Origin of the sequence: uncultured Williamsia sp. (assembly GCF_947494875.1) — a bacterium.
In the GTDB taxonomy this organism is placed as follows: Bacteria; Actinomycetota; Actinomycetes; order Mycobacteriales; family Mycobacteriaceae; genus Williamsia_A.
Genome location: NZ_CANLWM010000007.1, coordinates 1 through 56,209, shown reverse-complemented (window position 1 = coordinate 56,209; position 56,209 = coordinate 1). Strand labels below are relative to the sequence as shown.

At 70.5% G+C, this 56,209-nt stretch carries 52 protein-coding genes, 1 pseudogene and 2 riboswitches (1 of these 55 cut by a window edge); of the genes and pseudogenes, 27 read left to right on the top strand and 26 right to left on the bottom strand.

Going from position 1 to position 56,209, the window contains the following annotated elements; translation table 11 throughout:
• Positions 1–439: the 5' portion of a tRNA (cytidine(34)-2'-O)-methyltransferase gene (locus Q1A98_RS16390; RefSeq protein ID WP_299575470.1), read on the bottom strand. 26 nt of this gene lie to the left of the window's left edge; 439 of the gene's 465 nt are visible here — the first part of the coding sequence; the start codon lies at positions 437–439; its stop codon lies beyond the left edge, outside the window.
• Between the two features lie 77 nt (positions 440–516).
• Here Q1A98_RS16390 and Q1A98_RS16385 point away from each other — a divergent pair, with 77 nt between their 5' ends.
• The 4 genes from Q1A98_RS16385 (at position 517) to Q1A98_RS16370 (ending at position 4,227) form a co-directional block, all read left to right on the top strand.
• Entirely contained in the window at positions 517–1,401 is an 885-nt protein-coding gene (locus Q1A98_RS16385) for a rhomboid-like protein (RefSeq protein WP_299575468.1), read from the top strand.
• 38 nt (positions 1,402–1,439) lie between these two features.
• On the top strand, positions 1,440–2,312 hold the full coding sequence (locus tag Q1A98_RS16380) for a bifunctional methylenetetrahydrofolate dehydrogenase/methenyltetrahydrofolate cyclohydrolase (protein ID WP_299575466.1): 873 nt from the start codon (positions 1,440–1,442) through the stop codon (positions 2,310–2,312).
• A 23-nt stretch (positions 2,313–2,335) separates the two neighbouring features.
• Positions 2,336–2,665 carry a DUF3017 domain-containing protein gene (locus Q1A98_RS16375; protein ID WP_299575970.1) on the top strand — a complete coding sequence of 110 codons (330 nt, stop codon included), beginning with the start codon at positions 2,336–2,338 and terminating at the stop codon, positions 2,663–2,665.
• A 98-nt stretch (positions 2,666–2,763) separates the two neighbouring features.
• Positions 2,764–4,227: a hypothetical protein gene (locus Q1A98_RS16370; protein WP_299575465.1), complete on the top strand. Its 1,464-nt coding sequence runs from the start codon at positions 2,764–2,766 to the stop codon at positions 4,225–4,227.
• A gap of 42 nt (positions 4,228–4,269) precedes the next feature.
• On the opposite strand, the gene Q1A98_RS16365 is transcribed toward Q1A98_RS16370, so the two are convergent.
• Together Q1A98_RS16365 and Q1A98_RS16360 are read right to left on the bottom strand one after the other, a co-directional pair.
• Positions 4,270–5,406, bottom strand: coding sequence for a homoserine O-acetyltransferase (locus tag Q1A98_RS16365; RefSeq protein WP_299575463.1), 1,137 nt, complete (start codon positions 5,404–5,406; stop codon positions 4,270–4,272).
• A gap of 1 nt (position 5,407) precedes the next feature.
• On the bottom strand, positions 5,408–6,745 hold the full coding sequence (locus tag Q1A98_RS16360) for a bifunctional o-acetylhomoserine/o-acetylserine sulfhydrylase (RefSeq protein ID WP_299575461.1): 1,338 nt from the start codon (positions 6,743–6,745) through the stop codon (positions 5,408–5,410).
• 58 nt (positions 6,746–6,803) lie between these two features.
• Positions 6,804–6,926: riboswitch (SAM riboswitch) on the bottom strand.
• A gap of 199 nt (positions 6,927–7,125) precedes the next feature.
• Here Q1A98_RS16360 and Q1A98_RS16355 point away from each other — a divergent pair.
• The 5 genes from Q1A98_RS16355 to yhjD all read left to right on the top strand — a co-directional run bounded on the left by Q1A98_RS16355 (position 7,126) and on the right by yhjD (position 12,636).
• Complete coding sequence (locus tag Q1A98_RS16355) at positions 7,126–8,349, top strand: NADP-dependent isocitrate dehydrogenase (RefSeq protein WP_299575459.1); 1,224 nt, start codon at positions 7,126–7,128, stop codon at positions 8,347–8,349.
• A 162-nt stretch (positions 8,350–8,511) separates the two neighbouring features.
• A complete protein-coding gene (locus Q1A98_RS16350; RefSeq protein ID WP_299575969.1) occupies positions 8,512–9,690 on the top strand; it encodes an MFS transporter in 1,179 nt (392 codons plus the stop codon).
• Between the two features lie 11 nt (positions 9,691–9,701).
• Positions 9,702–10,529: an exodeoxyribonuclease III gene (locus Q1A98_RS16345; protein WP_299575457.1), complete on the top strand. Its 828-nt coding sequence runs from the start codon at positions 9,702–9,704 to the stop codon at positions 10,527–10,529.
• A 23-nt stretch (positions 10,530–10,552) separates the two neighbouring features.
• Positions 10,553–11,566 carry a tryptophan--tRNA ligase gene (gene trpS, locus Q1A98_RS16340; RefSeq protein WP_299575455.1) on the top strand — a complete coding sequence of 338 codons (1,014 nt, stop codon included), beginning with the start codon at positions 10,553–10,555 and terminating at the stop codon, positions 11,564–11,566.
• Between the two features lie 23 nt (positions 11,567–11,589).
• Complete coding sequence (gene yhjD / locus Q1A98_RS16335; protein WP_299575453.1) at positions 11,590–12,636, top strand: inner membrane protein YhjD; 1,047 nt, start codon at positions 11,590–11,592, stop codon at positions 12,634–12,636.
• A 16-nt stretch (positions 12,637–12,652) separates the two neighbouring features.
• Here yhjD and Q1A98_RS16330 read toward each other — a convergent pair whose 3' ends face one another.
• Together Q1A98_RS16330 and Q1A98_RS16325 are read right to left on the bottom strand one after the other, a co-directional pair.
• Positions 12,653–13,951, bottom strand: coding sequence for a D-alanyl-D-alanine carboxypeptidase family protein (locus Q1A98_RS16330; protein WP_299575451.1), 1,299 nt, complete (start codon positions 13,949–13,951; stop codon positions 12,653–12,655).
• 23 nt (positions 13,952–13,974) lie between these two features.
• The gene (locus Q1A98_RS16325) at positions 13,975–14,769 is read right to left on the bottom strand and encodes an alpha/beta hydrolase (RefSeq protein ID WP_299575449.1); all 795 of its coding nucleotides are present in this window, start codon (positions 14,767–14,769) and stop codon (positions 13,975–13,977) included.
• Positions 14,770–14,850: 81 nt separating this feature from the next.
• On the opposite strand from Q1A98_RS16325, the gene Q1A98_RS16320 reads away from it, so the two are divergent.
• Positions 14,851–15,540, top strand: a complete 690-nt coding sequence (locus Q1A98_RS16320) for a DedA family protein (protein ID WP_299575447.1) — start codon at positions 14,851–14,853, stop codon at positions 15,538–15,540.
• Here the strand turns inward: Q1A98_RS16320 and Q1A98_RS16315 are convergent.
• Together Q1A98_RS16315 and Q1A98_RS16310 are read right to left on the bottom strand one after the other, a co-directional pair.
• A complete protein-coding gene (locus Q1A98_RS16315; protein WP_299575446.1) occupies positions 15,493–16,611 on the bottom strand; it encodes an alcohol dehydrogenase catalytic domain-containing protein in 1,119 nt (372 codons plus the stop codon). The genes Q1A98_RS16320 and Q1A98_RS16315 overlap by 48 nt on opposite strands.
• Entirely contained in the window at positions 16,608–17,117 is a 510-nt protein-coding gene (locus Q1A98_RS16310) for a thioesterase family protein (RefSeq protein WP_299575444.1), read from the bottom strand. Before Q1A98_RS16310 ends, Q1A98_RS16315 begins: the two co-directional genes overlap by 4 nt.
• Positions 17,118–17,194: 77 nt before the next feature.
• On the opposite strand from Q1A98_RS16310, the gene Q1A98_RS16305 reads away from it, so the two are divergent.
• Positions 17,195–18,124 carry a CoA ester lyase gene (locus tag Q1A98_RS16305; RefSeq protein WP_299575442.1) on the top strand — a complete coding sequence of 310 codons (930 nt, stop codon included), beginning with the start codon at positions 17,195–17,197 and terminating at the stop codon, positions 18,122–18,124.
• A 10-nt stretch (positions 18,125–18,134) separates the two neighbouring features.
• Positions 18,135–19,130 carry a YihY/virulence factor BrkB family protein gene (locus tag Q1A98_RS16300; protein WP_299575440.1) on the top strand — a complete coding sequence of 332 codons (996 nt, stop codon included), beginning with the start codon at positions 18,135–18,137 and terminating at the stop codon, positions 19,128–19,130.
• A 9-nt stretch (positions 19,131–19,139) separates the two neighbouring features.
• Here Q1A98_RS16300 and glpK read toward each other — a convergent pair whose 3' ends face one another.
• Complete coding sequence (glpK, locus tag Q1A98_RS16295; RefSeq protein WP_299575968.1) at positions 19,140–20,603, bottom strand: glycerol kinase GlpK; 1,464 nt, start codon at positions 20,601–20,603, stop codon at positions 19,140–19,142.
• A gap of 273 nt (positions 20,604–20,876) precedes the next feature.
• Between glpK and Q1A98_RS16290 the strand changes: the two genes are divergently transcribed.
• Positions 20,877–22,400, top strand: a complete 1,524-nt coding sequence (locus tag Q1A98_RS16290; protein ID WP_299575438.1) for an HNH endonuclease signature motif containing protein — start codon at positions 20,877–20,879, stop codon at positions 22,398–22,400.
• Here Q1A98_RS16290 and Q1A98_RS16285 read toward each other — a convergent pair.
• The 5 genes from Q1A98_RS16285 to sdhC are packed head-to-tail and all read right to left on the bottom strand — an operon-like array spanning position 22,384 to position 27,148.
• Positions 22,384–23,652, bottom strand: a complete 1,269-nt coding sequence (locus tag Q1A98_RS16285; RefSeq protein ID WP_299575436.1) for a glycoside hydrolase family 27 protein — start codon at positions 23,650–23,652, stop codon at positions 22,384–22,386. The two genes, Q1A98_RS16290 and Q1A98_RS16285, sit on opposite strands and share 17 nt — an antisense overlap.
• Before the next feature lie 53 nt (positions 23,653–23,705).
• Positions 23,706–24,497 (bottom strand): succinate dehydrogenase iron-sulfur subunit, encoded by a 792-nt coding sequence (locus Q1A98_RS16280; RefSeq protein WP_299575435.1) that lies wholly within the window; start codon positions 24,495–24,497, stop codon positions 23,706–23,708.
• Positions 24,497–26,251, bottom strand: coding sequence for a succinate dehydrogenase flavoprotein subunit (gene sdhA / locus Q1A98_RS16275; RefSeq protein WP_299575434.1), 1,755 nt, complete (start codon positions 26,249–26,251; stop codon positions 24,497–24,499). Before sdhA ends, Q1A98_RS16280 begins: the two co-directional genes overlap by 1 nt.
• Positions 26,252–26,273: 22 nt before the next feature.
• Positions 26,274–26,729, bottom strand: coding sequence for a succinate dehydrogenase hydrophobic membrane anchor subunit (locus Q1A98_RS16270; protein ID WP_299575433.1), 456 nt, complete (start codon positions 26,727–26,729; stop codon positions 26,274–26,276).
• Positions 26,730–26,743: 14 nt separating this feature from the next.
• Positions 26,744–27,148 carry a succinate dehydrogenase, cytochrome b556 subunit gene (gene sdhC / locus Q1A98_RS16265; RefSeq protein ID WP_299575432.1) on the bottom strand — a complete coding sequence of 135 codons (405 nt, stop codon included), beginning with the start codon at positions 27,146–27,148 and terminating at the stop codon, positions 26,744–26,746.
• Positions 27,149–27,367: 219 nt separating this feature from the next.
• Between sdhC and Q1A98_RS16260 the strand changes: the two genes are divergently transcribed.
• From Q1A98_RS16260 to Q1A98_RS16250, 3 genes are read left to right on the top strand one after another with little or no spacing between them, the layout of a single operon-like run.
• Entirely contained in the window at positions 27,368–27,772 is a 405-nt protein-coding gene (locus tag Q1A98_RS16260; RefSeq protein WP_299575967.1) for a cytidine deaminase, read from the top strand.
• Positions 27,769–29,079 (top strand): thymidine phosphorylase, encoded by a 1,311-nt coding sequence (locus Q1A98_RS16255; RefSeq protein WP_299575430.1) that lies wholly within the window; start codon positions 27,769–27,771, stop codon positions 29,077–29,079. The genes Q1A98_RS16260 and Q1A98_RS16255 overlap by 4 nt, the downstream gene beginning before the upstream one ends.
• Entirely contained in the window at positions 29,076–30,215 is a 1,140-nt protein-coding gene (locus tag Q1A98_RS16250; protein WP_299575428.1) for an adenosine deaminase, read from the top strand. The genes Q1A98_RS16255 and Q1A98_RS16250 overlap by 4 nt, the downstream gene beginning before the upstream one ends.
• Positions 30,216–30,230: 15 nt before the next feature.
• On the opposite strand, the gene Q1A98_RS16245 is transcribed toward Q1A98_RS16250, so the two are convergent.
• The 3 genes from Q1A98_RS16245 to Q1A98_RS16235 form a co-directional block, all read right to left on the bottom strand.
• Positions 30,231–31,502: a primosomal protein gene (locus tag Q1A98_RS16245; RefSeq protein WP_299575426.1), complete on the bottom strand. Its 1,272-nt coding sequence runs from the start codon at positions 31,500–31,502 to the stop codon at positions 30,231–30,233.
• Between the two features lie 67 nt (positions 31,503–31,569).
• A complete protein-coding gene (locus Q1A98_RS16240) occupies positions 31,570–32,604 on the bottom strand; it encodes a C40 family peptidase (protein WP_366943471.1) in 1,035 nt (344 codons plus the stop codon).
• Positions 32,601–32,924: a type VII secretion target gene (locus Q1A98_RS16235; protein ID WP_299575424.1), complete on the bottom strand. Its 324-nt coding sequence runs from the start codon at positions 32,922–32,924 to the stop codon at positions 32,601–32,603. The genes Q1A98_RS16240 and Q1A98_RS16235 overlap by 4 nt, the downstream gene beginning before the upstream one ends.
• A 104-nt stretch (positions 32,925–33,028) precedes the next feature.
• Here Q1A98_RS16235 and upp point away from each other — a divergent pair, with 104 nt between their 5' ends.
• Complete coding sequence (upp, locus tag Q1A98_RS16230) at positions 33,029–33,697, top strand: uracil phosphoribosyltransferase (RefSeq protein WP_299575422.1); 669 nt, start codon at positions 33,029–33,031, stop codon at positions 33,695–33,697.
• Positions 33,694–34,191 (top strand): NUDIX domain-containing protein, encoded by a 498-nt coding sequence (locus tag Q1A98_RS16225; RefSeq protein ID WP_299575420.1) that lies wholly within the window; start codon positions 33,694–33,696, stop codon positions 34,189–34,191. Before upp ends, Q1A98_RS16225 begins: the two co-directional genes overlap by 4 nt.
• Here the strand turns inward: Q1A98_RS16225 and Q1A98_RS16220 are convergent.
• From Q1A98_RS16220 to Q1A98_RS16210, 3 genes are read right to left on the bottom strand one after another with little or no spacing between them, the layout of a single operon-like run.
• On the bottom strand, positions 34,181–34,996 hold the full coding sequence (locus Q1A98_RS16220; RefSeq protein WP_299575418.1) for an ATP-binding cassette domain-containing protein: 816 nt from the start codon (positions 34,994–34,996) through the stop codon (positions 34,181–34,183). The genes Q1A98_RS16225 and Q1A98_RS16220 overlap by 11 nt on opposite strands.
• A complete protein-coding gene (locus tag Q1A98_RS16215; protein ID WP_299575416.1) occupies positions 34,993–36,693 on the bottom strand; it encodes a phospho-sugar mutase in 1,701 nt (566 codons plus the stop codon). Before Q1A98_RS16215 ends, Q1A98_RS16220 begins: the two co-directional genes overlap by 4 nt.
• A complete protein-coding gene (locus tag Q1A98_RS16210; RefSeq protein WP_299575414.1) occupies positions 36,690–37,514 on the bottom strand; it encodes a purine-nucleoside phosphorylase in 825 nt (274 codons plus the stop codon). Before Q1A98_RS16210 ends, Q1A98_RS16215 begins: the two co-directional genes overlap by 4 nt.
• 88 nt (positions 37,515–37,602) lie before the next feature.
• Here Q1A98_RS16210 and Q1A98_RS16205 point away from each other — a divergent pair, with 88 nt between their 5' ends.
• Positions 37,603–38,289 (top strand): enoyl-CoA hydratase/isomerase family protein, encoded by a 687-nt coding sequence (locus Q1A98_RS16205; protein WP_299575413.1) that lies wholly within the window; start codon positions 37,603–37,605, stop codon positions 38,287–38,289.
• Positions 38,290–38,360: 71 nt separating this feature from the next.
• Positions 38,361–39,467 (top strand): amidohydrolase, encoded by a 1,107-nt coding sequence (locus Q1A98_RS16200; RefSeq protein ID WP_299575965.1) that lies wholly within the window; start codon positions 38,361–38,363, stop codon positions 39,465–39,467.
• A gap of 6 nt (positions 39,468–39,473) precedes the next feature.
• On the opposite strand, the gene Q1A98_RS16195 is transcribed toward Q1A98_RS16200, so the two are convergent.
• The gene (locus tag Q1A98_RS16195; RefSeq protein WP_299575411.1) at positions 39,474–40,202 is read right to left on the bottom strand and encodes an SDR family oxidoreductase; all 729 of its coding nucleotides are present in this window, start codon (positions 40,200–40,202) and stop codon (positions 39,474–39,476) included.
• 62 nt (positions 40,203–40,264) lie between these two features.
• Between Q1A98_RS16195 and Q1A98_RS16190 the strand changes: the two genes are divergently transcribed.
• Positions 40,265–40,735 (top strand): MarR family transcriptional regulator, encoded by a 471-nt coding sequence (locus Q1A98_RS16190; protein ID WP_299575409.1) that lies wholly within the window; start codon positions 40,265–40,267, stop codon positions 40,733–40,735.
• Here Q1A98_RS16190 and Q1A98_RS16185 read toward each other — a convergent pair.
• Complete coding sequence (locus tag Q1A98_RS16185; protein ID WP_299575407.1) at positions 40,732–41,217, bottom strand: gamma-glutamylcyclotransferase; 486 nt, start codon at positions 41,215–41,217, stop codon at positions 40,732–40,734. The two genes, Q1A98_RS16190 and Q1A98_RS16185, sit on opposite strands and share 4 nt — an antisense overlap.
• A 141-nt stretch (positions 41,218–41,358) precedes the next feature.
• On the opposite strand from Q1A98_RS16185, the gene Q1A98_RS16180 reads away from it, so the two are divergent.
• Positions 41,359–42,786, top strand: coding sequence for an NAD(P)H-quinone dehydrogenase (locus Q1A98_RS16180; protein ID WP_299575406.1), 1,428 nt, complete (start codon positions 41,359–41,361; stop codon positions 42,784–42,786).
• On the opposite strand, the gene Q1A98_RS16175 is transcribed toward Q1A98_RS16180, so the two are convergent.
• The gene (locus tag Q1A98_RS16175) at positions 42,740–43,945 is read right to left on the bottom strand and encodes a PLP-dependent aminotransferase family protein (protein ID WP_299575405.1); all 1,206 of its coding nucleotides are present in this window, start codon (positions 43,943–43,945) and stop codon (positions 42,740–42,742) included. The two genes, Q1A98_RS16180 and Q1A98_RS16175, sit on opposite strands and share 47 nt — an antisense overlap.
• A 245-nt stretch (positions 43,946–44,190) precedes the next feature.
• On the opposite strand from Q1A98_RS16175, the gene Q1A98_RS16170 reads away from it, so the two are divergent.
• Positions 44,191–45,948: a glycerol-3-phosphate dehydrogenase/oxidase gene (locus Q1A98_RS16170; RefSeq protein WP_299575403.1), complete on the top strand. Its 1,758-nt coding sequence runs from the start codon at positions 44,191–44,193 to the stop codon at positions 45,946–45,948.
• A gap of 8 nt (positions 45,949–45,956) precedes the next feature.
• Here the strand turns inward: Q1A98_RS16170 and Q1A98_RS16165 are convergent, their stop codons facing one another.
• Genes Q1A98_RS16165 through Q1A98_RS16155 form a run of 3 tightly spaced genes read right to left on the bottom strand, consistent with a single transcriptional unit; the run spans position 45,957 to position 52,328 of the window.
• Complete coding sequence (locus tag Q1A98_RS16165) at positions 45,957–46,859, bottom strand: SDR family NAD(P)-dependent oxidoreductase (RefSeq protein WP_299575401.1); 903 nt, start codon at positions 46,857–46,859, stop codon at positions 45,957–45,959.
• Complete coding sequence (locus Q1A98_RS16160; RefSeq protein WP_299575399.1) at positions 46,856–47,659, bottom strand: DNA-formamidopyrimidine glycosylase family protein; 804 nt, start codon at positions 47,657–47,659, stop codon at positions 46,856–46,858. The genes Q1A98_RS16165 and Q1A98_RS16160 overlap by 4 nt, the downstream gene beginning before the upstream one ends.
• 1 nt (position 47,660) lies before the next feature.
• Complete coding sequence (locus tag Q1A98_RS16155) at positions 47,661–52,328, bottom strand: ATP-dependent helicase (RefSeq protein ID WP_299575398.1); 4,668 nt, start codon at positions 52,326–52,328, stop codon at positions 47,661–47,663.
• A gap of 111 nt (positions 52,329–52,439) precedes the next feature.
• Positions 52,440–52,575, top strand: a riboswitch (cobalamin riboswitch).
• A gap of 120 nt (positions 52,576–52,695) precedes the next feature.
• Between Q1A98_RS16155 and Q1A98_RS16150 the strand changes: the two genes are divergently transcribed.
• The 4 genes from Q1A98_RS16150 (at position 52,696) to Q1A98_RS16135 (ending at position 55,481) form a co-directional block, all read left to right on the top strand.
• Entirely contained in the window at positions 52,696–52,857 is a 162-nt protein-coding gene (locus Q1A98_RS16150; protein WP_299575964.1) for a CbtB-domain containing protein, read from the top strand.
• Positions 52,858–52,873: 16 nt separating this feature from the next.
• A complete protein-coding gene (locus tag Q1A98_RS16145; RefSeq protein WP_299575396.1) occupies positions 52,874–53,695 on the top strand; it encodes a CbtA family protein in 822 nt (273 codons plus the stop codon).
• Positions 53,590–54,198 (top strand): histidine phosphatase family protein, encoded by a 609-nt coding sequence (locus Q1A98_RS16140; protein ID WP_299575394.1) that lies wholly within the window; start codon positions 53,590–53,592, stop codon positions 54,196–54,198. Before Q1A98_RS16145 ends, Q1A98_RS16140 begins: the two co-directional genes overlap by 106 nt.
• Positions 54,199–54,260: 62 nt before the next feature.
• The gene (locus Q1A98_RS16135) at positions 54,261–55,481 is read left to right on the top strand and encodes an acyl-CoA dehydrogenase family protein (RefSeq protein WP_253649090.1); all 1,221 of its coding nucleotides are present in this window, start codon (positions 54,261–54,263) and stop codon (positions 55,479–55,481) included.
• Between the two features lie 235 nt (positions 55,482–55,716).
• Here Q1A98_RS16135 and Q1A98_RS16130 read toward each other — a convergent pair.
• Positions 55,717–56,130: pseudogene (locus Q1A98_RS16130) on the bottom strand (IS30 family transposase); the annotation flags it as partial.
• Positions 56,131–56,209: the final 79 nt, after the last annotated feature.

The window sequence follows — 56,209 nt, the reverse complement described above, 5'->3', positions numbered from 1 at the left end:
GTCGCCAGGCCTCGTAGACGACGATGCTCGCGGCGTTGGCGAGGTTGAGCGACCGTCGTCCGGCGAGCATCGGGATGCGCAGGCGGGCGGTCACGTGCGGGTCGGCGAGGACCTCCTGTGACAGTCCCGTCGGCTCCGGGCCGAACAGCAGCACGTCGCCAGGGCGGTAGTCCACGGCCGCGAAGTTGTCGGTGGCGTGCGCGGTGAACGCGAACACCCGCTCGGGCTGCAGCGCCGTCCACGCCGCGTCCAGATCGCGGTGGACCGTGACCGAGGCCATGTCGTGGTAATCGAGGCCCGCACGGCGGACCTTTGCCTCGTCGAGGTCGAACCCGAGCGGCTCGACGAGGTGCAGCTCCGAGCCCGTGTTGGCGGCCAGGCGGATGGCGTTGCCGGTATTGGGCGGTATGCACGGCTCGTGGAACAAAATGCGGAACACGGACGCTCACTGTGCCGGATGGGGATGGCCGACGACCAGCGGACACCGCCTCCTGTCGAGCACACGAGAGAGATCCGATGGCCTCAGCATTCACCCGCGACACCGTCCGCCGTCTCGGCGGCGCGGTCGGTCGGTACGTGCGGTCGGCCCCCGGGACCTTCATCTGGCTCGCGATCCTCTTCGTGACCACGATCGTGGCGCACCGCGTCGGCGCGCACGACCTCACCGACATCCTGCGCAGCCGGTCGACGAACCTCCGCCACCTCATGCACGACCCGGTCCCCAGCCTCGTCCGCAGCGCCCTCTGGATCGACGGCGACGGCTGGTTCCTCTACGCGATCGCCTACGCCACCATCCACGCCACGGTCGAACGGTGGCTCGGCACGGCCCGGTGGCTGCTCGTGGTGGTCGTCGCCCACGTCGGCGCCACCTACATCAGCCAGAGCGTCCTGCTGTGGGCCATCGACACCGGCCGCGCCCCGCAGTCGTCCATCAACGTCATCGACATCGGCGTCAGCTACGGACTCGCCGGCGTCGCGGGCATCCTCGTGTACCGGCTCGCCCGGCGGTGGCGCGCGCCCTACCTGGTCGGACTCGTCGCGCTGGCCCTCACCCCGGTCGTGTGGCCGCTGTTCAGCGGTGGTCACCCGACGTTCACCGACATCGGGCACCTGTGCGCCGTGCTGATCGGGTTGGGCTCGTACCCGCTCGTCCGGCTCGGGATGCGCGAGCCCAGCGTCCGCGTGGAACTCCCGCCGGTGTCGCCGCACATCGTCGAACGGGTCGACGCACCCCTGCCGCCGGTGTCGCCGCACATCGTCGAACGGGTCGCCGAGTCGGATCTCGCCGCCGACCCGCTGGTCGCGGCCCTGCCCCACCTGCGCCCGGTCGCGGCCGTGCGCGTCCGCGTGACGACATTGGCGGCATCGGCATCCCGGGTGAGCCGAGTGCGGCGGGCCTGATCCCGGCGGCCGGCGCGCGATCGGCGACAATGGACGGCGTGACGGCGACAGCACTGGACGGCAAGGCCACGCGCGACGAGCTCTTCACCGACCTCCGCGGCCGGGTCGAGGCGCTCACCGCCGCCGGTCGGACGCCTGGTCTCGGCACGATCCTCGTCGGCGACGACCCCGGCTCGCAGGCGTACGTCCGCGGCAAGCACTCCGACTGCGCCAAGGTCGGCATCGCGTCGATCCGCCGTGACCTCCCGGCGGATGCGACCGCCGCCGACATCGACGCCGCCATCGACGAGCTCAACGCCGATCCCGCCTGCACGGGCTACATCGTCCAGCTTCCGCTGCCGAAGGACGTCGACGCGACCGCGGCACTCGAGCGCATCGACCCGCGCAAGGACGCCGACGGACTGCACCCGGTCAACCTGGGACGCCTGGTGTTGGGCGCGCCCGCGCCGCTGCCGTGCACCCCGCGCGGGGTCATCCACCTGCTGCGCCGTTACGACATCCCCCTGGACGGCGCCCGCGTCGTCGTGGTCGGGCGTGGTGTCACCATCGGCCGCACGATCGGACTGCTGCTCACCCGCCGCAGCGAGAACGCCACGGTCACGCTGTGCCACACGGGCACCCGCGATCTGGCCGGAGAGGTGTCGCGCGCCGACATCGTGGTCGCCGCCGCAGGCTCCCCGCACCTGATCACCGCGGACATGGTGGCGCCCGGCGCGGCTGTCGTCGACGTGGGTGTGAGCCGCACCGAGTCGGGTCTCGTCGGCGACGTGCACCCCGACGTCTGGGACGTCGCCGGTCACGTGTCGCCCAACCCGGGTGGCGTCGGGCCGCTCACCCGGGCGTTCCTGCTGGCCAACGTGGTCGAGCAGGCCGAGGCCGACCTCGCGTCGACCGTCGGGGCGCCGGTGTGACACGGTCGCGGACCCCGCAGGCCATCCCGGCCGGGGGACGCACCGCCGCCTCGGTCCACCGGGCGCGGCGCGTCCGCTGGGTCCTCGTCCAGATCCCCTTCGTCCTCGTCGCGGCCCTGATCGTCCTGGCGTTCGTGTTCGTCATCGTCGACCGGTGGCGTCGTGGCGCCTTCGTCTTCGGCGCGGCCTCGCTGCTCGCCTCGGTCCTCCGCGCGGTACTACCGAGCTCGCGCGTCGGATTGCTGCAGGTGAGAGGCCGGTTCGCGGACGTCGTCGCGACCGCGGTCGCCGGCGGGATCATCATCTGGATGGCCGCCTCGATCGACGCGCTGGGCACCGGTATCGATCAATAGTAGGTCGCCCCGACCGGCGTCGACCCACTATCCTTGACGGGTTCGACGACCAGATCGGCGCGTGAGGACCCCGCGCCCGGCCCCGACACCGGAAGACGATGACGCACCCCACCACGACGACCCTCGGCCTGTCGGCCGGCAGCGGCATGGTCCACTGCGCGCTCGTCACGGTGGACGATCACGACCGCATCCGGGTCGATTCCCGCGTCATCGACATCGATCCCACCGACCGTCTCGACCGCGCCGGCCGTCTCAACTCCGGCATCGCCCTCATGCTCGACCGCGCCGCGGCCGCAGACCTCTCGGTCGGCGCGATCGGCGTGGCGGCGCGCGGCGGCGAGATCCCGACCGGCGGTGCCGGGACACGTCGGCAGGTCCACGTCATCGACGATCCCGAGGCAGTCGGGCGCGCGCTCGCGCAGTCGGGTGCGGTCGCCGCGCACCCGCGCGTCATCGTGGTCGACGCCGGCGACAGCGGGACCTCGGTGTTCGTCATCGACACCCGCGACGGCACCGCGACCACACCCGAGCGCACCACCGGGCTGTCCGGTGCGGCGATCGACACCGCACTCGCCGAGCGGGCGTCCGCGACGATGACCGATCTCGGCAGGCGGCGTCGTGCCGAATTGCGCAGCGCCTGTCGGACAGCGAAAGAGGAACTGGCGGAGGCAGATACGGCCATCGTCACCGTCGCCGGCCAGCGCTTCACCGTCACAGCGGCGATGGTCGAGGAGCTCGTCGCGGGCGGGGTCGCCGATGTCACCGACATCGTCACCGGCATCCGTGCGGGTGACCCCGCGCTGATCGACTCGCCGGTCGTCCTCGTCGGCGGTCTGGCGACGATGGCGTCGGTGCGGGCGGCGTTCGCCCGTGCGCTGGGGGAAGAGCCCTCGGTTCCCGACGCCCCGGAGCTCGTCGGTGCGGTCGGCGCCGCACTGGCCGCCCGTCCCGGACAGGGCGCGCCGACGGCACTGGAGTTCATCGGTGGTCGTCGACACCGCGATCTGCTGTCGGTCGTGCCCGTCGCGGTGATCGGCGCCGTCCTGGTCGCCGCGATGCTCACCGCCGTCGTGGTCGGGGTGCACGTCCAGGGAGCGTCGGTCACCGGTGACGGTGACACACCGGCCTCCTCGACGGTCGTCGCCACGACGACCGCGGCGACCTCGTCGACCACCACGCGCCCCGCCGCGGCGCAGACCACCGGACGAACGACGACCGACCGGACCACCACCACTGTCACCGACGAGGGCGAGGCGGGCGTCGTCACCACCACCTCGACCCCGGACGACTACAGCGGTGGATCGCAGCGCACGCCGCGTCCCTGGGCCACCACCGTGTTGCCGACCAGCGAGGGGACGAACGTCCCCACCTCCACGATCACCCCGCCGTCGACGTCCGCGCCGCTGGAGTCGTCGGTGGAGTCCGCACCGCTCACGCCCTACCCGTTCACGCCGATCCCGGGCCCGACCACAGCTCCCGAGTCCGTCGACCCCGACGGCGTGGGCGTGCAGGGTTTCTCGGCACAGCCGCAACCCACCACCGGCGCACCGGCCGCGCGCTGATCGAGAACGTCGCGGGTGAGATGTCCCCGCGGGCCGGCGGTCTCAGGCGCGGGCGAGTTCCATGGTGCGCTTGAGGAGATCCGCGACGGCGTCGAACTCGGTGAGGAAGCCGTCGTGGCCGCTGTCGGACTGCACCACGTGCAGTCCTCCCACGCAGCCGGGGAGTTGCTCGGCGAGCTCGGCCTGGGTCCGCAACGGGTACAGACGATCCGAGGAGATGCCCCCGACGATGCAGGGGACGTGGCAGGACTCGAGGGCTGCGCGAGTGCCGCCCCGATTGCGACCCACGTCGTGGTTGTTGAGCACCTCGCTGAGCACGACGTAGCTGCCAGGGTCGAACCGGGCGGCGAGCTTGTCGGCCTGGTGCTCGAGGTAGCTCTGCACCGCGTACCGACCGCCGGCCAACGGGTTCTCGTCGCCCTGGACGTTGTTCTGGAACCGGTTGTCCAGCTCGATCTCCGAGCGGTAGTACATGTGCGCGACACGCCGCGCGACGCCCAAACCGGCCGTCGGAGCCTGCCCGGTCCCGTGGTAATCGCCACCCTGCCAGGCCGGGTCGGCGGTGATCGCGGCGATCTGGGTGGTCTGCGTACCGATCTGGTCCGCCGTGGCGCGGGGTCCGACGGCGAGCACCAGCGCGCTGCGGACGCGGTCGGGGAAGCCGATCATCCACTCCAGCGATCGGGCCCCGCCCATCGATCCGCCGAGAACCGATGCGACGGAGTCGATCCCGAGCACGTCCATCAGGGCGACCTCGGCACGGACCTGGTCGAGCACGGTGATGTGCGGGAAACGGGACCCCCACGGCATCCCGTCGGGCCCGGGCGACGACGGACCGGTGGAGCCACCGCACCCGCCGAGGACGTTGGCCGAGATGACGCACCACTCGTCGGTGTCGACGGCGCAGCCGGGCCCGATCAACCCGTCCCACCACCCGGGCAGCGGATGTCCGGGCCCCGGCGGCCCGATGACATGGGAATCGCCGGTGAGGGCGTGCAGCGTGACGACGACGTTGTCGCGTGCGGGGGACAACCGCCCCCAACGCTGGAACGCGATGGTCACGTCGTCGATGACCTCGCCGTTGTCGAGCGCGACCGACCCGACGGACACGCGCGTCAGTTCACCGTCCGGGAGTGTCTCCCAGTCGGTCTCGGGGCGTGTCCGCGGGTCGATCGTCACCTCAGCGTGCCGCTCGGAATCCCTGCTCGAGGTCGGCGACGATGTCGTCGACACCCTCCAGTCCGACCGCCAGGCGGACGAGACCGGGGGTCACGCCGGCGGCGAGCTGCTCCTCGGCGATCAACTGCGAATGGGTCGTGGACGCCGGGTGGATCACCAGCGACCGGACGTCGCCGATGTTGGCGACGTGACTGTGCAGGGTGAGGGCGTCGACGAAGCGTTTGCCGGCGTCGACGCCACCGACGATCTCGAAGGCGACGATGGCGCCCTGGCCGCGCGGGGCCAGCTTCTGGCCGCGCTCGTACCACGGCGACGACGGCAGACCGGCGTACGCGACCGACTCCACCTGGTCATGCTTCTCGAGGAACTCGGCGACCTTGCGGGCGTTCTCGACGTGCCGCTCGATGCGCAGGCTCAGCGTCTCCAGGCCCTGCGAGATGAGGAAGGCGTTGAACGGTGCGATCGCGGAACCGGTGTCGCGCAACCACTGCACGCGGGCCTTCAGCGCGAACGCCGGCGCCCCGAGGTCGGCGAACACCGCGCCGTGGTAGCTGGGGTCCGGGGTGGTGAAGCCGGGGAACAGATCCTGGCCGTCGCGCTGCACGCGCCAGTCGAACGTGCCGCCGTCGACGATGACACCGCCGACAGCGGTGCCGTGTCCACCGATGTACTTGGTCGCCGAGTGCACGACGATGTCGGCGCCGTGCGTGAACGGCTGGATCAGGTACGGCGTCGCCACGGTGTTGTCGACGATGAGCGGCACACCGTTCTCGTGCGCCAGCGCCGACACCGCGGGGATGTCGAGGATCTCGTTGTTCGGGTTGGCGATCGTCTCGCCGTAGAACGCGCGGGTGTTCGGCCGCACCGCCGCCCGCCACGACTCGATGTCGTCGGGGTTCTCGACGAACGACACCTCGATGCCGAGCTTCGGCAGTGTGTAGTGGAAGAGGTTGTACGTGCCGCCGTAGAGCCGCGGGCTCGAGACGACGTGGCCGCCGGTCTCGACGATGTTCAGGATCGCGTAGGTCTCGGCCGCCTGACCCGACGAGACGAGCAGGGCGGCGACACCCCCCTCGAGAGCGGCGATGCGCTGCTCGACCGCGTCCTGGGTCGGGTTCATGATGCGCGTGTAGATGTTGCCCGGCTCGGCGAGTCCGAACAGGTCCGCGGCGTGCTGGGTGTCGCGGAAGGTGTACGAGGTGGTCTGGTAGATCGGCAGCGCCCGCGCGGAGGTGGCGGCGTCCGCCGTCTGGCCGGCGTGGATCTGCTTGGTCTCGAAGCTCCACGAGGCGGTGGGGTCTTCGGGCTCGAGGGTGCCGTCGTAGGGGAGATCGCTCATCGGTGAGGGCTTCCTTGTGGTCGCACCGGGCATCGCCGCCCGGGGGGTCCGACCATCGGACCCGCGCTTGCCGTGGGGACCGCACGCGGTCCCACAACCTGGTCTTTCACCCGGAGCACCCCACCGCGGTTGGAGGGTTGCCGGTCAGCCGAGCCGGGGCTTGTCGCTGACACTCATGACCTGGCGCCAAGGATATAGCATCGCGAATCCGATTCGGTCAGCCTTCTCGTTCGCGCTGATCGGAACCCCGACGGTCCCGACCGAGCACTCGGTGCGGACGGCGAGAGGGCGGCGGACTACGGTGGACGTGGCTCCACATCAGCACTCACGAGGTGCCCCGCCGGGGGCCGGCCACCACGCCGAGGAGGACGTTCAGTCACATGGGCAAGATCAAGGTAGAGGGCACGGTCGTCGAACTGGACGGCGACGAGATGACCCGGATCATCTGGCAGTTCATCAAAGAGAAGCTGATCCACCCCTACCTCGACGTGAACCTCGACTATTACGACCTCGGCATCGAGTACCGCGACGAGACCGACGACCAGGTCACGGTCGACGCGGCGCACGCGATCCAGAAGCACGGCGTCGGCGTCAAGTGCGCCACCATCACCCCCGACGAGGCCCGCGTCGAGGAGTTCGGTCTGAAGAAGATGTGGCGCTCGCCCAACGGCACCATCCGCAACATCCTCGGCGGCACCATCTTCCGCGCGCCCATCATCATCTCGAACGTCCCGCGTCTGGTCCCCGGATGGACCAAGCCCGTCGTCGTCGGACGTCACGCCTTCGGTGACCAGTACCGCGCGACCGACTTCAAGGTCCCCGGCGCGGGCACCGTCACCATCACCTACACACCCGAGGACGGCTCCGAGCCCATCGAGCACGAGATCGTGCAGATGGACAAGGAGGGTGGCGTCGTGATGGGGATGTACAACTTCAACAAGTCCATCGAGGACTTCGCGCGCGCCTCCTTCAACTACGGCCTGCAGCGCAACTACCCGGTGTACCTGTCCACCAAGAACACGATCCTCAAGGCGTACGACGGCGCGTTCAAGGACATCTTCGCCGACGTCTTCGAGAAGGAGTTCAAGTCGGAGTTCGACGCCGCCGGGATCCACTACGAGCACCGCCTCATCGACGACATGGTCGCCTCCTCCCTGAAGTGGGAGGGCGGCTACGTCTGGGCGTGCAAGAACTACGACGGTGACGTCCAGTCCGACACCGTCGCGCAGGGTTACGGCTCGCTGGGCCTGATGACCTCCGTCCTGCTGACCCCGGACGGCGGCATCTGCGAGGCCGAGGCCGCCCACGGCACCGTGACGCGTCACTTCCGCCAGCACCAGCAGGGCAAGCCGACCTCGACCAACCCGATCGCGTCGATCTTCGCCTGGACCCGGGGACTCGACCACCGCGGCAAGCTCGACAACACCCCCGAGGTCATCGAGTTCGCTCATCAGCTCGAGGACGTCGTCATCAACACCGTCGAGAGCGGCAAGATGACGAAGGACCTCGCGCTGCTCGTCGGCGGCGACCAGTCGTACCTGACCACCGAGGAGTTCCTCGGCGCGATCGACGAGAACCTCGCCGCCGCGCGCCGCGAGAACTGACGCGCGCGCAGCCCCCGTCCCGCGGTGTGAACAGTCTCACCGCTGCGTGAGGGATGCTCGCGGCCGCGGCTGCGGTTCGATTCCCTCGTGACCGTCACCGACCAGAACCTCACCGACCGCACCGACACCGCGACCACCGATGCGGCGCCGCTCGGTGCGCCGGTGTCGCGGTCGGTGCGGCGCTGGGCGATCCTGGCATTGGCTCTCGGCGGGTTCGGCATCGGCACCACCGAGTTCGTCGCGATGGGGCTCCTGCCCGACATCGCGTCGTCTCTCGGGGTGTCGGAACCCTCGGCAGGACACGTCATCTCGGCCTATGCGCTCGGTGTCGTGGTCGGTGCCCCGGTGATCGCCGCACTCACCGCGCGGGTGTCACGCCGTCGTCTGTTGATCGGCCTGATGATCGCGTTCACCGTCGGCAACCTGGCGAGCGTGGTCGCGCCCGACCAGACGACGCTGATGATCGCGCGCTTCGTCTCCGGGCTCCCGCACGGCGCGTATTTCGGTGTGGCAGCGCTGGTCGCGTCCCACCTCGCCGGTCCCGGCAGTCGCGCGAAGGCCGTCGGACAGGTGATGTTGGGGCTCTCGGTCGCCAACGTCGTCGGCGTCCCCGTCGCCACCTGGCTCGGTGAACACTTCGGTTGGCGATCGGCGTTCGCGCTCGTCGTCGTCATCGGACTGGCGACACTGGTCGCGCTGCTGCGGTACCTGCCGACGCTGGGGTCGATGACGATCACCAATCCGCTCACCGAACTGGGTGCGCTGCGCCGTCCCCAGGTGCTGTTCACCGTCCTCATCGGCATCGTCGGTTTCGGCGGCATGTTCGCCTTCTACACCTACATCCACACCACCCTCACCGACGTCTCCGGTCTTCCCGGCGCACTGGTGCCGATCGCGCTGATGCTGTTCGGCCTCGGCATGGTCGTCGGCAACGTGGTCGGCGGTGCACTGGCCGACCGGTCGGTGACGATGACGCTCGCCGTCGGTCTCACCGCCATCGCCGCGGTGCTGCTGGCCTTCGCGACGTTCGCCGGGATCGTGTGGGTGGCCGTGCCTCTCGTGTTCGCCGTCGGTGTCACCGGGTCTGCGCTGGTGCCCGCACTGCAGACCCGCCTGATGGACACCGCCGAGGACGCACAGACACTGGCCGCAGCGCTCAACCACTCCGCACTCAACGTCGCCAACGCGGCCGGCGCGTGGCTCGGTGGCGTCGTGATCGGCGCAGGCCTGGGCTACCGGGCGCCGTCGGTGCTGGGTGCGGGCCTCGCCGTCGCCGGTCTCGTGGTGCTCGCCGTCGCCGTGGCCGCGACCCGCCGCGGTCGTGTCGGCGCCTCTGCCTAGACTCGCTGCCCGTGTCCACCATCGTCACCACGGCCAACGTCAACGGGATCCGCGCGGCGGTCAAGGAGCGCAATCCCGACAACCCGGGGATCCTGCCGTGGCTCGGTGAGCCGGTCGGACGGCGGTTCGTGCTGATCCAGGAGATCCGTGCGTCGCTCGACCAGGCGCAGGAGGCACTCGCGCCGGCACTCGACGCCGGGTGGCAGCTCTCCATGTGCGAGTCGGTGAAGAAGGGCCACGCGGGCGTCGGTGTGTTGTCGACGGTCGACGTCGATGCCGTCCGCGTCGGGTTCGGCAACGACGAGTTCGACGACACGGGGCGGTATCTCGAGGTCGACGTCGCCGCGTCCGGGGACGACCCCGCACTGACACTCGGGTCGCTGTACCTGCCGAAGGGCGCCGCCGACGGCGAGAAACGCGACGAGAAGTTCCGCTTCCTCGACGCCTTCGCCGAACACCTGTCGGGTCTGGGTCGCAAGCGTCGTGGCGTCGTGGTCGCGGGGGACTGGAACATCGCGCACGACAACCGGGACATCAAGAACTGGAAGGGCAACCAGAAGAGCCCGGGTTTCCTGCCCGAGGAACGGGCCTGGGTCGACGAGGTCCTCGCAGGACGCTGGAACGATGTCCTGCGTGAGGTCGTCGGCGACGTCGACGGCCCGTACTCGTGGTGGTCGTGGCGGGGCAAGGCGTTCGACACCGACGCCGGATGGCGGATCGACTATCACCTAGCCAATGCCGTGATGGCGCAACGGGTGCGCGATGCACGTGTCGAGCGACCCGACGCCTACGACCGTCGCTGGTCCGACCACGCGCCGGTCACCGTCGAATTCGATTGAGCCGTTCTGAGACAATTCGTTCCATGACCACCCAGCGCGTGCTCTCCGGCATCCAGCCGACCAGCGACTCGGTCCACCTCGGGAACTACCTGGGTGCGTTGAAGCAGTGGGTCGCACTGCAGGACGAGTACGACGACGCCTTCTACTTCATCCCCGACCTGCACGCCCTCACCGCGACGTTCGACCCCGCGACACTGGCAGAACGGACCCGCCGGACGGTCGCGCAGATGATCGCCGTCGGCGTCGACCCGTCGTCGGCGACGCTCTACGTGCAGTCCCACGTTCCGGAGATCTCCCAGCTGACGTGGGTCCTGTCCTGCATCACCGGATTCGGCGAGGCCGGCCGGATGACGCAGTTCAAGGACAAGTCGGCGAAGGGCGGTGCCGACGCGGCCGGGGTCGGGTTGTTCACCTACCCGATCCTCATGGCCGCCGACATCCTCGCCTTCGACGTGAACCGTGTGCCCGTCGGGGAAGATCAGCGTCAACACCTCGAGCTGACGCGAAACCTGGCACAGCGCTTCAACTCCCGGTTCGGTGAGACGTTCGTCGTTCCCGAGGCGCACATCGTCGCCGAGACGGCGAAGATCTATGACCTGCAGAACCCGACCGCGAAGATGAGCAAGTCCGCCGAGTCCGACGCCGGGCTCATCAACCTCCTCGACGACCCGAAGCGCTCGGCGAAGAAGGTGCGGTCGGCGGTCACCGACGCAGGCCGCGAGGTCGTGTACGACCCCGCGGAGAAGCCGGGGGTGAGCAATCTCCTCACGATCCACTCGGCGCTGTCCGGCACGCCTGTCGCCGACCTCGAGGCGCACTTCGAGGGCAAGGGGTACGGAGACCTGAAGGTCGAGACCGCGCAGGTCCTCACCGACTTCGTCGCACCGCTGCGCAGTCGCGTCGACGAGCTCATGGCGGATCCCGCGCAGCTCGACGGGATCCTGGCGCAGGGCGCCGAACGGGCCCGCGAGGTCGCGTCGCGGACGCTCGCCCGCGTCTATGACAGGGTGGGATTGCTGGGTGCGACTCGCCCCTAGCGGCGAGGAGGAGACGGGTCAGGATGGCGGACACGACCACACCGCAGGACGACAAACCCTCCCGCCTCGACGAACTCCGCGCCCGGCACGCCTGGCTGGACCACCTCGTCGCGGCCGGATCGCGCTACCAGAGCTCGAAGGGCGACTTCTTCGCCGCGGGCGCGACCTACTTCAGCGTGCTGGCGCTGTTCCCCCTTCTCATGGTGGCGTTCGCGATCGCCGGGTTCGTGTTCGTCTACAGCCCCGATCTGCTCGACCAGGCCAAGCAGCAGATCACCGACTCGGTCTCGGGGGACATGGGCAACCAGCTCAACGACCTCATCGACCAGGCCATCGCGTCCCGCACGTCGATCGGCATCATCGGCCTGCTGCTCGCCGTCTACTCGGGTCTGGGCTGGATGGCCAACCTGCGCAACGCGTTGACCGTCCAGTGGGGACCGGAACCGCCGTCCCAGTCGTTCGTCCGGACCAAGATCGGCGATCTCGGTGCGCTCTTCGGCCTCTTCCTGGCCCTGGCCGTCTCCTTCGGGCTGTCGGCGGTGGCGGGCAGCGGTCTGACCAAGTGGCTGCTCGACCACATCGGTCTGGGTGATGTCCCCGGTGTGTTCATCGTCGTGCGTGTCGTGTCGATCGTGGTGTCGCTCGCCGCGTCGACCCTTCTGTTCACCTGGGCCATCGCCCGCCTGCCGCGGATCCCGCTGCCCTACCGCAACGCGCTGAAGGCGGGGCTGCTCACCGCGGTGGTGTTCGAGATCTTCAAGGGCATCGCGACCTTCTATCTGAAGTCCGTGCTCTCGGGACCGGCGGGCGCCACGTTCGGGCCGATCATCGGCATCATGGTGTTCGCCTTCTTCACCACGCGGATCGTGTTGTTCGCGACGGCCTGGGCGGCGACCGACCCGCAGAACCAGGTCTTCGCGACGGCCGCCGTGCCGGATCCCGTCGTCATCGAGCCGCGCGTCGCCGTCACCCCCGGCGCGGGGCCCGTGCGGGTCGTGACCGCGGTCGCCGCCGGCGCTGCGGTCGTGGCCGGCTGGCGACGCCTGAGTCGCAGCGGACGACGCCGCTAGGGCACTCGACGCCGGATCACCGCGTGCGGCGGTTGATCCTCACCGCGGCGACCACGAGACCGAGCACCACGAGCGCGCCGATCCCGCCGACGACGAGCCGATAGCTCACCCCGCTGTTCGACGGGCCCTCGTCGGACACGTTCTGGGCGAGCGCGGGGCCGGAGTTCGAGCGTCTCGCCGTGCTGGTCGCCCCGCTCGCCGTCGCGGGCCCGTCGACGAGGGTGCCGACCGATTCCGTCCGGGGGGTCGCGAAACCCCAGTCGAACAACGACTTCGCCTGATCCCAGTACAGGTCGCCGGCCTCGTTCAGGCCATACATCTGCACGACCACCAGGGTGCGACCGTCCCGCTCGACGGCGCCGACGTAGGTCTTGCGGGCGTCGTCGGTGTAGCCGGTCTTGCCGCCGATCACACCGGGAAACCCGTCCACGAGGAGGCGGTTCTGGCTCTGCATCTGGTAGCCGACGTGCGGCTTGTCGCCGGGCACGTCGGGTAGCGGCGGGTATCCGGGGAACGGGGCGTCCACATGCGAGATGAGGTCGCGGAACGTCGAGTTCTGGAGTCCCGCACGGAAGATGAGTGCGAGGTCGTACGGCGACGTGCTCATCCCGGGTGCGTCGAGCCCCGACGGGGACGCCGCCCGGGTGTCCTCGGCGCCGAGTGAGTGGGCGAGGTCGTTCATCTTCCCGACCGCGGCTTCGTACCCCCCGAGCTGCCGGGCGAGCGCGTTGGCGCAGTCGTTGCCCGACACCATCAGCAGGCCCTGCAGCAACTGCCGGACGGTGTACTGCCCGCCCGGGCCGATGCCGGCGGAGTCGCCCTCCATGCCGTAGTCCTCGCGGGTGCCCGTCACCACCGTGTTCAGGTCGAGGTCGCGCAGGGCGACGAGCGCCAGCAGCGTCTTGATCGTCGACGCCGGGCGGTAGCGGCCATGCGGGTCCTTCGCCGCGACGACGGTGCCGTCCGTCGCGTCGGCGACCAGCCATCCCGCGGAGGTCAGACCACGCGGGACCGGAGCGGCGGAGGACGGCGTCACCACACCGCACGCGGCGAGCTTCTCGCCGCCCACCGGCGGCTGCGGGACGGGGAGTGCAGACGGTGCCTGCTGTCCGGACGGCGGGACCTCGGAGGTGTCGACGGCGGGGGCCGGGGACACACGGTAGGGGCACGCCGCGGTGTCCGGCGTCGACGGTGCGGCGACCGGGGCGACGGGCTCGGCGGCCGCGGTACCGGCCACCGCCACAGGCAGCAGGCTCGACCCGGCGATCAGGCCCGCCGCGATCGTCACCCGCACCGACCGGGACACACCTCGCATGAGCGCCGAACCTACCGGGCGCATCAGGCCCGGGTGAGGAACCGCGCCGCGTCGAGCCCCCATCCGCGCACCTCGTCCGGTGTCCGGGCGACCTGCAGGATGGCGGTCGGCAGTGTCTCCGCAAGCCGTTCGGCGGTGCTGACGGGGTGGCCCGGGTCGGTGTCCCACGGCAGCAGCAGCGTCGGATGGGTGATGCGGGCGAGGTCGCCCGGGTCGGGCAGGTCGGAGTCCGCAGCGCCGCGCAGCAGCGCGGCGAAGCACTCCTCGCGGACATCGGCGGTGTAGGGCCGCTGCTGCAACGGCTCGAGGATGGGCGGCTGGGGTTGCTCGGCAGCCGCCGCGAGAAACGCGTCGACCCCGGACGCGTCCACGATGTCGGCGCCGTCGCGATATCCCGCGACGTGCGGTGCCCGGGTCTCCCACGCGGTCGGCGGGATGGCCAGGACGAGACGGCGGATGCGGTGCGGGGCACGCAGCGTCGCGTACAGGGCGCTCGCGGTGCCCATCGACATGCCGATCACGTCCACGGGGGCGTCGGGAGACACCGCGTCGAGCACGGCGAGGAGGTCGTCGGCGAGCCGCGGCCAGGTGTAGTCGACGGGGTCGCTGCCTCCCGTCGACCGACCGTGCCCGCGGGCGTCGTAGCGGACCAGGCTGCGCGAGCCCGAACCGGCGGGGCTCCAATCGAACACGCCGTCGCCGTCCATCGCCTCCCGGCTCGACGACATGCCGTGCGCGACGACGGTGACGGGCAGGCCGGCTGCGGGGCGGTCACAGGCGAGGACGGCGCCCGGTCGGGCGATCTCGAGATCGGTCACGGCCACGATCATCACCCATGCGAACGACCCGTGCTGTGACGACACGGGCGTGGACCGGTCCGGCGAGACTACTGTGCACGCGTGATCGATGCACTGGTGCAGTGGCTGCTCGGCCTCCCCCCGTGGGTGGCCCTCGTCATGGCGTTCCTGTTCCCGGCGCTGGAGGCGTCGATCTTCGTCGGCGTGGTGATCCCGGGCGAGATCGCCGTGCTCATCGCGGGCGTGATCGCCAGCGGCGGCCGGCTGCAGCTGTGGGAGGTGCTGGTCGTCGCCATCGCCGGAGCGATCATCGGCGACTTCGTCGGGTTCGAGGTCGGCCGACGGTGGGGCACCGTCCTGCTGGCGAAGCTGCCCGAACGGCTCGTCAAGCCCGAGCACGTCGACCGCGGGCGCGAGGAACTGCGCAAGCGCGGCGCGATCGCCGTGCTCATCGGCCGGTGGATCGCCGCGCTGCGTGCCCTGATGCCCGGTCTGGCGGGGATGTCGGGAATGCGACTGCGCACCTTCGTGATCGCGAACGCGATAGGCGGCGCCATCTGGGCGAGCGCGGTCGCGAGCCTCGGCTACGTGGCGGGGTCGTCGTACAAGACCGTCGAGAGCAGCCTCGGGTACGCGTCGGAGATCCTGATCGGCGTCGTCGTGCTGGCGATCGTCGCGCTCGTGGTGCGCAACCAGGTGCGCAAGCGACGCCGTGCCGCAGAGCCTGGGGCGTCCTCCGAGATGTCAGTCGAAGAGGATCACCTGGCGGATCGCCGCCCCGTCGGCGAGTGAGTCCATCGCGGCGTTGACGTCGTCGAGACCGATCCGCGCGGACACCAGCTTCTCCACCGGCAACCGCCCCTGACGCCACAGGTCGGCGTAGACGGGGATGTCGCGCGACGGCACCGCGGACCCGAGGTAACTCCCGACGATCGTGCGCGCACCCGCCACCAGGGCCAGCGGCGAGATCGACGATCGCGCATCCGGTGCGGGGAGTCCGACGGTGACGCAGATGCCGCCGGGTGCCGTCGCGGCGACAGCCGTCTCGAACGCCCGCGCGTTGCCCGCGGCCTCGATCACGACGTCGGCGGTGATGCCCTGCTCGGCCACCTCCGCCGGCGTGTACGTCGCGGTCGCGCCGAGTTCGCGTGCGGTGGCGAGCTTGTCGTCGACGGCGTCGACGCCGATCACGTCACCGGTCCGCAGCGACAGCGCGGTGAGCACCGCGGCCATGCCGACACCGCCGAGCCCGACCACCATCACCGACTGGCCGTCGGTGGGCTTCCCGGCGTTGAGCACCGCCCCGCCGCCGGTGAGGACGGCGCATCCGAGTACGGCCGCGACCTCGGGCGGGACGTCGTCACCGACGGGGGTCACCGAGCGGCGGTCCACCACAGCGTGGTCGGCGAAGCCCGAGACGCCCAGGTGGTGGTGGACGACGTGGTCGTCACCGGGATCGGCCGGGTGCAGTCGACGGTCACCGTCGAGGAGGGTCCCCGCGTTGTTCGCCACCGATCCGGGGCCGCAGGGCAGGCGCCCGTCGGTGGCGCACTGCGGGCAGTCGCCGCAGCGGGGGAGGAACGCCATGACCACGCGTGTGCCGATCTCGAGGTCGTCGACCTCCGCACCGACCGCCACCACCCGGCCGGCGGCCTCGTGTCCCAACGCCATCGGCAGCGGGCGCGGGCGGTTGCCGTCGACGACGGACAGATCCGAGTGGCACACGCCGGCGGCCTCGATGCGCACCGCCACCTCGTGGGGGCCGGGCCCGTCGAGTTCGAGGACCTCGACGACGATCGGCCGCGACTCGGCGTAGGGGCGGGCCCGTCCGGACTCCTGGAGCACCGCTGCGCGGATCTTCACTGTCGTTCTCCCGTTCGGTCGGAGGTGGAGCTGTCGGAGGTGCTCGGCGGGCGCACGGCGGTGGTGAGCACACCGCGCACGGTGTCGGGGATCGCCACCGGTCGGCGGGTCCGCGCGTCGACGTAGACGTGCACCCATCGTCCGCGCGCCGCGGGCGGACCGTCCGGGCCGTCGGAACCGCCGAAGACGGCGAGATCGTAGGTGACGCTCGAGGTCCCGAGCCGGTCGACGGCGAGGGCCACCACGATCGGCTCGGGGAAGGCGATCGAGGCGAGGAAACGACAGCCCGACTCGACGACCACGTTGTTCACCGTGTCGTGGGCGGGGTCGAGCGGGGTGCCGGCCGCCGACAGGGTCTCTGCCAGCCAGCCGTTGATCGCGGTGTCGAACAGCTGGTAGTAGACGGCGTTGTTCAGGTGCCCGTACATGTCGTTGTCGGCCCATCGGGTGGTCATCGGCCGATGCACCGCGAAGTCCGTCAATCGCAGATCCTGATCGCTGGCCATCGCCGCCTCTCGTCACCACCCGCGTCGCGGCGGGTGCTTTTTGCTCCCACGTGGCGGGTGGGCGACTATATGGGGTGATGAACCCGCCACCGATCACCGACACCGACGTCGAGCCCGACGATATCGGCTCGCGTATCGATCCCGTCCTCGCCCGGAGTTGGCTGCTGGTCAACGGGGCGGGAGCCGAGCGGTTCCAGGCGGCCGCGCACTCGCGCGCCGACATCGTCGTCCTCGACATCGAGGACGCCGTCGCGCCGAAGGACAAGGTCGCCGCCCGCGACAACGTCGTGCGCTGGATCGCCGACGGCAACCCCGACTGGGTCCGCGTCAACGGCTTCGGCACCCAGTGGTGGGAGGGCGATCTCGACGCCCTGCGCGCGCTGGGGTCGGGCGTCGGAGGCGTGATGCTGGCGATGGTCGAGTCCGTCGACCATGTCACCGAGACCGCGAAGCGCCTGCCGGGCGTCCCGATAGTCGCCCTCGTCGAGACCGCCCGTGGCCTCGAGCGGATCGGCGAGATCGCCTCCGCGAAGGGCACGTTCCGTCTGGCCTTCGGTATCGGTGACTTCCGCCGCGACACCGGTTTCGGTGAGAACCCGACGACGCTGGCCTACGCCCGATCGCGGTTCACGATCGCCGCCAAGGCCGCCCACCTCCCGAGCGCCATCGACGGACCGACGGTCGGCTCCTCGGCGCTCCGGCTGTCGGAGGCCACCGCGGTCTCCCGTGAGTTCGGGATGACCGGCAAGATCTGTCTCACCCCCGACCAGTGCGCCGCCGTCAACGAGGGCCTGTCCCCGTCGCAGGAGGAGATCGCCTGGGCGCGTGAGTTCTTCGCCGAGTTCGAGCGCGACGGCGGCGAGATCCGGAACGGGTCCGACCTGCCGCGCATCGCCCGAGCGACGAAGATCATCGACCTCGCACGCTCCTACGGCATCGAGGTGCAGGCCGCCGAGTACGACGAGCCGGACCACGTCCCGGCGCCGTCGGACACCTACCACTACTGAGCGACCACCCGTGGTCATCCGACGCCTCGACGCGTCTCAGCGCCGCAACCGCGGGGTGGGTTTCGTCCTCGCCGTCGTCTACAAGTTCATCGACGACCAGGGCGGGTATCTCGCCGCACTGATCGCGTACTACGCCTTCATCTCGCTGTTCCCGCTGCTTCTGTTGCTGACGACCGGTCTGGGGGTCGTGCTCGCCGATCACCCCTCGCTGCAACAGCGTCTGGTCGACTCGGCGCTCGGGGAGTTCCCCATCATCGGCGACCAGCTCGGGGAGCCGCGGCGACTCAGCGGCGGCGTCGCCGGCGTGGTCATCGGTGTGGTCGGTGCCCTGTACGGCGGCTCGGGCGTCGGGCAGGCCACGCAGAACGCGATGAACGTGATGTGGTCCGTGCCGCGCAACGTGCGCGGCAACCCGATCGTCGCGCGCTGGCGCAGTCTGCGACTGCTGGTCGTCCTGGCGCTCGCCCTGGCCGGGACCACCGCGTTGTCGTTGCTGGGCAGGTTCGTCGACGGGTTCGGCACGTTCTCGACGCTGGGCCTCGCCGTCGCCGCGGTCGTCATCAACACCTTCGTGTTCTCGCTGGGTTACCGCATCAGCACCGCGCGGACCCTCTCCACGCGCGACGTCCTGCCCGGCGCGGCTGTCATGGCGGTCCTCTGGCAGCTCTTGCAGACGTTCGGTGCGGTGTACGTCGGTCAGGTCGTCCGCCATGCGAGCGCGACGAACAGTGTGTTCGCCGTCGTCCTCGGCATGCTCGCGTTCCTGTACCTGACGTCGATCGCCGTCGTGTTCACGGCCGAGATCAACAGCGTCCGTGTGCAGAAGCTCTATCCGCGTGCGCTGTTGACCCCGTTCACCGACGACATCGTCATGACCCAGGGTGACCGACGGGCGTACACGGCGCAGGCACAGGCGCAGCGGGCCAAGGGCTTCGAACAGATCGATGTCACGTTCGACCTCGACGCCCGGCGGGGCGACGATCCCGACGACCCGCCGCCGACCTGAGTCGACGGATCAGACGTCGACCCAGTCGAGGGTGCGGGTGATCGCTTTCTGCCAGCGCGCGTACTGCTCGGCGCGGTGCTCGTCGTCCCATCGCGGTTCCCACCGTCGGTCCTCGCGCCACTGCGCCTCGAGTTCCTCGGTGTCGGCGAAGAACCCGACCGACAGGCCGGCGGCGTACGCGGCTCCGAGTGCGGTGGTCTCGGCCACGACCGGCCGGCTCACGGGGATGCCGAGCACGTCGGATTGGATCTGCATGCAGAGTGAGTTCGCGGTGACGCCGCCGTCGACGCGCAGGACCTCGAGCTCGACACCGGAGTCCTTGCACATCGCGTCGGCGACGTCGCGGCTCTGGAAGCAGATCGACTCCAGTGTGGCGCGGGCGATGTGCGCGTTGTTGTTGAAGCGCGACAGGCCGACGATCGCACCGCGCGCGTCCGAGCGCCAATAGGGCGCGAACAGTCCGGAGAACGCGGGGACGAAGTACACGCCGCCGTTGTCGGGCACCTCGCGGGCGAGTGACTCGCTCTGCGCCGCACCGGAGATGATCCCCAGCTGGTCGCGAAGCCACAGCACCGCGGAGCCTGTGACGGCGATGGATCCCTCGAGCGCGTACACGGGCTTGTCGTCGCCGAACCGATAGCAGACGGTGGTGAGGAGTCCGTTCTCGGACCGGACCAGCTCCTCGCCGGTGTTCAGCAGCAGGAAGTTGCCGGTGCCGTAGGTGTTCTTGGCCTGGCCGGGTGAGAAACACACCTGACCGACCATCGCCGCCTGCTGATCACCGAGCGCCGCGGCGATCGGCACCTCGGCGGCCAGGGGTCCGGTGCGAGTGGTGTGTCCGTAGGGCTCGGTCGGGGACGACGAGACGATGCGCGGCAACATCTCTCGCGGGATGTCGAAGAGTGCGAGCAGTTCGTCGTCCCAGTCGAGCGTCTCGAGGTCCATGAGCATGGTGCGGCTGGCGTTGGTGACGTCGGTGACGTGCACCCCGCCCTCGACCGCGCCGGTGAGGTGCCAGATCAGCCAGCTGTCGATGGTGCCGAAGATCGCATCTCCCGCCTCGGCGTCGGCACGCACCCCGTCGACGTTCTCGAGGATCCACTGCACCTTGCCCGCAGCGAAGTAGGTGGCCGGCGGGATCCCGGCCTTGCGGCGGATGAGGTCACCGTGACCGTCGTCGTCGAGCGCCTTGGCGATGCGGTCGGTTCGCGTGTCCTGCCAGACGATCGCGTTGTAGTAGGGCCGGCCCGTGCGACGGTTCCAGACCACCGTCGTCTCGCGCTGGTTGGTGATGCCGAGCGCGGCGAGGTCGTCGGCGGCGATCCCGGCGCGGCGCAGGGCGGTCTGCAGCACCGACGACGTGCGTTCCCAGATCTCCACGGGGTCGTGCTCGACCCACCCGGCCCGCGGCATCACCTGCTGGTGTTCCAGCTGATGCCGCGCCACCTCTGCGCCCTCGTGATCGAAGATCATGAACCGCGTGCTGGTGGTGCCCTGGTCGATCGCGCCCACGTACCTGGCCACGCCTGTCCTTCCGCCGTCACGAGGTGGTCGGGGACGATCTTGCCGTGCCGGGGGTGCGGTCGGTGGGAGGACGGCTCGAGCGGTCGGAGGCCGCTCCGTGCGCGCTGCGGAGTCCGTGCTTCGCCCGTCCTGTCCACGCCGGGATTCATCCGTTCAGACCACAGCTCTCATCGAACATGTGTTCTAGTATGGACGTACAGCTGCGGGTCGGGGAGGTGCATCGTGAGCGACAGTCTGATCGAGGACTACGCCGAGTTGCATGCCCTGTTGGATCGGATCGCTGAGCGGACCTCGGATGCGTGTTCGGAGGCGGAGGTCGCGGAGTTGGCGATCACCCACGAGCACGCTGTTCGTCGGATGGGTTCGATGGGCCTGCAGCGCATCCTGGATGTCAGTGACCGCGAGGCATACCGGGCGGTGCAGTGTACGAAGCTCGACGAGTTCGTCGGCCAGCGGCTGCGTATCGCGAACTCGCGCAGAAGGTTGCGGCAGGTGACTCAGTTGACCGCGATGCATTCGATGACCGGCGAGAAGCTCCCGCCGCGCTGCCCGGAGACCGCCGATGCGATGGCTGACGGCGACCTCACCCACGAGCACGTGGACGCGGTGCTGGACGTACTGGCCAAGGTGCCCACGGCGACACCACCGGAGGTGCGCGACCTGGCCGAGGAGCAGCTCGCCGAGATCGCGCGGCATCACTCGCCGAAGGACATCACCCGGGCCGGGGCACGGATCCTGCAGCACCTCGATCCCGACGGCGACCTCCCCGACGAGCGTGACCGGGCGCGGAATCGCAATGTGTCACTCGGTTCGCAGGACACCCTGGGCATGTCGAAACTGATGGGCACGTTGGATCCGACGACGCGGGCGTTGTTCGAGGTGCTGCTGGCGTCGTGGGCGAAGCCGGGTATGAACAATCCCGACGACGAGGCGTCGCCGCGCGGCGGCGCCGACGACGACGGCGTCGACACAGACGTCCTGCGGGAGGCGGCGTCGCGGGATTGCCGCACCCAGGCCCAACGCAACCACGACGCCTTACACGCCCTGCTCACAGCGGCGGCCGATGGTGGGCTGTATGGCGCGTCGCATCGCGGGTTGCCGCCGCACATCGTCGTGTCGATCACCGAGTCGCAGCTGCGCGACCGGGCCGGGATCGGGCACACCACCACCGGCACCGACCTCCCCATGTCCGAGATCGTGAAGCTCGCCGCGCAGGCGCAGATGTACCTGGCCGTCTTCGACGACCACACCGGTGAGCCGCTCTACTTCGGACGCGCCAAGCGGCTCGCGAGCGAATCACAGCGGTTCGTGACCTTCGCCGAATACGGCGGCTGCTCCAAACCCGGCTGCCCACGGCCGTTCTCCCACACCGAGGCCCACCACGCCGAACAAGACTGGGCCACAGGTGGGCTCACCGACGTCACCGACCTCGCCCCCGCCTGCGGACCGCACAACCGGGCCGTCCATGACGGACCCGGCGGCTGGCAGACGGTCAAGATCACCGACGGGCCCGACCGCGGCAAGTACGGCTGGGTCGCCAACGGCACCAGCGACCCGCCGCGCACGAATCACCTGCACCGGCCCGATCGCATCCTCGACGAGACCGCGCCACCGGACCCGGACTGGTCCGACATCGAGCACCGACTCGAACTGATGCTTGCCGAACACCATTCGGAGCCGCGACCACCCGAACCGGTGATCATCCGTGTCATCGACTACCGGTCGCCGGTCAGCCCGTCCCGCTGATCCGGAGGACGGCGGTGTCGTGCGACGCGACCGTCAGGGTGATGGGTTGCCCGGCGTCGGCGACCTTGCGGCCCGACCACACGTCGACGGCCGATCCGCGTGAGCCTACGACGGAACGGTTCACCCGGATCGTCGCAGTCTGGTCGCCCGGGTTCGTCACCGACACCGCCACGGCGCCGTCGGCCAACCGGCGAACACGCGTCCACCCGTCGGTCGACACCGCGCGGGCCATCTCACCAGCGGGGTCCTGATCGATCGCGACGATCCCGGGCGACGCCAACAGATCCCGTGTCGCGGTGGTCATCTGCGTCAGGTCGTTGCCGGCGATCAGAGGCGACGCGGCCATCGCCCACAGCGCCAGATGGCTCCGTTGCTCGGCCGCGGTCAGTGAGTCGCCCACCCCGATCTCCAGCATGTCGAGGTCCACCCAGCGGCCCGGCCCGATCGCGGCGTCTGGATCCCGTGCGGCATCGGCGATGTCGGCGACACCTTGATATCCCGACGCGTCCTCACCCGAGCGCCACACGGGTTCGATGTCGTTCGTCAGACGCGTCGTCGTCGCCACACCGCCCCAGTCGTGGGTGGCGCCGGGTACCCCGTCGGTGGCCGTGATCCCGCTGTTGGGGTTGATCGCCAGCACCATCGGGCGACCGGTCGCACGGATCGCGTCGCGCATCGCCGTGAACGCCTCACGTTGTGCAACCGGATCGGAGTCCGACGAGCACCAGTCGTCCTTGACGTAGTCCACGCCCCAGGAGGCGAACGTCGCGGCGTCGACGGTCTCGTGCCCCCGACTGCCGGTGTCGCCGGGGTAGTTCCCGTTCACCTGCGCGCAGGTGCGTGCGCCGGCCCCGGTGTAGATCCCGAACAGCAGGCCGCGATCGTGCAGGTAGGCCCCGAGCGCTGCCATCCCCGAGGGGAAGCGGTCGGTGGCCGCCGTCAGTCGTCCGGACGCGTCGCGCGACGGCGCCTGCCAGCAATCGTCCACGACGACGTACCGGAAGCCGGCCGCGGCGAGTCCCGAGGACACGAGCGCGTCGGCCTGCGCGCGGACGATCTGCTCGGACACGCCGCAGCCGAACGTGTTCCAGCTGTTCCACCCCATCGGGGGAGTGGCGGCCACCCCGGGAACCGCGACGGCCGCGCCGTAGACCTCATGACCCACGGACCCTCCACATCCCGCGACGGCGACCACCATCAGCAGGGAGGCGACGCGAACACACAGACGCCCGCGCATCGACGAGGCCTCCATGACCGATCACGGTAGGCGTCGTCACTGCGCGGGCGCTGTGACGGAGCTGTGGGTCAGCGCGAGAACATGAGCGCGCGCTTGACCTCCTGGATGGCCTGCGTCACCTGGATGCCACGCGGGCAGGCGTCGGTGCAGTTGAACGTGGTGCGGCAGCGCCACACACCGTCGACGCCGTTGAGGATGTCGAGGCGCTCGGCGGCACCCTCGTCACGGCTGTCGAAGATGAAGCGGTGCGCGTTCACGATCGCGGCGGGGCCGAAGTAGCTGCCCTCGTTCCAGAACACCGGGCAACTCGTGGTGCAGCACGCACAGAGGATGCACTTGGTGGTGTCGTCGAAGCGATGACGATCGCTCTGACTCTGGATCCGCTCACGGGTCGGCTCGTTGCCACTGGTCATCAAGAACGGCTTCACGGCGCGGTAGGCGTCGAAGAAGGGCTCCATGTCGACGACGAGATCCTTCTCCACCGGCAGGCCGCGGATGGGCTCGACGGTGATGGTGATCTCTTTGTTCTTGTCCTTCGGCAGCAGGTCCTTCATGAGGAGCTTGCACGCCAACCGGTTCACGCCGTTGATGCGCATCGCGTCCGAACCACACACACCGTGTGCGCAGCTGCGACGGAACGTGAGCGTGCCGTCGAGATAACCCTTCACGTACAGCAGCAGGTTGAGCATGCGGTCCGTCGGCAGGGCCGGGACACGAAAGCTCTCCCATCCCTGCGCATCCGGGTTGTCCGGATCGAACCGGGAGATCTTCAGCGTGACCATCGTCGCTTCGTCGGGGACGGGCGGCAACGGCGGCTCGTCGCTGCGCGGGTCGGACGCGATGTCGGGCGTGGCGGTCATCAGTACTTGCGCTCCATCGGCTCGTAACGGGTCTGCACCACCGGCTTCCAGCCCAGCTCGATGTCCGAGAGCAGGCCGGTCCCCTTCTTGTACGCCATGGTGTGGCGCATGTAGTTCGTGTCGTCGCGGTCGGGGTAGTCCTCGCGGGCGTGACCGCCGCGGGTCTCCTTGCGGTTCAGCGCGCCGACGACGGTGACCTCCGCCATCTCGAGCAGGAAGCCCAGCTCGATGGCCTCGAGCAGATCACTGTTGTAGCGGGAGCCCTTGTCCTGCACGCGGATGTGGTTGTACCGCTCCTTCAGCGCGTGGATGTCGGTGAGTGCCTGCTTGAGCGTCTCCTCCGTGCGGAACACCGACGCGTTGGCGTCCATCGACGCCTGCATCTCCGTGCGGATGTCGGCCACACGCTCGTGTCCGTGCTCGGAGAGGATCAGCTCGAGCCACTCGTCGACCATGGTCGTCGGGTTCTCCGGCAGCGGCACGAACTCCGAACCGTTCGCGTACTCCGACGCGTAGATGCCGGCGCGACGACCGAACACGTTGATGTCCAGCAGCGAGTTGGTGCCGAGACGGTTCGCACCGTGCACCGAGACGCAGGCGCACTCGCCGGCGGCGAACAGGCCCTTGACCACGGTGTCGGGGTCGGAGAGGACCTCACCCTTGATGTTGGTCGGGATGCCGCCCATCGCGTAGTGGCAGGTCGGGAAGACCGGCACGTACTCGGTGACCGGGTCGACACCGAGATAGGTGCGTGCGAACTCGGTGATGTCCGGCAGCTTCTCGTTGAGGACGTCCTCGCCGAGGTGGGTGACGTCGATGTAGACGTAGTCCTTGTTCGGACCGGCGCCACGACCCTCGAGGACCTCGAGAACCATCGACCGGGCGACGATGTCGCGCGGCGCGAGGTCCTTGATGGTGGGGGCGTAGCGCTCCATGAAGCGCTCGCCGTCGGCGTTGCGCAGGATGCCGCCCTCACCGCGCACCGCCTCGGAGATGAGGATGCCGAGTCCGGCCAGGCCCGTCGGGTGGAACTGGTGGAACTCCATGTCCTCCAGCGGCAGACCCTTGCGGAAGACGATGCCCATGCCGTCACCGGTGAGCGTGTGCGCGTTGGATGTGGTCTTGTACATGCGACCCGAACCGCCGGTCGCGAGGATCACCGACTTCGCGTGGAAGACGTGGATCTCTCCGGTGGCCAGCTCGTAGGCGACGACGCCCGTGGCGACCTTCTCACCCGCCTCGTTCTCCGAGAGGCAGAGGTCCAGGGCGTAGAACTCGTTGAAGAACTCGACGTCGTTCTTCACGCAGTTCTGGTACAGCGTCTGCAGGATCATGTGACCCGTGCGGTCCGCGGCGTAGCAGGAGCGGCGGACCGGGCTCTTGCCATGGTCACGCGTGTGCCCACCGAAGCGGCGCTGGTCGATCTTGCCCTCGGGCGTGCGGTTGAAGGGCAGGCCCATCTTCTCGAGGTCGAGGACGGCGTCGATCGCCTCCTTGCACATGATCTCGGCCGCGTCCTGGTCGACGATGTAGTCGCCGCCCTTGACGGTGTCGAAGGTGTGCCACTCCCAGTTGTCCTCCTCGACGTTCGCGAGGGCGGCACACATGCCGCCCTGCGCGGCGCCGGTGTGGCTGCGCGTGGGGTACAGCTTCGTCAGCACTGCGGTGCGCGCGCGAGGACCGGCCTCGATCGCGGCACGCATGCCCGCGCCGCCCGCGCCGACGATGAGGACGTCATAGCGATGCTCTTGCATGGATCTTCTCTCCTTGTGCGCGCTAGCTGACGGAGTTCACGTCGAACGTGAGGATGGCGTAGGTGCCGAGGACGAGAACCAGGATCATCGACAGCACCAACAGCGTGTTCAGCCAGAAGCGCGTCGAGTCCTTGCGCGAGTAGTCGGCGATGACCGTGCGGACACCGTTGCCGCCGTGGAGCTGGGCGAGCCACAGCATGGACAGGTCCCAGACCTGCCAGAACGGCTGACCCCAGCGCTGCGCGACGAACGCGGAGTCGATGCGGTGCACGCCGTTGTCGAAGGTCAACATGATCGTCATGTGACCCAGGGTCAGGAAGATGAGCGCGATGCCGGAGAAGCGCATGAACAGCCAGGCGTTCTTCTCGAAGTTGCCGCCCTTGGGGCGACGCGGCGAGCGCGGGTTGTCGAGACTCGCCGGGCGGTCGTGGTCGGTGCCGACCGTCTTCGCGAGCTTGGGGGCTTCGGAGGTTGTCATCGAGAACTCGCCTCTCAGAGGTTGTCGACGAGGATGGCCAGCATGCGGATGGCGCCCGCGGCGAAGACGACGACGAAGATCGCCGAGATCACCCAGAGCATCTGTCGCTGGTACTTCGGGCCCTTCGACCAGAAGTCGACGAGGATGATGCGCACGCCGTTCAGCGCGTGGTAGAGCACACAGGCGACCAGGCCGATCTCCATGAGACCGATGATCGGGCTCTTGTACGTGTCGATGATCTGGTCGTACGTGTTGGGGTTCACGCGGATCATCGCGGTGTCCAACACGTGCACGAACAGGAAGAAGAAGATCGACACGCCGGTGATGCGGTGCAGCACCCACGACCACATGCCGGGGTCTCCGCGGTACAGGGAGCGGCGGCGGACCGGCTCCGGCGCGACCTCGGTCTGAGCTGTCATCCCACGGGCCTCCAACATCGTCGATGATGCGAGCGCCAGATCGGTGCGGCCCGGTCCGGCGACCTACCCTTCCGAGAGTAGACCCACTCCAGACAAGCCTTGGAATCAACTGAGTTCTACTCGGGTGCAGACCATTTGGACTTAGGTTTGCCTAACATGACCCGACTTGTGGCGCGGCGGCCGTCGAGACGCCCCGCGGTGACCGGGAAGGATCTGTCGATGGCGTCCGACGCGACGTGGAAAACACTGCGGGACATGGCCGCAACCGCATGCGCGACCGCGTATGCGCCGTACTCCGACCACCCGGTGGGGGCCGCCGGGATCACCGACGAGGGCCGGATCGTCTCCGGATGCAATGTGGAGAATGTCTCATACGGACTGGGCGTGTGTGCGGAGGTCGCGCTGGTCACCGACCTGTGCCGCAGCGGTGGCGGGAGGCTGACGGCGGTGTCGGTGGCGAACCGGTCGGGCGCCGTCCTCATGCCGTGCGGCCGCTGCCGCCAGGTGTTGCTCGAGTTCGGGGGACCGGAGTTGCTGGTCGACCACCCGCACGGCCCGCGGCGCCTCGCCGAGCTGCTTCCCGACGCGTTCGGCCCCGACGACCTCGCCGCGGGGCGCGCGTGAGCGCGGAGATCACGCCCGACGCGGTGTCGGTCATCACCGCCAAGCGGGACGGCCGGGCACTCGACGACGCGCAGATCGACTGGGCGATCCGCGCCTTCACCGACGGGGAGATGGCACCGGAGCAGATGTCGGCCCTGGCGATGGCCGTCCTCCTGCGGGGTATGGACCGCCGGGAGATCGCGCGGTGGACCGCAGCCATGGTCGCCACCGGCGACCGCCTGGACTTCTCCGGGCTGCGCCGGGCCGGCCGGCCGCTGCGCACCGTCGACAAGCACTCCACCGGGGGCGTGGGCGACAAGATCACGCTGCCGCTGACCCCGCTGGTCGCGTCCTACGGTGTCGCCGTTCCCCAACTGTCCGGTCGCGGACTGGGACTGACGGGCGGCACCCTCGACAAGCTCGAGTCCATCCCCGGGTGGCGGGCGGAGGTGACCACGGCCGACATGACCGCGCAGCTGCAGGAGGTCGGCGCCGTGATCTGCGCGGCCGGGGCGGGACTCGCCCCCGCGGACAAGAAGCTGTACGCGCTGCGCGACGTCACCGGCACCGTCGAGTCGATCCCGTTGCTGGCCTCGTCGATCATGAGCAAGAAGATCGCCGAGGGCACCGGCGCGCTGGTACTCGACGTGAAGGTCGGCAGTGGCGCCTTCCTCGCCGACCCCGAGGACGCCCGGGAACTCGCGCGGACGATGGTCGCGCTCGGCGCGGACGCAGGTGTCGACACCGTCGCGCTCGTCACCGACATGTCGACGCCGTTGGGCCACACCGCCGGCAACGCCGTCGAGGTCGCCGAGGCGCTCGAGGTGCTCTCCGGCGGGGGACCGCCCGACGTCGTACACCTCACCCTGGTGCTCGCCCGCGAGATGCTCGCTGCGGTCGGGATCGACGACGACCCCGCCGACCACCTCGCGGGCGGGCAGGCCATGGACACGTGGCGCGCGATGATCGCGGCGCAGGGCGGCGACCCCGACGCCGCGCTGCCGACCGCCGCGCACACGGACACCGTCACCGCAGCCACCGACGGGATCGTGACCGGCCTCGACGCGCAGGCCGTCGGACTCGCGGCCTGGCGTCTGGGCGCCGGCCGCGCGCGTCCCGGCGACGCGGTGCAGTCGGAGGCGGGCGTCGTCTGGCATGTCCGGCCGGGTGATCGCGTCCGTCGAGGACAGGCGCTGATGACGATGCACACCCGGACGCCGGAGCGCTTCGCCGCCGCTCGCGCCGCGCTGGAGACCGCGGTCATCCTCGGTGACACTGCTCCGGCCGCCCGGGAACTGGTGCGCGAACGTATTACCGTCGGTTCATGACCCACGCTGCGTCGTCCGAGCCCCGGACCTCCGCTGTCGACCGCGCGTCGGCGGTGCTCGCCCCCAAGGTGCTCCTGCACGACCACCTCGACGGCGGACTGCGCCCCGCGACCGTCCTCGACCTCGCCCGGGAGAACGGGTACGACGAGCTCCCCGCGGCCGACGTGGACGGCCTGGCCCGATGGTTCCGCGACAGTGCCGACAGCGGTTCGCTGGTCCGCTACCTGGAGACCTTCACGCACACCGTCGCGGTCATGCAGACCGCCCCGGCGCTGCGTCGCGTGGCCCGCGAGTGCGCCGAGGACCTCGCCGCCGACGGCGTCGTCTACGCCGAGGTCCGCTTCGCGCCGGAGCAGCACCTCACGACCGGTCTCTCGCTCGACGAGGTCGTCGAGGCGGTGCTCGAGGGATTCGACGAGGGGAGCGCGGCCGCGGGAAGAACCGGCCGGTCGATCACGGTCCGGTGCCTCGTGACCGCGATGCGGCACGCGGCCCGGTCGCGCGAGATCGCCGAGCTGGCCGTTCGCTTTCGCGACCGTGGCGTCGTCGGGTTCGACATCGCCGGCGCCGAGGCCGGCCACCCGCCCAGCCGACACCTCGACGCCTTCGAGTACATGCGGGCGAACAACGCGCCGTTCACCATCCACGCGGGCGAGGCGTTCGGGCTGCCGTCGATCCACGAGGCGATCAGCTTCTGCGGCACCGACCGCCTGGGCCACGGCGTGCGGGTCATGGACGACATCGAGCTGCCGGCCGGGACCGGGCCCTCGGGACGTGACGTGCGCGGGGCGGCGCTCGGGCGCGTCGCGAACTATGTGCGCGACAAGCGGATACCCCTCGAGATGTGTCCGAGTTCGAACGTGCAGACCGGCGCCGTCGCGAGCATCGCCGAGCACCCGTTCGACGTGCTGGCGCGCCTCCGGTTCCGCGTCACCGTGAACACCGACAACCGGCTGATGAGCGACACCACCATGAGCAAGGAATTCGGTGTCCTCGCAGACCAGTTCGGCTACGGCTGGGCCGATTTCGAGCGGTTCACGGTCAACGCGATGAAGTCGGCGTTCATCCACTTCGACGAACGCCTGCGGTTCATCGACGACATCATCAAGCCCGGTTATGCCGTCCTGATCGGCTGATCGACCGGGGCCGCGTCAGGCCTTCTTGACGAGTCGGGCCTCGAACTCGTGGACGAGGGCCCGGAACTCCTCGGACTCGTTGTCGAACGGCCCGCTCGGCGCGAGGCGCTTGGGGTCGGGGTTCACGGTGTAGCTGATGAACCAGCCCAGCGGAGTGGTGGACGCCAACGCCTCGGCGACGGAGTCGTCGTCGGCGAAATCCGCTGCGTCGCTGAGGAGTTCGACGGCGAGCTCCACCTGCTTGCGGTCCATCCGGCGGGGCCCGTCGAGGATGTCGGTCGCGATGCCGGGGAGCACGTAGACGTTCTCCTCGTAGACGTCGACCTCGAGCGACCCGTCCGTGGCGGCTACCCGCACCTCCTCGAAGGTGCTGACCTCGGCCAGGTCGTGATCGTCGGACTGCGCCACGAAGCGGGACAGGGCCCGTTCCGAGGTGAACACGAAGATCGTGCCGTCCTTGCCGAGGAACACCGGGTCGTCGCCGAGATAACAGCGCAGGGTGAGGTACTCGGCAGCGTCGGTGACGATACGGATGGGATCGATGCCGACCGCCGACCAGAAGTCGTCCTCGAGGTCGCCCTCCTCGTCGTCGTCGGGCTCGTCGGCGACGTCCTCCTCGTCGACGGCACCGGCACCCGCAACGATCTCGACGTCCTCGTCGTCGGGCTCGTCCTCGTCCTCAGCGCTGGACGCCGCCTCGAGCTCGGCCTCGGCGGTCGCGACCGCGGTCGCGTCGACGTCCGGTGTGGTGATGACCTCGTCGATGGCGTCGACCACGCTGTCCCAGTGCTTGTCGATCAGGGTGCCGATGCGGCCCCAGAGCTCGAGACCCTCCTTGCCGACGAAGTTCGTCGTCCCGACGGTGACCGCGCCGAGGATGGGGTTGCCGTTGAAGAAGCGTGTGACGGTGGACAGCTCGCACACCTCACCGATGATGCGCACGATCTCCAGCGCGTCCTCGAGTTCGGCGACGACCTCGGGTGTCGGGTCCTCGGCCGCGAGCTCGGGGACGCCGATGAGGTCGTATGTCTTGTCCTTCGCCGGGACGAGCTCCTCGGCCTGCACACCGGAGATGGTCTCCCACGCAGGGTGTTCGACGAGGTCGTTGTCGTCGTCGGACCGGACGAACGCGACGAGTTGGGCAACGCCCGGGAACCCGTAGAGGTCCTCGTCGAGGCCGAGGAATGCCTCCCACTCGTCGTCACCCTCACGCCACCGCGGCGCCCACAGCGTGACCACGTTTCCGTCGGTCAGTCCGAGCTCGATCGGGACGATGTCTCCGGCCATGGCTCGCAACCCTAGCGGGAGCACCTGTGGATCAGCGCAGTGGCCTGCTGACCGGCGCGGACGTGTCTCATCGGGGTCGGAAGAAGCCCTCGAAACGCTGCCCGGCGTTGCTGGTGCGGATCGGTGAGATCCCGACCGGGTCGCCCGCCTCGATCATCTGGCCGTTGCCGACGACCATCGCCACGTGTCCCGACCAGACGGCCAGGTCACCCGGGAGAAGCTCGCCCCGGTCGACGCGGTAGCCGGCGGTGTCCTGGTCCTGGGCGAGACGGGGCAACTCCACGCCCGCCTGCCGGTACGCGTACTGGGTGAGCGCGCTGCAGTCGAGCCCGCGACCCGGGGTGGTGCCACCCCAGGCGTACGGCACCCCGCGCTGCGACAGGGCGGCTCGGACGGCGGTCGCCGCCCGTTCGTTCGGGGCGTACGCCACCGACCCGTCGGGCAGTGTGATGGCGACCCTGCCGTTCGCCGACGCCGCCGACGTCGACGCGCCGTGCGCCGTGCCAGCGGTCGGGCTGCCGGCGCTCGCCCCGCGGGTGTCGGCGCCGTGATCACCTGTGACGCGACGGAGCCGGGTGAGGTCTGGCAGGGCCGGTGCCCGGCGTCGACCGATCGCCTCCGCGCGACGCTGCAGGCCGGCCAGCGTGGCCTGCGCACGGCCGACGATCACGAGGGCCCGAGCGAGGTGCGTCGCCGCAAGTCCGACCAGCGCGAGGAGCCCGGGCGGCTGCGAGATGGCCGGGCCGAGTGCGTCGGCGGCAGCGGTGAAGGAGTCCAGCACTCCGCGGAGACCGGTCGCCGCCTCCGCCACCGCGACGCCGGCCTCGTCGCCGATGTCCGCGACGGTCCGTGCGTCGTCGGCGAGGCCCGCGAGATGGGTCCGCTGCGCGTCGGCCGTCTGCCGTGCGCCGTCGGCTCCGGTCGAGGCCCACACGTCTTCTGTCGCCGCGGTGAACCGTCCGACGTCGGCGGCAACGCGGTCGAGCCCGTCGGCGGCGGTCCGCAGACCGGCCAGCGGCCCGTCCCCGGGGAGGCTGCCGGACCCGACGGCGTCGAGAAGAGCGCGGATCGGTGCGGCCAGCGCCGTGACCATCCCGCTCATGCCGCGGACCCGGCGGTGCGGAGCCGCCCGGCGGCGTCGACGTCGGTGGCGCCGTATGCCCGTGCGGACGTCGACGTCGCCTCGGCGATCCGGCTCACCGCCGTCCCGGCGTCGACGGTTGCCCTGTGGTTCTCCACCGCGAGGCGCAGGAGGGTGGCGACGAGGTCGCAGGCGATCAGTCCGAGGGCCAGTGCGGTGGCGTCTGTCGCGCCGAGGCCCGTGACGGCGGGGATCCGGGCGAGGGTCGCGCCGGACTCGTCGAGACCGGCGGAGAGGTCCGCGAGCGGGGTGGTGCGGACCGAGAGCGGGGTGCTGTCCATGCTCGATTGGACGCGCATCGTCGTCGGCTGGTTCCACTCCGTGCCGACCCGCCCGTCCGCCGCGTGGGTTCGGTTCGCGGCGTGGACACGCCTACGATGCAGCGATGGACGCAGACGCGACCCCGCCGAACGCCGACCCATCCGGGTCGGACGCGGTGATCGTCGTCGACCATCCTCTTGCGCACGCGCGCCTGACCACCCTGCGTGATCGCCGCACCGACAACGCCGCGTTCCGCGGCGCATTGGCCGATCTCACCCAGATGCTGATCTACGAGGCGCTGCGGGGTGCGGCCGAGGATCCCGTCGAGATCGAGACGCCGCTCGTGGCGACCACGGGGTCGCGGCTGGCGAGCCCGCCGCTGCTGGTGCCCGTCCTGCGGGCCGGCCTCGGGATGGTCGAGCAGGCGCACGCGATGATCCCGGAATCCAACGTGGGTTTCGTCGGGATCGCGCGTGACGAGGACACCCACGAGCCTGTTCCGTATCTGGAGTCGCTGCCCGCCGACCTGTCGCGGACACCGGTCTTCGTCCTCGACCCCATGCTCGCCACCGGCGGGTCGATGGTGCACACCATCGGTCTGCTCGCCGGCCGAGGGGCCCGCGACGTGACGGCGGTGTGCGTGGTGGCCGCGCCCGAGGGGATCGCGGAGTTGGCGAGCTGCACACCCGCGGTGCGGCTGGTGACCGCGGCCGTCGACGACAGGCTGAACGAGAACGCCTACATCCTCCCGGGTCTCGGCGACGCCGGCGACCGCCAGTTCGGTCCGCGATGACCGGGGGTGCGGATCCCGTCGCCGACGGGCCGCCGACCGTCATCGGGGACGGGGTGTTCCGCGTGCGGTCCGCCGCGGTGGTCCGCTCCGGCGACGCGGTGCTCACCTGCGCGCACGGCTCCCGTCTCTCGGAGTTCCTGCCGGGTGGGCGTGTCCGGCGGACGGAGAGCGCCTATCACGCCTGTGAACGCGAGCTCATGGAGGAGATCGGCGTACCGCTGCCGATCGGTCGGCTGCACCTCATGGTGGAGAACTTCGTGTCGACGCCGGGGGACGACGTGCACGAGATCGTGTTCTGCTTCGACGTGGACGGCGCCGACCTCGACCTCGACGACGCGCGGGGATGGGGTGTCGATCACACGTTCCGCTGGCGGACGCGAGACGCGCTGACGCACAGCGCGTTCGAGCCGATGCGGTTGGCGCCGCTGCTGTTCGACGCCGGATCCGCCGTCCGGTCGGTCGTGTTCCGCGACGGTGAACTGGTCAGTTCCTGACGTCCACCTGACGGGTGGTCGCCGACCATCGCCCGCGGACACGTCCGAGCTCGACGGGATGGTCGAAGCAGGCGCTCACGGTCGACGAGGTCAGTGCCTCGTCGACGGGACCCTGTGCGACGCTGCGGCCGTCGCGGAGCAGCAGCGCATGAGACGTGCTGGTGGGCAGGTCCTCGAGATGGTGGGTGACCATGATGCTCGCCAGATCCGGTACCTGCGAGCGCAGTTCGTCGATCCCGATCAGCAGCTGTTCACGTGCCGCGAGGTCGAGTCCGGTGGCGGGTTCGTCGAGCAGGACCAGAGACGGCGATCCGATCAGTGCGCGGGCGACGAGGGTGCGGCCACGTTCGCCCTGGCTCATCGTCGTCCACGGCAGATGGCGCCGCGACGCCATGCCGAGGATGTCGAGGAGCTCGTCGGCGCGGAGGTGCTCGGCGTCGGTGTAGGTGCGACGTCGGTCGAGTTCGGGGGTGTTGGTCAGTCCGGTCAGGACGACGTCGTGGGCACTCGACGGGAGATCGAGGCGGTGGCGTGGGTCGACGTGGCCGATGTGCGTACGCAGTTCGCGCATGTCGACGCGACCGAGCCGCGCACCCAACACGTCGACCGTGCCGTGGGTCGGGTGTCCGAAGGCGCCGAGGATGTTCAGCAGCGTCGACTTCCCCGCGCCGTTCGGGCCCAGTAAAGCCCAGTGCTCACCCGGGTGCACGCGGACGGTGATGTCGGACAGCAGATGGCGGCCGCCACGGACCACGTCGACCCGGTCGGTCGCGACGACGGGGGTGCGGTCGACCGAGGCTGTCATCCGTCGCCGCCGACCAGGTCGGCGGCGACACCACGCAATTCGTCGAGCAGTCGGCGCGCGCGGTCGCGTGCCGCACGTCGGTCGGCGTCGGGGCGGAGGGCGACCTCGAGGTAGGCCTTCACCTTCGGTTCGGTGCCGGACGGTCGCACGATGACCCGCAGCCGGAGCTCGTCGTCGCGCGCGGTGACAGCCACGGCGTCGGTGCGGAGTGCGTCCGCGCGGGTCGCGTGGTCGTCGACGGTCGCCGGGACACCGAGGAGTGTCGTCGGGGGAGCGGTGCGCAGCCGGTCCATCGCGGCGGTGATCGACGCGAGGTCGTCGGTGCGGTGGGAGACCTGGGCGGTCAGGTGGACGCCGTGGCGGTCGGAGAGATCGTCCAGCGCGGTCGCGATCGCCGCGCTCGCGGGGGTTCCCGACGCCGCGCGGGATGCGACGAGATCGACCACCGCGACGGCGGCGCCGATACCGTCCTTGTCGCGGACCGAATCCGGGTCGACGCAGTGGCCGATGGCCTCCTCGTAGGCGTACAGAAGGCCGTCACCCGCACGGACCAGCCACTTGAAGCCGGTGAGCGTGCGGGCGAACCGGGCGCCGTGGTGTTCGCACACCCTCTCGACCAACGAGCCGGACACGATCGTGGTGGCGACCAACGGGACCGTGTCACCGCGAGTCGGGGTGTGCGACAGCAGATTGTCTGCCAGCAGGGCGCCGGTCTCGTCACCGGTGAGCATGCGCCAGGTGCCGTCGATCTCGGCACCGACGGCACAGCGATCGGCGTCGGGGTCGAGGGCGATCGCGACGTCGGCGCCGGCGGTGCGGGCGAGGTCGAGCAGCATGTCCGCGGCCCCGGGCTCCTCGGGGTTGGGGAACGCGACGGTGGGGAAGTCGGGGTCGGGTGCGAACTGCTCGTCGACGACGGCGATGTCGGTGACGCCGGCGGACCGCAGCGCCGCGAGTGCGGCCTCCCCGCCGACGCCGTGCATCGCGGTCAACGCGACGCGGACCGGGCGGGGACCGGGGCCGAAACGATCGGCGATGGAGGCGAGATGGCGGGCCACGGCCTCGTCGGCGCGGGAATCGGTGGTGCGCGCGGTCGGAGCGGGATCGTCGGAGGACGCCTCGCCGCCGACGACGTCCATGAGTGCTTCGATCTCGGCGTCGGCGGGCGGGACGAGCTGTGCGCCGCGGACCAGGTCGTCGCCGCCGAGGTAGACCTTGTACCCGTTGTCGGCCGGCGGGTTGTGCGAGGCGGTGATCATGATCCCGGCCACGGCGTACAGAGCGCGCGTGGCGTGCGCGACGACGGGAGTGGGAACCGGCTCGGGGATCTCGACGACGTCGAAGCCCCGCTGTCGCATCACGGTCGCGGCCTCGGAGGCGAACGCCTGCGACCCGTGTCGGGCGTCGCGCCCGATCACCACGGTCTCGGTCGCACCGGGGTGCCGTCGCAGGAAGGTCGCGAGGGCGTCGGTGGCTCGGTGCACCACCAGGCGGTTCATGCCCGACGGACCTGCCCGGACCGGTCCGCGCAGGCCGGCGGTGCCGAATCGCAGTGGGGCGGTGAAGCGCTCGGCCAGAGCGTCGTCGTCGAGCGCGACGAGCTCCGCCCGCGTGGTCGGGTCGGGGTCGGCGGCGATCCAGGCGTGGACCGCCTCGACGAGGGATTCGCCTGTGGGCGGGCGTGTCCCGTCGGTCACAGGGCGCCGATCACGCGACCCAGCAGGCCGCCGAGCGCGGGCGCGGAGGCCTGCCCGGCCTCCAGGACCTCGGTGTGGTCGAGCGGGGCGCCGGTGATCCCGGCGGCCAGGTTGGTCACCAGGGAGATGCCGAGGACGTCGAGACCGGCGGAGCGCGCCGCGATCGTCTCGTGCACGGTCGACATGCCGACCAGGTCGGCACCCATCCCGGCGAGCATGCGGATCTCGGCGGGCGTCTCGTAGTGCGGTCCCGGCAGCCCGGCGTACACGCCCTCGGCCAGGTCCGGGTCGACGCGGCGGGCGACGTCACGGAGGCGGGGCGAGTACGCGTCGACCATGTCGACGAACTGTGCCCCGCGCAGTGGTGAGCGGGCGGTCAGGTTCAGGTGGTCGGAGATGAGGACGGGCTGGCCGACGGTCATGTCGCCGCGGATGCCGCCGGCGGCGTTGGTCAGCACGACGGTGTGTACGCCGGCCGCGGCGGCCGTGCGGACGCCGTGCACGACCCGCTCGAGGGGGTGGCCCTCGTAGGCGTGCGTGCGGCCCAGGAGCACCAGCACGCGTCGTCCCGACACGTCGACGGACTGCACGGTGCCCGCGTGTCCGGCCGCGCGCGGTGGCGTGAAGCCCGGGACGTCGGCCATCGACACGGTCGCCCGTGTCTCGCCGATGTTGTCCGCTGCGGGCGACCACCCCGATCCGAGGACCACCGCGACATCGTGTGCGGGCGAACCGAGACGCTCGGCGAGGACCGCGGCGGCCTCCGCCGCTGCTCCGTCGGGATCGTCGGCGGGATCGACCGCGGGCGCAGGGGTGCTCATGCGTCGAGCCTAGAACCGGTGCCGACGACGAGCCGGGTGGGATCGACGGCGTGGTCGGGGTCCGCGGCCCCCGCGATATGGTCATGCGATGCCGTATCTGACCCGCTCCGGAGACGTCTGGGAGCTGTATCTCGGGACCGAGGGACACGAACTCGACCCCGACAACCCGGAGAATCGTTTCTCGTCGGCGTGGATCACCGGTCTCGAGACCGCCCTCGAACAGATCGAGAGCGCGGCGACCGGTGCGCTCGTCATCACCGCCACGGGCAAGTTCTTCAGCAACGGGCTCGAGCTCGCCGAGTTGTCCGATCCGTCGGGCCTCGACGCCTACATCGATCGGGTGCACGGTCTCTACGCGCGGATGCTGACGCTGCCGGTGGCGACGGTCGCCGCGATCAACGGGCACGCGTTCGGGGCGGGCGCGATGCTCGCCCTCTGCGCCGACCACCGCGTGATGCGCACCGAGCGCGGCTTCTGGTCGCTCCCCGAGGTGGCGCTGGGCATGCCTTTCCCCGACGGGATGGCGTCGTTGCTGGCCGAGCGGCTCCCGGAGAGCACGCGGACCGAGGCGATGACGACGAGCCGCCGCTACGGATCCGACGACGCCGTCGCGGCCGGCGTCGTCGAGGAGGCCGTGGCCGTCGACGACCTCCTGACCCACGCCCGCGAGGTGGCGCAGGCGCGTGCCGGTCACGCGGGGGCGAACCTCGCCGCGGTGAAGCGCTCGATGCGCCGTGCCGTGCTCGCCGACCTGGCACCGACCGCGACTCGATGACGGTCCCCGCACCCGGGTCGGATCCCCGGGCGGGCGCCGCCGCCCGGTGGCTCGACACCCACCGGGCCACGATGATCGGGTGGCGACGCGACCTGCACGCCCACCCCGAGCTGTCCCGCCAGGAGCACCGGACGACCGACGTGGTGCTGAGTCACCTGCGCTCCCTCGGCCTCGACCCGCAACGACTGCCTCTCGGCACGGGCGTGGTCTGCGACCTCGGGCCGTCCGAGCCGCGGATCGCGCTGCGCGCCGACATGGACGCCCTGCCGGTCGCCGAACGCACCGGACTGCCGTTCTCCTCGACGGTCGACGGCGTCTCCCACTCCTGTGGACACGACGCACACACCGCCGTGCTCATGGCGGTCGCGTCGGTCCTGGTGGAGGTGGGCGAGCTGCCAGTCGGGGTGCGACTGCTGTTCCAGGCGGCCGAGGAGGTGATGCCGGGTGGCGCCCTCGACGCGGTCGACGCCGGTGTCACACAGAACATCTCGCGCATCTTCGCGCTGCACTGCGACCCGAAGCTCGTCGTCGGGCGGGTCGGACTGCGCGAGGGTGCGATCACGTCGGCGGCCGATCACATCGAGGTCGTCCTGCACTCGCCGGGCGGTCACACCTCACGGCCCCATCTCACCGGTGACCTCGTGCACGCGATGGGCACCGTGATCACCGGCCTGCCCGCGGTGCTCTCCCGGCGCGTGGACCCGCGAACCGGGACGGTCATGGTGTGGGGTGCGGCACATGCGGGCAACGCGCCCAACGCGATCCCGCAGGAGGGCCGCATCCGCGGGACCGTCCGCACCGGCGACCACGCGACGTGGGCCCTGCTCGAGCCGCTCGTCTCCGACGCCGTCGAGGGACTCCTCCGTCCGCTCGGCGTGGCGCACGAACTGCACTATCGCCGCGGTGTGCCGCCGGTCGTGAACGATCCGGTCGCCACCGACATGATCCGCCGCAGCGCCGAGGCGTTCGCCCCCGGCACGGTCACCGACACCCCGCAATCCGGTGGCGGCGAGGACTTCTCGTGGTATCTCGAGCACGTGCCGGGCGCGATGGCCCGTCTCGGCGTGTGGAACGGCGAGGGCGATCCCGTCGATCTCCACCAGCCCAACTTCGACCTCGACGAACGCGCCCTGGACGTCGGTGTCAGCACGTTGGCCGGGATCGTGCTCGGCGCCTGAGCGCCGTCACCGCAGTGATCGGCCACCCGGCGCGATGGTCTCCCCGGTGATCCACGACGCGTCGTCCGACGTGAGGAAGTCGATGAGGGCCGCGATCTCGTCCGGGTCCCCGATGCGCCCGACGGGATGCGCGTCGGCGAGCGACCGGAGCACTGCATCGCCGAGTCGGTCGATCCGCGGCGTCCGGACGGTCCCCGGTGCGACAACGTTCACGCGCAGGCCCTGCGGTGCGGCGCGGGCCGCGAGGTGTCGACCGAGCGCGGCCACCGCGGCCTTCGCGGTGGCGTAGGGGAGCGAGGCGTCGACGCCGGTGTGCCCGGCGTCGGAGCCGACGAGCACGATCGTGCCGCGACCGCGGGCCAGCATCCCGGGCAGCAGGGCGGCGAGTGCGGTGGTCGTCGTGGTGAGGTTCCCGGCGAGCGCATCCGACCAGTCCGAGGCGGTGAGATCGGCGACGGGGAGCGGACGACCGCCGCCACCGGCGGCGCACACCAGCGCGTCGACGTCGTCCTCTGCGACCGCGTGCCGGACCGCCTCGGCCGATGACAGATCGCTGAGGTCCGCGACGACCGCGGACGCGTTCCCGCCGGCGTCGACCGTCGTCGCGACGGCCTCGTCGAGACGGTCGCCGTCTCGCCCGACGAGGACGAGCCGTCGCCCCCGACCAGCCCACCGCCGGACCAGCGCCCCGCCGATCGTCCCGGATGCCCCCGTGATCACTGCGCACGTCGTCATCAAACCATTCTTGCACAGAATAGTTCTGCATAAGAACGATTGCGTCGCGGTACGGTGCGGCCATGGCGTCCCACCCCACCGGCCTCGCGCTCCTGCTGTCCCAGCTGGGGTCGGTGGCGACCGAGGAGTTCGCGACTGCGATCGCGCCGTTGGGGCTCACACCGCCACTCGCGGGTGTCCTCCGGCTGATCGCCACGACACCCGGGGTCAGCCAGCGCGAGCTGGCACTGACGATGGGGGCCGCCCCGAGCCGGATCGTGGTGCACCTCGACGAGTTGGAGGCACTGGACGTCATCGTCCGCGAGAAGAGCGACGACAGGCGGGTCAACCGGGTCCGACTGACCGAGCAGGGCACCGCCCTCATGGCGCGGTTGCGGGGCGCGGTCGCCCGCGCCGATGCGACGCTCGCCGACGGGCTCGACGCCGACACTCGCGACGCGCTGATCGCGGCCCTGCGCACGGTGGCCGACCGCCGAGGCGTCGCCCCGGAGGTGCACCCGGGGATGCGGGTCGTGCGGGGTCGGCGCTCCTAGAGGTCCGGGTCGGCGCCCGGGCCGGGCCCGACGTTGCGGGCGTCCCTCACGCGGAGCGCGTGCACGTATTCGGCGGGCGCGCCGGCGATCTCGGCCGCCTCGGCCATCACGCCGAGGTAGCGCGCCGACGGGAGCCCGCCCTCGAAGGCGTCGAGCACGTACAGCCACGCGAGAACCGGGCCGTCGTCGGTGTCGACGCGGGCGCGGATCTTGCGGTGGATGCCGAGCTCGGAACCCTCCCACGAGTCCAGCGACGACTCGTCCTCCTCGGTCACGTCGTAGAGGACGACGAAGACCTTCGCGTCGGGATCCGACTTGTCCTCGGTGACGGTCGCGAGAGCGCCCTCCCAGCCGATGTCACCGCCGCCGAAGGTGAGCCGCCACCCGGAGAGCCAACCGGTGCCCGCCATCGGGGAGTGCGGCGCCCGTTCCGACATCTGGTCCGGGTGCATGTTCGACCCGTAGGCGGCGTAGATCGGCACGGGAGGAGCCTAGATGGTCGGGCCGGGCGCGGGAACTCCGCCTGTCGGCAGTGGGAGTCCGGATCGACTAGTTTCGATCACGACGGGGTGCCGGGGGCGGTGAACGACGGGAGTGAGACGACAGGTGACGGTGAGGTACGCGTGACGAGGATCGTGATCATCGGAGGCGGCCCCGCCGGCTACGAGGCAGCACTCGCCGGAGCCGCCTACGGCGCGGACGTGACCGTCGTCGACGCCGACGGCGTGGGCGGTGCCTGTGTGCTGTGGGACTGCGTGCCGTCGAAGACCTTCATCGCCTCCACCGGCATCCGCACCGAGGTCCGTCGCGCGGTCGACCTCGGCATCAACCTGTCGCACGACGACGCGCTCGTGTCGCTCCCGCAGATCCACCAGCGGGTCCGCGACCTGGCGTACGCGCAGTCCGCTGACATCCGCTCGCGCCTGATGAGCGAGGGCGTCACCATCGTGGCCGGGCGGGGACGTCTGGCCGACGCGGAGACAGGCCTGTCGACCCACAGCGTCGTCGTCACCCCGACCGACGCGAACGGTCAGCCCATCCCGGACGCGCCCGAGGAGACCTTGACCGCCGACGTGGTGCTCATCGCCACCGGCGCCTCCCCGCGCGTACTTCCGTCGGCGCAGCCCGACGGCGAACGCATCCTCACCTGGCGACAGCTCTACGATCTCGAGGAGCTGCCCCAGCATCTCGTCGTCGTGGGGTCCGGCGTCACCGGTGCGGAGTTCGTCCACGCCTACACCGAGCTCGGCGTGAAGGTGACCCTGGTCTCCAGCCGCGACCGCGTGTTGCCCGGCGAGGACGAGGACGCCGCCCTGGTGCTGGAGGAGGTCCTCGCCGAGCGCGGTGTCGAGCTCGTCAAGCACGCCCGGGCCGACGAGGTGAAGCGGGTCGGCGACGGCATCGAGGTGCACCTGTCCGACGGTCGCGTCGTGGTCGGGACGCACGCGCTCATGACGGTCGGGTCGGTCCCGAACACCGGGAACCTCGGGCTCGACAAGGTCGGCATCGAACTCTCGCCGGGCGGCTACATCTCTGTCGACCGGGTGTCGCGGACGTCGGCGCCCGGCGTCTACGCCGCGGGTGACTGCACCGGTCTGCTGCCGCTCGCCTCGGTGGCGGCCATGCAGGGCCGCATCGCGATGTACCACTCGCTGGGCGAGGGCGTCGCGCCGATCAAGCTCAAGACGGTCGCGTCGGCCATCTTCACCCGCCCGGAGATCGCGACGGTCGGCGTGAGTCAGCAGGCCATCGACGACGGTGAGTACCCGGCGCGCACGGTGATGTTGCCGCTGGCCACCAACCCCCGCGCCAAGATGAGCGGCCTGCGTCGCGGGTTCGTGAAGATCTTCTGCCGCCCCGCGACGGGCGTGGTGATCGGCGGTGTCGTCGTGGCGCCGAACGCGTCCGAGCTGATCCTCCCGATCGCGCTCGCCGTGCAGAACAAGCTGCCGGTCAACGACCTCGCGCAGACGTTCTCGGTCTACCCGTCGTTGACCGGATCGGTCACCGAGGCCGCGCGGCAGCTGATCCGGCACGACGACCTCGACTGACCGCGACCGCCCGCCCGAGCCGTGCCGCCGCGATCCGCAGCGTGTCCGGGTCGAGCGTCGCGTAGCTGACGCGGAGGCAGTCCGACAGGTCGCGCTCGACCGCGAACGCCGGGCCGGGCACGAACGCGACCCCCTGCTCGGCGGCGGTCGCGAGGCAGGCCGTCGCGTCGAGTCCGGGGATGCGGAGCCAGCAGAACATCCCGCCGTCGGGGTCGGAGATCTCGGTGTCGTGCGGGAGTTCGGCGCGCAGTGCGTCGACCAGTGCCGTGGCACGGTCGCGGTAGGCCATGCGCAGGTCTGTCAGGTGGCCCGCGAGCCACTCGCGGTCGTCGAGGAGTGCGGCGGTGACCGACTGGGTGAGCGTCGAGCCGCACAGGTCTGCCGACTGACGCAGCCGCTCGACCGTCGCGACCACCGGTGGCGGTGCGAGCAGCCACCCGACGCGTAGCGCCGGCGCCAGGATCTTCGACGCGGACCCGAGTGAGATGACCCGCTCGCCGTGGCGGCGGATCGGGCCGGAGTCCTCGCCGCGGAATCGCAGCCGTCCGTAGGGGTCGTCGTCGACGACCCAGAACCCGTAGGCGTCGGCCAGTTCCGCGAGGTGGCGGCGTCGGGCGGCGTCGGCGCTGACGCCGCCGGGGTTGTGGAACGTGGCGACGCTGTGGACCACACGCGGTCGCAGTCCTGCCCGACACCAGCGCTCGAGGAGTTCGGTGTCGATGCCGGTCGGCGTCAACGGGAGACCGCGGATGTCGGCGCGGACCGCCTCGAACGCCTGGCGGGCCCCGACGTAGACAGGGTCGTCGACGACGACGACGTCACCGGGGTCGACGAGCGCGGTGGCCAGCAGCGACAGCGCCTGTTGGGAACCGTGGGTCACCAGGACGTGGTCCGCCGGGACGTCCTCGTGGCGCCCGATCGCGGCGCGGGCGACGCCGGTACCCGCGCTGACCGTGTACTGCAGCGACGACGGATCGTTGAGGGCTGCGGTGGTCGCGGCCGCGATGCGGTCGACGGGGATGAGCTCGGTCGCGGGCAGCCCGCCGGCCAGACCGAGGATGTCGGGGCGTTCGGTGACGGCGAGCAGGTCGCGGATGGCCGAGCTGCGGACGGACCGGGCTGCGGCGGACGGGCGGGGCTCGAGAGCGGTGTGGGACATGACGACTCCGGGAGGACTCGGTGGGGTGATGCTGGTGGTCACCGTGGACTCGGGGGTCGCCCGTCCTGCACACGGTACCGTTCACATCCCAGTGAGCGATATCCAATTCCCACCATGAGAGACATTCGGAGACGCCGAACGCCGCACCGACGCTCCCGAGACGCACCCGGTGGGTGCTACCCGCGGGTAACATCGGGCCTGGGACATCCCCGGTCCCGCTGTCTCGTGTGAGGATCCCCGCGCCCATGACCGACCTCCCGTCCATCGCGTCCGACCTCGGCGATCGCCCGGCCGATCTCAGCCCGGCCCGGCGCCAGGACACGTGGCGGCGCCTCACGGACGAGAAGTTCGACGTCGTCGTCATCGGCGCGGGCGTCGTCGGTGCCGGCGCCGCGCTCGACGCCGCCACGCGCGGGTTGCGTGTCGCGCTCGTCGAGGCCCGCGACATCGCGTCGGGGACGTCGAGCCGGTCGTCGAAGATGTTCCACGGCGGGCTGCGCTACCTCGAGCAACTCGAGTTCGGGCTGGTCCGGGAGGCGTTGCACGAGCGCGAGCTGTCGCTTCGGACCCTCGCGCCGCACCTGGTGAAGCCTTTGCCGTTCCTCTACCCGCTGACCCACCGCGTCTGGGAGCGGCCGTATGTCGCCGCCGGGCTGTTCCTCTACGACACCCTCGGCGGGTCGCGCAGCCTGCCGGGTCAGCGTCACGTCACCCGGTCGGGAGCGCTGCGGGCCGCTCCGGCTCTCAAGCGCTCGGCGCTGACCGGCGGCATCCGCTATCACGACACCGTCGTCGACGACGCCCGGCACAGTCTCACGGTGGCCCGCACCGCCGCGAACTACGGTGCGGTGGTGCGTCTCTCGACGCAGGTCGTCTCGTTTCTCAAGGAGGCCGACCGGGTGAGCGGTGTCCGCGTGCGGGACACCGAGACCGGTGAGGAGACCTCCATCCGGTCGCACTGCGTCATCAACGCCGCCGGGGTGTGGACCGACGAGGTGCAGGCGCTGTCGAAGGAGCGCGGCCGTTTCCGGGTGCGTGCGTCGAAGGGCGTGCACGTCGTGGTCCCGCGTGATCGCATCGTCAGCGAGACCGCGATCATCCTGCGGACACCGTCGTCGGTGCTGTTCGTGATCCCGTGGGAGACCCACTGGATCATCGGTACCACCGACACCGACTGGAACCTCGACCTCGCCCACCCCGCGGCCACGCGCGCCGACATCGACTACATCCTGGAGCGGGTGAACGAGGTGCTGGTCACCCCACTCACCCACGGTGACATCGAAGGTGTCTACGCAGGACTGCGTCCCCTGCTGGCCGGCGAGAGCGACGAGACCTCGAAGTTGTCACGCGAGCACGCCGTCGCCTCGCCATCACCGGGTCTCGTGTCCATCGCCGGAGGGAAGTACACGACGTACCGCGTGATGGCGGCCGACGCGGTCGACGCCTGCGCCGACTTCATCCCGACGCGCGTCGCGGACTCCATCACCGAGCGCGTCCCGCTGATCGGGGCAGACGGGTACTACGCGCTGGTCAACCAGTGCGACCACCTCGGGGAGCGCTACGGCCTGCACCCGTACCGGATCCGACGTCTTCTGAACCGCTACGGCTCGCTGATCGACGAGGTACTCGCCCCCGCTGCCACGGACCCGACCCTGCTGGACCCGCTCGTCGCGGCTCCGCAGTACCTCCGCGTCGAGATCGACTACGCGGCGCGGTGCGAGGGCGCCCTGCACCTGGAAGACCTGCTCGCGCGGCGCACCCGGATCTCGATCGAGTACGCACACCGCGGCGTCGACTGCGCACGCGAGGTCGCCGAGATCGTCGCCCCGCTGCTGGGCTGGTCGGCGACCGACATCGCGACCGAGGTCGAGACCTACCGCAGCCGCGTCGAGGCGGAGATCGAGTCGCAGCGTCAACCCGACGACGCCTCGGCCGACGCGCTGCGCGCCGCGGCCCCGGAATCGCGCGGTGAGATACTCGAGCCGGTCCCCGTCCCCGACTGAGGCGCGTCCTACAGCGGCCAGTGGGTGCTGGTGCGTCGTTCGGCGATGTCCCAGAGTGCCGCGGCGAGTTCGTGGTTCGACGCCTCGGCGGTCCGCCCCGCCAACGCCGGTGCGCCCTTCAGGCCGAGACGACCCTCGACGCCGACGAAACTCCCCGACGGCAGCGGTTCGGTGAGCGCGTAGAGGGTGGGAGCGGCACCGGCGTCGATGTCGTTGGCGAACACCCGTCCGACCGTCGACACCACGGTGTGACCGACCTTCGCGAGCAAGCCGTCGCCGACGGACGACAGGTTCGACCGCACCCACCCGGGATGGGTCAGGGTCACCGACACCGACGACCCGGCCTCGCGGTACCGGCGGTCGAGTTCGAGGCCCCACAGCATGTCGGCCAGCTTCGACTGCGCGTAGGCGCGCTGGGCGTTCCAGCCCGACCGCAGGTCGAGGTCGTCGAGTCGCAGCGACGTCATCCGGTGGGCGTCGGAGCCGACGATCACGACGGCGTCGGTGACGCGGTCGGCGATGAGGTTGGTCAGCGCGAACGGGCCGAGGAAGTTCGTCCCGATGGTCGCCTCGAACCCGTCGACGGTGTCGCGGCGGGAGACCAGGACGACGCCGGCGTTGTTCACCAGGATGTCGACGGGCTCGGTGAGGCGATCGGCGAAGGCTCGGACGGTGGACAGGTCGGCGAGGTCGAGATGCGACACCTCGGTCGACCCGCCGATCTCCCGCGCGCGCTGTTCGCCGCGCGTCGTGTCCCGGACGGCGAGGATGACGTGCGCCCCGGCACGGGCGAGCGCGCGGGCGGTGGCGAACCCGACGCCGTTGGTGGCGCCGGTGACGATCACCCGTTGACCGGACCGGTCACCGAGACGGTCGGGGCTCCACGGACGGCTGGGCGACGGCGCTGTCATGGCCTCGAGCGTAGCGACGACTGCGACGGGGCGGGCTGACAGTGCGGGCAGTGGTAGAGCACCCGCTCCTCCGTGGTGTCGGCCGTGCCCAGGAAGCTGCGTTCCACCGGTGTGCCGCACCGCATGCAGGGGCGTCCGCCGCGTCCGTAGACCCAGTACCGCCGGGCGCGCGCATGTCCGGTGGTCGTCCGCACGCGCGCTCTGTTCGCCACGAGCAGGCGGTGACACAGGTCGACGATGGCGGGCAGGTCCACCTCGCCCGCCGGGGTGTGCGGGTGCACGCCGCGCAGGAAGCAGACCTCGCAGCGGTAGACGTTGCCGACACCGGCCATCAGTCGCTGGTCGAGCAGGGCCAGCCCGATCGGTCGGGCGGGATCGCGTGCGAGGTTCGCGACCGCGAGCTCGGGGTCCCACCCGGGTCCGAGCAGGTCCGGTCCGAGATGGGACAGGGCCTCGTCGGGGTGGCGCAGCATCTCGCAGACGCCGAGGTCGAACCCGACCGCCTCGTGGGTGTCGGTGCGCAGCACCAGCCGGGCGGTGTAGGCGGGTTTCGTCCACCGGGTGCCGACCGGGTGGACCCGCCACACCCCCTCCATCTTCATGTGGGTGTGGATCGCCCAGTCGTCCCCGACGTCGACGACGACATGTTTGCCGATCGACCGCGCGGCCAGCACGGTCCGGCCCGACAGGTCGACCGTGGCGTACCGAGGGACGCGGAACTGGCTGTAGGTCAACGGTTTCCCGGCGAACGCGGCCGCGATGGACGCGGCGGCCTGGTACGCGGTGTCACCTTCGGGCACGTCAGCGGGCCATGTGGCGCAGCCGGATCCCGCGCGGCGTCGCGGTGAAACCCGCCTCGGTGAACACGGCGGCGACCGCGGTGCCGAGGACGTTCTCGCCGTCGACCCGCTCGATCTGCACCCGGTCGACGCGCCCGGCCCGGACGGTCTCGGCCAGCGCCGCCGCCGCCGCGGACAGGTCGTCCTCGGAGAAGGTGAGGACCGTCTTGCCGCCGCGTTCGACGAACAGGGTCAGACGCCCGTCCACGAGCACGACGAGCGCCCCGGGCTTGCGGCCCGGTCGGTGACCCTCGGTCTCCGGCCAGGGGAGTGTCGCGCCGTAGGGGTTGGCGGGATCGCACGACGCGACGACGACGCCCCTGCGGTCTCCGCCGTCGTCCGACGGGCGATCGCGGTCGTCGGTGATGTCGCCGGCGTGTTCTCTCAGCGCGTCGACGGTCGAGACGGCGGCGAACTGGGCCCCGCCGAGGCCGTCGACGAAGTAGCCGCGACGGACCTTCCCGGTGTCCTCGAATCCGGAGAGACCGCGATAGATCCGCGCGAAGCCGCCGAGGATCTCCTCGGTCATCACCGCGCCCTTGGTCACCACGCCGTAGCGCTCGAGCAGCTGCTCGCACAGGCCGTGCGTCTCGACGGTCGGATCGGTGACCCGGGCGTCGAACGCGAACCAGCGCCCGGTGACCGTGGGAGAGGCGGCGCGGGCGACAGCGGGGTCGGACACCAGCGACCGCGTGGTGAGCCGGTGGGCGCGCAGACGGGGCGGTCGGGCCCGCTGACGATGTGCGGGCGTGCCGCGCGGACCGGACGACCTCCGGCCGAGCAGAGCCCGGACCGGCGCGAACGAGTCGTTTCCGACACGACCCGTCCACACCAGGTCCCACAGTGCGCGTTCGAGGTCCTCGTCGGTGGGTGTGGGCGCGGCGCTCTCGTCGGTGCGCGGCACGTACAGCTGCCGGAACTGGTACGCACCGCCCGCGGCGAGGCGGTCGAGGATCTCCTCGTGCACGGCGGTGGTGTCCAGGGCGCCGGGTTCGCCGACGGTCAGCGGCGCGAGATCGGCGGGGTGCAGCGCGATCCACCCGTCCGACGACCCGAGCGCACCGTGGCCGGACCACACCATCTCGCCGGAGGCGACGAGCTCGTCGAGCATCGCGGGGCGGTAGTCGACCACACGGGACGGCAGTACCAGCGTCTCCCACGCCGACGCGGGCAGCGGCACACCGGCGAGTTGGTCGATCACGGTGGCGACGCCGTCGACACCGCGGAGCCTGGAGCGGTCGGACCCGGTGACGTGCTGCCAGTCGAGGAGGAATCTGGTGAACGCGTCGGTCGGCACGGGCGCGATCTCGGCCCGGCTCGCGGCCAGCGATGCCCGCCGGATCTGCGAGAGCACCTCCGTGTTGCACCACTGGCGGGTGTCGCCGGCGGACCCTCCGGGCAGGTCGGCGCGGAAGTCCCCCTCCACCACCCGCCGCTGCGCGGCCAGACGCGCGAGGGTGTCGCGGACGACGGCCGGCGCCATCCCGAGCGACTCGGTCACCTGGGTGGCGGTGAACGGTCCGTGGGTGCGGGCGAACCGACCGACGAGATCGCCGACCGGGTCCTCGACGGGCTCGGTGAACGCCGCCGGGACCCCCTGCGGCGCGGGGATTCCCAGCGCATCGCGGAGGCGTGAGGTGTCCTCGACACTCGCCCACAGGACGCGGCCCCCGTGGTTGACCGTGATGATGCGGCCCGTGACGTGCAGGTTCTCCAGCAACGGGCGGATCGCGTCGGCGGCGTCGACGTCGTCGTCGCGCGTGTCGTACCGCTGGGCGATCTCGGCGTCGGTGAGGGGGCCGAGCCAGCGGAGAAGGTCGGTGATCCCCTCGGCGTCGTGCGCGCGGCGGTCGGGGTGGGTCCGCTGCAGACGCGCCTCGACGTCGGCGATGACGGCCGGGTCGAGCAGCTCCCGCAGGTCGATGCGACCCAGCAACTGGGCGAGCAGAGCGGTGTCCAGCGACAGTGCGGCGGCGCGACGTTCCGCGAGGGGCGCGTCGTCCTCGTACATGAACGCGCCGACGTAACCGAACAGGAGCGACGCCGCGAAGGGTGACGGTGTCTCGGTGGCGACCTCGACGATGCGGACCCGGCGCCCGCTGATCGACCGCAGGAGGTCGACGAGAGCGGGCAGGTCGTAGACGTCCTGCAGGCACTCGCGCAGGGTCTCCAGGATGATCGGGAACTGCGGGTAGCGCGACGCCACCTGGAGCAGTTGCGCGCTGCGCTGCCGTTGCTGCCACAGGGGCGCGCGTCGGCCGGGGTTGCGGCGGGGGAGCAGCAGTGCCCGCGCGGCGCACTCGCGGAAACGGCTGGCGAACAACGCTGATCCGCCCAGCTCGTCGGTGACCAGGTCCTCGATCTCGTCGGGGTCGAGGGCGACGACGGACGCGCCCGGTGGCTCGTCGTCGGTGTCGGGCAGGCGGATGATGATGCCGTCGTCGGAGGCGGTGACCGCCCCGTCCACGCCGACGCGATCCCGCAGACGCGCGCCGATCGCCGACGCCCACGGTGCATGAACCCGTAATCCGTAGGGGGAGTGCAGGACCAGGCGCCAGTCGCCGAGTTCGTCCCGGAACCGTTCGAGCACCAGCGTGCGGTCGGTGGGGAGGTGACCGGTCGCCTCGCGCTGCTCGGAGATCAGCGTCACGAGGTTGTCGCGGGCGAACGCGGTGAGACCGAGCTGCTCGGTGGAGGCGGCGAGGGTGCCGGTGTCGCCGCGGGTGATGGCGTCGCCGACCTCGCCGATGAACGCGCCGATCGCCTGGCCGAGCTCGCTGGGCCGTCCGACCGCGTCGCCAATCCAGAACGGCAACCGACCGGGGACGCCGGGGGCGGGGGAGACCAGGACGCGGTCATGGGTGATGTCCTCGATACGCCAGCTGGACGCCCCCAGCGCGAACACGTCACCGACGCGCGACTCGTAGACCATCTCCTCGTCGAGTTCGCCGACGCGCGTGGCCTTCTCGCCGACCATGAAGACACCGAACATCCCGCGGTCGGGGATGGAACCACCGGAGGTGACGGCGAGCCGCTGGGCGCCCGGCCTGCCCGTGATGGTGTTCGCGTCGCGGTCCCACACGACGCGCGGGCGCAGTTCGGCGAACTCGTCGGACGGGTACCGGCCCGAGAGGAGATCGAGTGTGGCCTCGTAGACCGACCACGACAGCGTCGAGTACGGCGCGGCGCGGCGGACGGTCTCGTACCAGTCCTGCACGTCGAGGACGTCCACAGCACTCGCCGCGACGGTGTGCTGCGCGAGGATGTCGAGCGGGTTCGTGGGGACCGCGACCTCCTCGATGAGACCGTCGCGCATCCGTCGTACGGCGACGGTGGCGTGGACCAGATCGGCGCGGTGCTTGGGGAACACGACTCCGCGGCTGATCTCACCGACCTGGTGCCCGGCGCGTCCGATGCGCTGCAGGCCGCCGGCGACCGAGGGCGGTGTCTCCACCTGGACGACGAGATCGACGGCGCCCATGTCGATCCCGAGCTCGAGCGAGCTGGTCGCGACGACGCACCGTAGCCGACCCGCCTTGAGGTCGTCCTCGATGAGCGCGCGTTGTTCCTTCGACACCGATCCGTGGTGGGCGCGGGCGAGGACGGGCGGGGCGCCTTGGCTGGCGCCGCTGCCCATGACGTACGCGGGCGCACCACCGGGCACGGCATCGTTCCCGCCGTCCTCGAGGTCGATCCCCAGGCGTTCGGCGTGGATCTCGTTGAGCCGGGCCGTGAGTCGCTCGGCGAGGCGGCGTGAGTTCGAGAACACGATGGTCGAACGGTTCTTCTCGACGAGGTCGACGATGCCGTTCTCGACGTAGGGCCACAACGAGCCGGCGGTCGGGGTCATCTCGTCGTCGAGATCGTTCACACCGGGCGGCGGCGGGATGTTCGCCATGTCCGGCACGGGTACGTCCACGGTGAGGTCGAAGGTCTTCTCCGCCGGTGGCGCCACCACCGTGCAGGGCGCGGACCCGGCGAGGAACTGCGCGACCCGCTCCGGCGGTCGGACCGTCGCCGACAGACCGATCCGCTGCGCCGGCTGGTCGAGCAGTGCGTCGAGGCGTTCCAGCGACAGCGCGAGGTGGGTACCGCGCTTCGTCGCCGCCACGGCGTGGACCTCGTCGACGATGACCGTGTGCACCTGCCGCAGGGTGTCGCGCGCCGACGAGGTCAACATGAGGAACAGGGACTCGGGCGTGGTGATGAGGATGTCCGGGGGAGTGCGGAGCAACTGACGGCGCTGCGTCGCAGGGGTGTCACCCGACCGCACGCCGACGGTGATGTCCGGGGCGGGCAGGCCGAGCGCGGCGGCCGACCTCTGCAGTCCGGCGAGGGGGGCCCGCAGGTTGCGCTCGACGTCGACCGCCAGCGCCTTGAGCGGTGAGATGTAGAGGACCGAGGTCGTGTGGCCCTCGCCGGGATCGCGGGCGAGCCGGTCGAGTGCCCACAGGAACGCCGACAGCGTCTTGCCCGAGCCCGTCGGCGCGACGACGAGGGTGTTGTCGCCGTCGGCGATGGACGACCACGCGCCGAGCTGCGCGGCGGTCGGGGCGGTGAAGGCGCCGGTGAACCAGTCGCGGGTCGGCGCGCTGAACCGTTCCAGCACCTCGGCGGTGGCCGTGCTCATCGGTCCATCATCCCCCTGCGGTCCGACACGCCGTCGGCACCGGCGGGGTCCGTCGCCCCCTCGCCGGAGGCGGGTCTGTCGCCGTCAGACGGGGGCGGGTCTGTTGCCACCCGGGAATCGGACACATAAGGTCAGCGCAGCCGAGCGGGCGGGGAATCCGGTGGGAATCCGGGACGGTCGCGCCACTGTGAGGGGTGCGGGTAACCGCACGTCGAGTCAGATCGCCGCCGCACGGTCATCTCATCGACCACAACGTGGGACGCGTCATCCCACGAGAGGAGTTCCACACATGTCCCAGATGTCCTCGCTGTCCGCGCCCCGCGGAACGGCCCGGGTGCTGCAGCTCGACACCGCAGACGTCTCTGCGATGGAGACCGCGTTGTGGCTGACCGCGACCACCGCGCTCGCGGCGCTCGCCTACTACTTCCTCGGGTACGACCAGGGCGCGGTGTCGGTGTTCGGTGCCGACACCCACGTCCACGAGTTCGTGCACGACGCACGGCACTTCCTCGGCTTCCCCTGCCACTGAGCGGGGCACACAGCAGATGGAGAAGAAATTCATCGGCGCCGGACTGATCGCGGGTCTGGTCGCCGGCATCGTCGCGTACGTGTTCGCCCGCGTGTTCATCGAACCGCAGGTCGCCAAGGCCATCGACTACGAGAGCGGCCGCAGCCACGCCGAGGAGATGCTCGCCGGGGAGCACGGCGCCCACGAGCACGGGGAGCTCTTCACCCGGTCGGTGCAGGAGAACATCGGGGCGGGCGTCGGGTCGGTGGTGTTCGGGCTCGCGATGGGCGCGTTGTTCGCCGTCGTGTTCACGGTCCTGTGGGCGTACGTGGGTCGCCGCCACCCGCTGGTCGACCCCCGCTGGGTCGCGGCGGCGCTGGCCTTCGGCGGCTTCGTCGCCGTGTACCTGGTGCCGTTCGCGAAGTACCCGGCCAACCCGCCCGCCGTCGGGAACGACGACACGATCGGTGCGCGCAGCGGCTCGTACCTCACGATGACGCTGGCGTCGGTGATCCTGGCGATCGCCGCCGTGGTCCTCGCGTTCTGGTTGCTGCCCCGCATCGGTGGCCTGTGGGCACTGGTGTGCGGTGCAGCCGCCTACGTCGTCGGGACCGGTGTGGCGATGGCCCTGCTGCCGTCGTTCGACGAGGTGCCGACGGCGCTGCGGTCGGGCGAGACCATCGTCTACCCGGGGTTCCCCGGCGACGTCGTCGGCGACTTCCGGTTCCTGTCGTTGGCGAACCAGATGATCCTGTGGACGGTGCTCGGACTGGTGTTCGCGATCGTCCTCACCCGCATCGCCCGCCGCGCCGGCGCGGACCGGACCTCCGCGGCCGCCGAGGCCGGGGCGCTGCGCTGACCCTCACCCTCGTCGCCGCGGGACGCACCGGCCCCAACCGGGCCCTGTCCTTCGGCGGCGAGGGCGCGTCTCTCGACGAGCGTGGTCGACGGGACGTCGCCGCGCTCGGTGTGCGGTCACCCGTCGTCCGCAGCGGTCCGGAGGCCTCGGTCGTCGAGAGCGGCGCGCTGATCGCCGACGAGGTCGTCGTCGACGATGAACTCCGCAGCATCGATCTCGGTTCCTGGGTCGGCCGACGTCCCGAGGAGGTCGCGCCGGTCGAGCTCGGCGCCTGGTTCGCCGACCCCGACGCCATCCCGCACGGGGGTGAGTCGGTCACCGCGTTCGTCGATCGCATCCATCGGCGCCTCGTCGCGCTGGTGCCCGGGACCGTGGTCGTGGCCGCCATGCCGGTGGTCCAGGCGGCGGTCGCGCTGCACGGTGGTGTCGGTGCCGCCGGATTCTTCGGCCTCGACATCGCGCCCGCGACGACGTGGACGGTGGACATTTCCATCGGCGGATGACATCGTGGCGGGTAGAAACTGAAACATCATTCAGTTCACGGGCAGACACGACGAGGAGTGGCATGTACGAGTGGTCCGACGAGGATCTGATGATCCGCGATGCCCTGCGGGGTTTCATCGACAAAGAGGTGCGGCCGCACCTCGACGAGCTCGAGACCGGCGTGCTCCCGCCCTACGACATCGCGCGGAAGCTGTACACCACCTTCGGCGTCGACCAGATGGCCCGCGAGGGCCTGGAGAAGGAACTGGAGTCCGAGGCGACCGGCGAGGCCAAGCCCGGTGCGGTCAGCGGCGGGATGGGTGACAGCACCTTCATGCTGCTCAACACCGAGCTCGCGGGCGTCAGCCTCGGCATCATCGCGTCGCTGGGTGTCTGCCAGCTGACCGTCGGGACCATCCGGTCCAAGGGCACGCTTGCGCAGAAGAAGCGCTGGTTGCCCGAGCTGGTGACCCTGGAGAAGATCGGCGCGTGGGCGATCACCGAACCCGACTCCGGCTCGGATGCTCTCGGCGGCATGAAGACCACCGTCAAGCGCGACGGTGACGACTACATCCTCAAGGGCCAGAAGACCTTCATCACGAACGGTCCCTACGCCGACACCATCGTCGTGTTCGCCAAGCTCGACGAGGGCGACGGCACCCCGATCCGCGACCGCAAGGTCCTGTCCTTCGTGCTCGACAAGGGCATGGAGGGTCTCACCCAGGGCAAGCCGTTCAAGAAGATGGGCATGATGAGCTCACCCACCGGTGAGTTGTTCTTCGACAACGTGCGCGTGTCGCCGGACCGCCTCCTCGGCGAGACCGAGGACACCGGGGCCGACACCCGCGGCGGCGAGGGCGCGAAGGCCGGCTTCACGATGGAGCGCGTCGGTATCGCCGCGCTGTCACTGGGCATCATCAACGAGTGCCTGCGGCTCTCGGTCGACTACGCCCGCAACCGCACGCTGTGGGGCAAGAACATCGGGCAGTTCCAGCTCATCCAGCTCAAGCTCGCCGAGATGGAGATCGCGCGGATCAACGTGCAGAACATGATCTTCAGCGCCCTTGAGCGCGGCAAGGACCGCAAGTCGATCAGCCTCGCCGAGGCGTCGGCGATGAAGCTGTACTCCTCGAAGGCCGCCACCGACGTCGCCATGGAGGCCGTGCAGCTCTTCGGTGGCAACGGCTACATGGCGGAGTACCGCGTCGAGCAGCTCGCCCGGGATGCGAAGTCGCTGATGATCTACGCCGGCAGCAACGAGATCCAGGTGACCCACGTGGCGAAGGGACTCCTCGCGGGCTGATCCACCCGATCACGACGACGGCGCCCGGCCCCCGAGAGAGGGGACCGGGCGCCGCTCCGTCATGTCCGCCGAGCGTGCAGCAGATGCCATCGACCGTGCGGTAGATGCTGCCGACCGTGCAGATGATGCACGCAGCTCGTGCAGAACGTGCGATGGGGCCGCATCCAGAGCACGGTCGGCGAGATCTGGTGCACGCTCGGCGGGGCGGTTTCCATCGGTCATCGCAACACCGTGGTCAGTGGGGTGACGCTAGCAGTTCGGTGAATGCCTCGGTGGGGGTGCGGAAACCCAGGACGGCGCGGGGTCGGTTGTTGAATGCCGCGGCGACCTGGTCGAGATCGTCGCGAGTGTGGACTGACAGGTCGGTGCCCTTCGGGAAGTATTGGCGCAGCAACCCATTGGTGTTCTCGTTCGTGCCCCGCTGCCACGGCGAGTGCGGGTCGCAGAACCAGACTTGTAGATCATGGTCCAGAGCGATGTCGGGGTACGCGCCCCGCATCTCGGTGCCCTGATCCCAGGTGATCGACCGTTTCAGATGCGCCGGCAACAGCCCGATCGCCTCGCTGATCGCCGCCCGCAGATCCTCACCGGTGCGGGTGGTCGGCAGGTGCAGCAGGATCGTGAACCGGGTCGTGCGTTCGACGAGGGTTCTGAATCGCCCCGGGTTTTGTGGAGGGCGGGTTATCCCAGCGCGGGTTCGCGGTGGGAGGTGTTCTCACGGTAGTACT

Bases quoted from the DNA above. Each gene is read 5' to 3' on its own strand.
- Q1A98_RS16385 (WP_299575468.1), top strand. From the start codon at position 517: ATGGCCTCAGCATTCACCCGCGACACCGTCCGCCGTCTCGGCGGCGCG.
- Q1A98_RS16370 (WP_299575465.1), top strand. From the start codon at position 2,764: ATGACGCACCCCACCACGACGACCCTCGGCCTGTCGGCCGGCAGCGGC.
- Q1A98_RS16360 (WP_299575461.1), bottom strand. From the start codon at position 6,745: ATGAGCGATCTCCCCTACGACGGCACCCTCGAGCCCGAAGACCCCACC.
- Q1A98_RS16355 (WP_299575459.1), top strand. From the start codon at position 7,126: ATGGGCAAGATCAAGGTAGAGGGCACGGTCGTCGAACTGGACGGCGAC.
- trpS (WP_299575455.1), top strand. From the start codon at position 10,553: ATGACCACCCAGCGCGTGCTCTCCGGCATCCAGCCGACCAGCGACTCG.
- yhjD (WP_299575453.1), top strand. From the start codon at position 11,590: ATGGCGGACACGACCACACCGCAGGACGACAAACCCTCCCGCCTCGAC.
- Q1A98_RS16330 (WP_299575451.1), bottom strand. From the start codon at position 13,951: ATGCGAGGTGTGTCCCGGTCGGTGCGGGTGACGATCGCGGCGGGCCTG.
- Q1A98_RS16310 (WP_299575444.1), bottom strand. From the start codon at position 17,117: ATGGCCAGCGATCAGGATCTGCGATTGACGGACTTCGCGGTGCATCGG.
- Q1A98_RS16305 (WP_299575442.1), top strand. From the start codon at position 17,195: ATGAACCCGCCACCGATCACCGACACCGACGTCGAGCCCGACGATATC.
- glpK (WP_299575968.1), bottom strand. From the start codon at position 20,603: ATGATCTTCGATCACGAGGGCGCAGAGGTGGCGCGGCATCAGCTGGAA.
- Q1A98_RS16285 (WP_299575436.1), bottom strand. From the start codon at position 23,652: ATGGAGGCCTCGTCGATGCGCGGGCGTCTGTGTGTTCGCGTCGCCTCC.
- Q1A98_RS16280 (WP_299575435.1), bottom strand. From the start codon at position 24,497: ATGACCGCCACGCCCGACATCGCGTCCGACCCGCGCAGCGACGAGCCG.
- sdhA (WP_299575434.1), bottom strand. From the start codon at position 26,251: ATGCAAGAGCATCGCTATGACGTCCTCATCGTCGGCGCGGGCGGCGCG.
- Q1A98_RS16270 (WP_299575433.1), bottom strand. From the start codon at position 26,729: ATGACAACCTCCGAAGCCCCCAAGCTCGCGAAGACGGTCGGCACCGAC.
- sdhC (WP_299575432.1), bottom strand. From the start codon at position 27,148: ATGACAGCTCAGACCGAGGTCGCGCCGGAGCCGGTCCGCCGCCGCTCC.
- Q1A98_RS16260 (WP_299575967.1), top strand. From the start codon at position 27,368: ATGGCGTCCGACGCGACGTGGAAAACACTGCGGGACATGGCCGCAACC.
- Q1A98_RS16250 (WP_299575428.1), top strand. From the start codon at position 29,076: ATGACCCACGCTGCGTCGTCCGAGCCCCGGACCTCCGCTGTCGACCGC.
- Q1A98_RS16245 (WP_299575426.1), bottom strand. From the start codon at position 31,502: ATGGCCGGAGACATCGTCCCGATCGAGCTCGGACTGACCGACGGAAAC.
- Q1A98_RS16240 (WP_366943471.1), bottom strand. From the start codon at position 32,604: ATGAGCGGGATGGTCACGGCGCTGGCCGCACCGATCCGCGCTCTTCTC.
- Q1A98_RS16235 (WP_299575424.1), bottom strand. From the start codon at position 32,924: ATGGACAGCACCCCGCTCTCGGTCCGCACCACCCCGCTCGCGGACCTC.
- upp (WP_299575422.1), top strand. From the start codon at position 33,029: ATGGACGCAGACGCGACCCCGCCGAACGCCGACCCATCCGGGTCGGAC.
- Q1A98_RS16225 (WP_299575420.1), top strand. From the start codon at position 33,694: ATGACCGGGGGTGCGGATCCCGTCGCCGACGGGCCGCCGACCGTCATC.
- Q1A98_RS16220 (WP_299575418.1), bottom strand. From the start codon at position 34,996: ATGACAGCCTCGGTCGACCGCACCCCCGTCGTCGCGACCGACCGGGTC.
- Q1A98_RS16210 (WP_299575414.1), bottom strand. From the start codon at position 37,514: ATGAGCACCCCTGCGCCCGCGGTCGATCCCGCCGACGATCCCGACGGA.
- Q1A98_RS16205 (WP_299575413.1), top strand. From the start codon at position 37,603: ATGCCGTATCTGACCCGCTCCGGAGACGTCTGGGAGCTGTATCTCGGG.
- Q1A98_RS16200 (WP_299575965.1), top strand. From the start codon at position 38,361: ATGATCGGGTGGCGACGCGACCTGCACGCCCACCCCGAGCTGTCCCGC.
- Q1A98_RS16195 (WP_299575411.1), bottom strand. From the start codon at position 40,202: ATGACGACGTGCGCAGTGATCACGGGGGCATCCGGGACGATCGGCGGG.
- Q1A98_RS16190 (WP_299575409.1), top strand. From the start codon at position 40,265: ATGGCGTCCCACCCCACCGGCCTCGCGCTCCTGCTGTCCCAGCTGGGG.
- Q1A98_RS16175 (WP_299575405.1), bottom strand. From the start codon at position 43,945: ATGTCCCACACCGCTCTCGAGCCCCGCCCGTCCGCCGCAGCCCGGTCC.
- Q1A98_RS16170 (WP_299575403.1), top strand. From the start codon at position 44,191: ATGACCGACCTCCCGTCCATCGCGTCCGACCTCGGCGATCGCCCGGCC.
- Q1A98_RS16165 (WP_299575401.1), bottom strand. From the start codon at position 46,859: ATGACAGCGCCGTCGCCCAGCCGTCCGTGGAGCCCCGACCGTCTCGGT.
- Q1A98_RS16155 (WP_299575398.1), bottom strand. From the start codon at position 52,328: ATGAGCACGGCCACCGCCGAGGTGCTGGAACGGTTCAGCGCGCCGACC.
- Q1A98_RS16150 (WP_299575964.1), top strand. From the start codon at position 52,696: ATGGAGACCGCGTTGTGGCTGACCGCGACCACCGCGCTCGCGGCGCTC.
- Q1A98_RS16145 (WP_299575396.1), top strand. From the start codon at position 52,874: ATGGAGAAGAAATTCATCGGCGCCGGACTGATCGCGGGTCTGGTCGCC.
- Q1A98_RS16135 (WP_253649090.1), top strand. From the start codon at position 54,261: ATGTACGAGTGGTCCGACGAGGATCTGATGATCCGCGATGCCCTGCGG.